At 33.1% G+C, this 57,671-nt stretch carries 51 protein-coding genes (1 of these 51 running past the window's edge); 30 read left to right on the top strand and 21 right to left on the bottom strand.

What is annotated here, in order from left to right:
• Both QGM60_RS15300 and QGM60_RS15295 read left to right on the top strand, forming a co-directional pair.
• On the top strand, positions 1–1,652 hold the 3' portion of the coding sequence (locus QGM60_RS15300; RefSeq protein WP_281141124.1) for a hypothetical protein. 1,570 nt of this gene lie to the left of the window's left edge; the window shows 1,652 of its 3,222 coding nt (coding positions 1,571–3,222); its start codon lies off the left edge, out of view; it ends in the stop codon at positions 1,650–1,652.
• A 19-nt stretch (positions 1,653–1,671) separates the two neighbouring features.
• Positions 1,672–3,621 (top strand): S9 family peptidase, encoded by a 1,950-nt coding sequence (locus QGM60_RS15295; RefSeq protein ID WP_281141123.1) that lies wholly within the window; start codon positions 1,672–1,674, stop codon positions 3,619–3,621.
• A gap of 49 nt (positions 3,622–3,670) precedes the next feature.
• Here the strand turns inward: QGM60_RS15295 and QGM60_RS15290 are convergent, their stop codons facing one another.
• The 4 genes from QGM60_RS15290 to QGM60_RS15275 all read right to left on the bottom strand — a co-directional run bounded on the left by QGM60_RS15290 (position 3,671) and on the right by QGM60_RS15275 (position 7,569).
• Positions 3,671–4,348: a Crp/Fnr family transcriptional regulator gene (locus tag QGM60_RS15290; RefSeq protein WP_281141122.1), complete on the bottom strand. Its 678-nt coding sequence runs from the start codon at positions 4,346–4,348 to the stop codon at positions 3,671–3,673.
• Positions 4,349–4,380: 32 nt separating this feature from the next.
• Positions 4,381–5,199 (bottom strand): universal stress protein, encoded by an 819-nt coding sequence (locus QGM60_RS15285; protein WP_281141121.1) that lies wholly within the window; start codon positions 5,197–5,199, stop codon positions 4,381–4,383.
• A gap of 79 nt (positions 5,200–5,278) precedes the next feature.
• Positions 5,279–6,328: a response regulator gene (locus QGM60_RS15280; protein ID WP_281141120.1), complete on the bottom strand. Its 1,050-nt coding sequence runs from the start codon at positions 6,326–6,328 to the stop codon at positions 5,279–5,281.
• Positions 6,325–7,569, bottom strand: a complete 1,245-nt coding sequence (locus tag QGM60_RS15275) for a PAS domain-containing sensor histidine kinase (RefSeq protein WP_281141119.1) — start codon at positions 7,567–7,569, stop codon at positions 6,325–6,327. The genes QGM60_RS15280 and QGM60_RS15275 overlap by 4 nt, the downstream gene beginning before the upstream one ends.
• Before the next feature lie 118 nt (positions 7,570–7,687).
• Between QGM60_RS15275 and QGM60_RS15270 the strand changes: the two genes are divergently transcribed.
• The 9 genes from QGM60_RS15270 to QGM60_RS15230 all read left to right on the top strand — a co-directional run bounded on the left by QGM60_RS15270 (position 7,688) and on the right by QGM60_RS15230 (position 16,861).
• Positions 7,688–10,063 (top strand): heavy metal translocating P-type ATPase metal-binding domain-containing protein, encoded by a 2,376-nt coding sequence (locus QGM60_RS15270; RefSeq protein WP_281141118.1) that lies wholly within the window; start codon positions 7,688–7,690, stop codon positions 10,061–10,063.
• A gap of 74 nt (positions 10,064–10,137) precedes the next feature.
• A complete protein-coding gene (ccoS, locus tag QGM60_RS15265) occupies positions 10,138–10,323 on the top strand; it encodes a cbb3-type cytochrome oxidase assembly protein CcoS (RefSeq protein WP_281141117.1) in 186 nt (61 codons plus the stop codon).
• A gap of 10 nt (positions 10,324–10,333) precedes the next feature.
• Positions 10,334–12,535, top strand: a complete 2,202-nt coding sequence (ccoN, locus tag QGM60_RS15260; RefSeq protein WP_281141116.1) for a cytochrome-c oxidase, cbb3-type subunit I — start codon at positions 10,334–10,336, stop codon at positions 12,533–12,535.
• Between the two features lie 7 nt (positions 12,536–12,542).
• Positions 12,543–12,728: a CcoQ/FixQ family Cbb3-type cytochrome c oxidase assembly chaperone gene (locus QGM60_RS15255; protein WP_281141115.1), complete on the top strand. Its 186-nt coding sequence runs from the start codon at positions 12,543–12,545 to the stop codon at positions 12,726–12,728.
• Positions 12,725–13,738, top strand: coding sequence for a cbb3-type cytochrome c oxidase N-terminal domain-containing protein (locus QGM60_RS15250; RefSeq protein WP_281141114.1), 1,014 nt, complete (start codon positions 12,725–12,727; stop codon positions 13,736–13,738). The genes QGM60_RS15255 and QGM60_RS15250 overlap by 4 nt, the downstream gene beginning before the upstream one ends.
• Positions 13,739–13,758: 20 nt before the next feature.
• On the top strand, positions 13,759–15,183 hold the full coding sequence (ccoG, locus tag QGM60_RS15245; protein ID WP_281141113.1) for a cytochrome c oxidase accessory protein CcoG: 1,425 nt from the start codon (positions 13,759–13,761) through the stop codon (positions 15,181–15,183).
• Between the two features lie 41 nt (positions 15,184–15,224).
• On the top strand, positions 15,225–15,671 hold the full coding sequence (locus QGM60_RS15240; RefSeq protein ID WP_281141112.1) for a FixH family protein: 447 nt from the start codon (positions 15,225–15,227) through the stop codon (positions 15,669–15,671).
• Positions 15,672–15,674: 3 nt separating this feature from the next.
• Positions 15,675–16,376, top strand: coding sequence for a sulfite exporter TauE/SafE family protein (locus QGM60_RS15235; RefSeq protein WP_281141111.1), 702 nt, complete (start codon positions 15,675–15,677; stop codon positions 16,374–16,376).
• 35 nt (positions 16,377–16,411) lie between these two features.
• Entirely contained in the window at positions 16,412–16,861 is a 450-nt protein-coding gene (locus QGM60_RS15230) for a pyridoxamine 5'-phosphate oxidase family protein (RefSeq protein WP_281141110.1), read from the top strand.
• An 83-nt stretch (positions 16,862–16,944) separates the two neighbouring features.
• On the opposite strand, the gene QGM60_RS15225 is transcribed toward QGM60_RS15230, so the two are convergent.
• Together QGM60_RS15225 and hemN are read right to left on the bottom strand one after the other, a co-directional pair.
• Positions 16,945–17,778 carry a universal stress protein gene (locus tag QGM60_RS15225; RefSeq protein ID WP_281141109.1) on the bottom strand — a complete coding sequence of 278 codons (834 nt, stop codon included), beginning with the start codon at positions 17,776–17,778 and terminating at the stop codon, positions 16,945–16,947.
• 10 nt (positions 17,779–17,788) lie between these two features.
• Positions 17,789–19,153, bottom strand: a complete 1,365-nt coding sequence (hemN, locus tag QGM60_RS15220; protein ID WP_281141108.1) for an oxygen-independent coproporphyrinogen III oxidase — start codon at positions 19,151–19,153, stop codon at positions 17,789–17,791.
• 149 nt (positions 19,154–19,302) lie between these two features.
• Between hemN and QGM60_RS15215 the strand changes: the two genes are divergently transcribed.
• The 6 genes from QGM60_RS15215 (at position 19,303) to QGM60_RS15190 (ending at position 23,941) form a co-directional block, all read left to right on the top strand.
• Entirely contained in the window at positions 19,303–19,893 is a 591-nt protein-coding gene (locus tag QGM60_RS15215) for a superoxide dismutase family protein (RefSeq protein ID WP_281141107.1), read from the top strand.
• 93 nt (positions 19,894–19,986) lie between these two features.
• A complete protein-coding gene (locus QGM60_RS15210; protein ID WP_281141106.1) occupies positions 19,987–20,517 on the top strand; it encodes a sigma-70 family RNA polymerase sigma factor in 531 nt (176 codons plus the stop codon).
• A gap of 3 nt (positions 20,518–20,520) precedes the next feature.
• Complete coding sequence (locus QGM60_RS15205; protein ID WP_281141105.1) at positions 20,521–21,315, top strand: anti-sigma factor; 795 nt, start codon at positions 20,521–20,523, stop codon at positions 21,313–21,315.
• A gap of 158 nt (positions 21,316–21,473) precedes the next feature.
• Complete coding sequence (locus QGM60_RS15200) at positions 21,474–22,229, top strand: hypothetical protein (RefSeq protein ID WP_281141104.1); 756 nt, start codon at positions 21,474–21,476, stop codon at positions 22,227–22,229.
• Positions 22,230–22,395: 166 nt separating this feature from the next.
• Entirely contained in the window at positions 22,396–22,950 is a 555-nt protein-coding gene (locus tag QGM60_RS15195) for a hypothetical protein (RefSeq protein WP_281141103.1), read from the top strand.
• Positions 22,951–23,152: 202 nt separating this feature from the next.
• A complete protein-coding gene (locus QGM60_RS15190; protein ID WP_281141102.1) occupies positions 23,153–23,941 on the top strand; it encodes a DUF4440 domain-containing protein in 789 nt (262 codons plus the stop codon).
• Between the two features lie 117 nt (positions 23,942–24,058).
• Here QGM60_RS15190 and guaB read toward each other — a convergent pair whose 3' ends face one another.
• The 5 genes from guaB to QGM60_RS15165 form a co-directional block, all read right to left on the bottom strand.
• Entirely contained in the window at positions 24,059–25,528 is a 1,470-nt protein-coding gene (gene guaB / locus QGM60_RS15185; RefSeq protein ID WP_281141101.1) for an IMP dehydrogenase, read from the bottom strand.
• Between the two features lie 118 nt (positions 25,529–25,646).
• Positions 25,647–27,842 (bottom strand): PepSY domain-containing protein, encoded by a 2,196-nt coding sequence (locus QGM60_RS15180; RefSeq protein WP_281141100.1) that lies wholly within the window; start codon positions 27,840–27,842, stop codon positions 25,647–25,649.
• 11 nt (positions 27,843–27,853) lie between these two features.
• Positions 27,854–28,339 (bottom strand): DUF2271 domain-containing protein, encoded by a 486-nt coding sequence (locus QGM60_RS15175; protein ID WP_281141099.1) that lies wholly within the window; start codon positions 28,337–28,339, stop codon positions 27,854–27,856.
• 14 nt (positions 28,340–28,353) lie between these two features.
• Positions 28,354–29,832, bottom strand: coding sequence for an ankyrin repeat domain-containing protein (locus QGM60_RS15170; RefSeq protein WP_281141098.1), 1,479 nt, complete (start codon positions 29,830–29,832; stop codon positions 28,354–28,356).
• A gap of 1 nt (position 29,833) precedes the next feature.
• Positions 29,834–30,736 carry a DUF6607 family protein gene (locus QGM60_RS15165; RefSeq protein WP_281141097.1) on the bottom strand — a complete coding sequence of 301 codons (903 nt, stop codon included), beginning with the start codon at positions 30,734–30,736 and terminating at the stop codon, positions 29,834–29,836.
• A 90-nt stretch (positions 30,737–30,826) separates the two neighbouring features.
• Here QGM60_RS15165 and QGM60_RS15160 point away from each other — a divergent pair, with 90 nt between their 5' ends.
• Positions 30,827–32,962 (top strand): TonB-dependent receptor, encoded by a 2,136-nt coding sequence (locus QGM60_RS15160; RefSeq protein WP_281141096.1) that lies wholly within the window; start codon positions 30,827–30,829, stop codon positions 32,960–32,962.
• Positions 32,963–32,976: 14 nt separating this feature from the next.
• Positions 32,977–34,062 carry an HmuY family protein gene (locus QGM60_RS15155; protein WP_281141095.1) on the top strand — a complete coding sequence of 362 codons (1,086 nt, stop codon included), beginning with the start codon at positions 32,977–32,979 and terminating at the stop codon, positions 34,060–34,062.
• A gap of 4 nt (positions 34,063–34,066) precedes the next feature.
• Here the strand turns inward: QGM60_RS15155 and QGM60_RS15150 are convergent, their stop codons facing one another.
• On the bottom strand, positions 34,067–34,930 hold the full coding sequence (locus QGM60_RS15150; protein WP_281141250.1) for a hydroxymethylglutaryl-CoA lyase: 864 nt from the start codon (positions 34,928–34,930) through the stop codon (positions 34,067–34,069).
• A 37-nt stretch (positions 34,931–34,967) separates the two neighbouring features.
• Positions 34,968–35,585 carry a LysE family translocator gene (locus tag QGM60_RS15145; RefSeq protein ID WP_281141249.1) on the bottom strand — a complete coding sequence of 206 codons (618 nt, stop codon included), beginning with the start codon at positions 35,583–35,585 and terminating at the stop codon, positions 34,968–34,970.
• Positions 35,586–35,742: 157 nt separating this feature from the next.
• Here QGM60_RS15145 and QGM60_RS15140 point away from each other — a divergent pair, with 157 nt between their 5' ends.
• Entirely contained in the window at positions 35,743–37,476 is a 1,734-nt protein-coding gene (locus tag QGM60_RS15140) for a T9SS type A sorting domain-containing protein (protein WP_281141094.1), read from the top strand.
• Between the two features lie 24 nt (positions 37,477–37,500).
• Here QGM60_RS15140 and QGM60_RS15135 read toward each other — a convergent pair whose 3' ends face one another.
• A complete protein-coding gene (locus QGM60_RS15135) occupies positions 37,501–38,517 on the bottom strand; it encodes a quinone-dependent dihydroorotate dehydrogenase (RefSeq protein WP_281141093.1) in 1,017 nt (338 codons plus the stop codon).
• Positions 38,518–38,662: 145 nt separating this feature from the next.
• On the opposite strand from QGM60_RS15135, the gene QGM60_RS15130 reads away from it, so the two are divergent.
• From QGM60_RS15130 to QGM60_RS15120, 3 genes are all read left to right on the top strand, one after another.
• Positions 38,663–39,493, top strand: a complete 831-nt coding sequence (locus QGM60_RS15130; protein WP_281141092.1) for a universal stress protein — start codon at positions 38,663–38,665, stop codon at positions 39,491–39,493.
• 20 nt (positions 39,494–39,513) lie between these two features.
• Complete coding sequence (gene pepT / locus QGM60_RS15125) at positions 39,514–40,740, top strand: peptidase T (protein WP_281141091.1); 1,227 nt, start codon at positions 39,514–39,516, stop codon at positions 40,738–40,740.
• Between the two features lie 69 nt (positions 40,741–40,809).
• Positions 40,810–41,352, top strand: a complete 543-nt coding sequence (locus QGM60_RS15120; protein ID WP_281141090.1) for a GNAT family N-acetyltransferase — start codon at positions 40,810–40,812, stop codon at positions 41,350–41,352.
• A gap of 56 nt (positions 41,353–41,408) precedes the next feature.
• Here QGM60_RS15120 and QGM60_RS15115 read toward each other — a convergent pair whose 3' ends face one another.
• The 3 genes from QGM60_RS15115 to QGM60_RS15105 form a co-directional block, all read right to left on the bottom strand.
• Entirely contained in the window at positions 41,409–43,787 is a 2,379-nt protein-coding gene (locus QGM60_RS15115; RefSeq protein ID WP_281141089.1) for a TonB-dependent receptor, read from the bottom strand.
• 227 nt (positions 43,788–44,014) lie between these two features.
• On the bottom strand, positions 44,015–44,740 hold the full coding sequence (locus QGM60_RS15110; RefSeq protein ID WP_281141088.1) for an energy transducer TonB: 726 nt from the start codon (positions 44,738–44,740) through the stop codon (positions 44,015–44,017).
• 88 nt (positions 44,741–44,828) lie between these two features.
• The gene (locus QGM60_RS15105; RefSeq protein ID WP_281141087.1) at positions 44,829–47,012 is read right to left on the bottom strand and encodes a TonB-dependent receptor; all 2,184 of its coding nucleotides are present in this window, start codon (positions 47,010–47,012) and stop codon (positions 44,829–44,831) included.
• Positions 47,013–47,148: 136 nt separating this feature from the next.
• Here QGM60_RS15105 and QGM60_RS15100 point away from each other — a divergent pair, with 136 nt between their 5' ends.
• Positions 47,149–47,820 (top strand): lysoplasmalogenase, encoded by a 672-nt coding sequence (locus QGM60_RS15100; RefSeq protein ID WP_281141086.1) that lies wholly within the window; start codon positions 47,149–47,151, stop codon positions 47,818–47,820.
• 46 nt (positions 47,821–47,866) lie between these two features.
• Here the strand turns inward: QGM60_RS15100 and QGM60_RS15095 are convergent, their stop codons facing one another.
• Positions 47,867–49,138, bottom strand: coding sequence for an NAD(P)/FAD-dependent oxidoreductase (locus QGM60_RS15095; RefSeq protein WP_281141085.1), 1,272 nt, complete (start codon positions 49,136–49,138; stop codon positions 47,867–47,869).
• Positions 49,139–49,273: 135 nt separating this feature from the next.
• Here QGM60_RS15095 and QGM60_RS15090 point away from each other — a divergent pair, with 135 nt between their 5' ends.
• The 3 genes from QGM60_RS15090 to QGM60_RS15080 all read left to right on the top strand — a co-directional run bounded on the left by QGM60_RS15090 (position 49,274) and on the right by QGM60_RS15080 (position 51,051).
• Entirely contained in the window at positions 49,274–49,768 is a 495-nt protein-coding gene (locus QGM60_RS15090) for an RNA polymerase sigma factor (protein ID WP_281141084.1), read from the top strand.
• Positions 49,769–49,772: 4 nt separating this feature from the next.
• Positions 49,773–50,405: a hypothetical protein gene (locus QGM60_RS15085; RefSeq protein WP_281141083.1), complete on the top strand. Its 633-nt coding sequence runs from the start codon at positions 49,773–49,775 to the stop codon at positions 50,403–50,405.
• Positions 50,406–50,628: 223 nt separating this feature from the next.
• Entirely contained in the window at positions 50,629–51,051 is a 423-nt protein-coding gene (locus tag QGM60_RS15080; protein ID WP_281141082.1) for a hypothetical protein, read from the top strand.
• A gap of 20 nt (positions 51,052–51,071) precedes the next feature.
• Here QGM60_RS15080 and QGM60_RS15075 read toward each other — a convergent pair whose 3' ends face one another.
• Genes QGM60_RS15075 through QGM60_RS15065 form a run of 3 tightly spaced genes read right to left on the bottom strand, consistent with a single transcriptional unit; the run spans position 51,072 to position 53,542 of the window.
• Complete coding sequence (locus QGM60_RS15075) at positions 51,072–51,872, bottom strand: lysophospholipid acyltransferase family protein (RefSeq protein WP_281141081.1); 801 nt, start codon at positions 51,870–51,872, stop codon at positions 51,072–51,074.
• Positions 51,873–51,921: 49 nt separating this feature from the next.
• Positions 51,922–52,563 (bottom strand): CoA pyrophosphatase, encoded by a 642-nt coding sequence (locus QGM60_RS15070; protein ID WP_281141080.1) that lies wholly within the window; start codon positions 52,561–52,563, stop codon positions 51,922–51,924.
• Between the two features lie 43 nt (positions 52,564–52,606).
• A complete protein-coding gene (locus QGM60_RS15065; RefSeq protein WP_281141079.1) occupies positions 52,607–53,542 on the bottom strand; it encodes a methyltransferase domain-containing protein in 936 nt (311 codons plus the stop codon).
• A 44-nt stretch (positions 53,543–53,586) separates the two neighbouring features.
• On the opposite strand from QGM60_RS15065, the gene QGM60_RS15060 reads away from it, so the two are divergent.
• From QGM60_RS15060 to QGM60_RS15050, 3 genes are all read left to right on the top strand, one after another.
• On the top strand, positions 53,587–54,294 hold the full coding sequence (locus QGM60_RS15060; protein WP_281141078.1) for a peptidylprolyl isomerase: 708 nt from the start codon (positions 53,587–53,589) through the stop codon (positions 54,292–54,294).
• 149 nt (positions 54,295–54,443) lie between these two features.
• Positions 54,444–56,594 (top strand): M3 family metallopeptidase, encoded by a 2,151-nt coding sequence (locus QGM60_RS15055; RefSeq protein ID WP_281141077.1) that lies wholly within the window; start codon positions 54,444–54,446, stop codon positions 56,592–56,594.
• Between the two features lie 182 nt (positions 56,595–56,776).
• Positions 56,777–57,436: a hypothetical protein gene (locus tag QGM60_RS15050; RefSeq protein WP_281141076.1), complete on the top strand. Its 660-nt coding sequence runs from the start codon at positions 56,777–56,779 to the stop codon at positions 57,434–57,436.
• The last annotated feature ends 235 nt before the right edge of the window (positions 57,437–57,671 follow it).

Below are 57,671 nucleotides of genomic sequence, written 5' to 3'. Positions count from 1 at the left end.
TTATATCACCAGATCTTACCACTAACGATCCGGAAAAACAAAAACAATCTGATAGTGGTGGTTTAACTATGGATGCCACAGGTGCGGAAAATCACACCACAATTTTAGTTATTGAACCGTCACCAATTGAAAAGGACATGCTTTGGGTTGGTACAGATGATGGTAAAGTACACTACACTACTGATGGAGGTAAAAACTGGACCGATGTTTCCAAGATTAAAGGTTTACCAGAAAACAGTTGGATAGCACAAATAAAAGCGTCTAACAAAAATAAAGGGGAGGCACTTTTGATAGCTAATGATTATAGACGCTTCAACTACAATCCTTATGCCTTTAGAACTAAAAATTATGGTAAAACTTGGGAAAGAATTGTAGATGAAAACGATGTTCAAAGTTATGCCTTAGCAATTATTGAAGATATTGAACAACCAAATCTTATGTTTCTTGGAACTGATGATGGACTTTATATCTCACTAAATGCTGGAGAAAAGTGGACCAAGTGGACAGAAGGTTTCCCGACAACATCAGTAAAAGATTTAGTCATTCATTCTAGAGAGCATGATTTAGTTATAGGAACATTTGGAAGAGCTGCTTGGGTTTTAGACGATATTAGACCTTTGAGAGCTATGGCGAAAGATAAGTCAGTCCTCAATTCAAATATTGAATTATTCGACCCACCAATAGCCTATCAAGCAGCCTACCAACAACCAACCGGAAGTCGCTTTGGTGCAGATGCCATGTATCATGGCGAAAATCGTGGTTATGGAGCGCATTTCACCTATCTGTTCAACAAAAAGAATGAAGATATCATTCAGAACGATAGTGAAGAATCTCAAAACGAAAATGATGATGAAATCGAGAAACAAGTTAACAACGACACTGACAACGTCGTAAAATGGGATTCCCTAACTTTAAAACTATACGACGGAGAACGCTTGATTAGAACTCTAAAACAAAAAGCTCCTAAAGAAAATGGACTCCACAAATGGACTTGGTATATGGACGAAGCTGGCGCTGATAGACCTTCTCGTAGAATTAGAAAAAACGATAGAGAATCTGGTGGTGTTAATGTAAAACCAGGAACTTACAAAGCAGTCCTTCACTACGGAGATTTAATCTCTGAAACAACAATCAAAGTAGAGTCTGATCCAAGACTTGAGGTCTCTCAAAAAAATATAAATGAAGTTTATACAGCGCTTAAAGATTTAGAAGCTATTCAACAAACTACTGCTGATGCTTTAGAGCAATTGGTAAAAAGTAAAAATATCGCTGAAGATTATAAAAAAGAACTCACCAAACTCGATAAGGATAAATACAAAGAAGAAATAAAAGCTTCAAAAGAGGTAGTAAAATCGATTGATAGCCTCATTGACAAATATTTAGGTAAAGAAGATAAACGTCAAGGTATTACAAGAAATCCTGATGTAACTCCTCTTCAGAGATTAGGTCTAGCTGCTGGTTACGTTAGCAATAGCCAAACAGGATTAACCTCAACAGAAACCACTTTAATTCAACAAGCTAAAGATGCCATCAGTACTTTACTAGCTGAAACAAACACATTTTTTAATGACGATTGGACAACCTACAAAACAAAGATGGAACAAGTTAAAACCAATCCTTTTAAGGAGGTTAAAACTTTTAAGATAGATTAATCAATTAAAATCAATTAATATGAGAACATTTTTCCTGACTTTTAGTTTTCTCGTTCTTCTGGTATCTTGTAAAGAAGAGACCAAGAACGAAACCGCTAAAGAACGTGAGATTCAAAACTATACCATAAATCAATTTATGGACAATGAATCTGTAAGTGGTGGTAGTTTTTCTTCAGACAATAGTAAACTTTTAGTTTCTAGCAACCGTTCTGGAATATACAATGTTTACACTATTCCTGTGACTGGTGGTGAACTAACACCTATAACACAATCAGACTCAACATCGTATTTTGCCAATTCTTACTTTCCTGATGATGATAGAATGCTATTCAGTGCCGATAATAATGGTGATGAAATAGACCACATTTATGTTAGAGAACTTGATGGTAACATAAAGGATGTTACTCCAGATGATGGAGCTAAATCTGAATTTTATAGTTGGGCTGAAGATGACAAGCACTTTTACTACGGATCTAACAAAAGAGATCCGCGGTTTTTTGATGTATATAAGATGTCTATAGATGATTATTCTTCCTCCTTATTATATAAAAACGAAGATGGTATGGACTTATCTGGTATTTCTAATGACGAAAATTATTTTGCGCTTTCAAAAACCATAAATACCAATGACAGTGATTTGTTTATACATAATGCCAAAACAGGTGAAACATTAAAAATAAATGAAAACCTTAGCGGTAACTCTGCTCAGGATTTTTCAAAAGACAGTTCAAAATTATATTACACTACAGACGATTCTTCTGAATTTGAATACCTAATGTCTTATGATTTAGAAACAAAAGAAAGCAAAAAGGTATTAGAAAAGTCTTGGGATATTCTTGGTGTTAGTTTTACTTCAGGCGGAAGTTATATGACTGTTTTTGTTAATGAAGATGGTAAAAATGCTATTGAAGTACTAAGTTCAGAAACCATGAAGCCTATTGAATTACCAGATTTTGGTAATAAAAGTATTACAAGCGTTAGTTTTAGTGATGATGAAAAATGGATGCGCATGTATGTAGGTGGCTCAAATGCACCTTCAGATTTATACACTTATAATTTAGAAACTAAAGAACAATATAAAGTCACTGATGTATTAAATAAAGACATAAATCCCGAAGATTTAGTATCGGCAACTGTTGTTAGATACAAATCGTTTGATGGTGTAGAAATCCCAGCAATCTATTACCTACCTCATCAAGCATCAGAAGAAAATAAAGTTCCTGCCATGGTTTGGGTGCATGGTGGACCTGGCGGCCAAACTAGACAGAATTTTAATTCGTTAATTCAATATATGGTGAATCAAGGCTATGCCATTCTTGCCGTGAACAATAGAGGTAGTAGTGGTTACGGAAAAACCTTCTTTCAAATGGATGATAGAAATCATGGTGAAAAAGACTTACAAGATTGTGTTGAAGGCAAAAATTGGTTAGCAAAACAACCTGAGATAGATGGTGACAAAATAGGAATTTTAGGTGGATCTTATGGTGGTTATATGACCATGGCTGCTTTAACATATGCACCTGAAGAATTTGATGTAGGTGTAAATATTTTTGGAGTTACGAACTGGATGCGCACATTAAAGAGTATTCCACCTTATTGGGAAGCTTTCAGAGAAGCGCTCTACAAAGAAATGGGAGATCCTTTTACTGCTGACTCTGTTAGGCTAAAACGTATTTCTCCTTTATTTCATACTGATAAAGTAACCAAACCTTTAATCGTTCTTCAAGGCTCTCAAGATCCAAGAGTTTTACAAGTTGAATCTGATGAAATTGTTGAAGGTGTTAGAAAAAATGGAGTTCCTGTAGAATATGTTCTATTTGAAGATGAGGGTCATGGTTTTGTAAAAAAGGAAAATCAAATTGAAGCTTACAGCAGAATTGTGAAGTTTTTAGATACTTATCTTAAAAAAGAAAATGAACCTTTAGATGGTGAGACCATTTCAACCGAAATAGATTCCGAATCTAATTAAGATAGATGACAACAATAAAAAAAGCGTCTCTTTTTTGAGACGCTTTTTTTTATTCTATACGATTAAGACCACTAGGATCTTCTATCTTTATTTGCTTTCCTTTTGTGGAGATTAAGCCTTCTTTTTTGAACTGAGATAAAATTCTAATAGCAGATTCAGTTGCTGTGCCGACAATATTTGCATAGTCTTCACGAGAAAGCACTATATCTAAATACTCGTCACTTTCAGAATTAAAATTATTATGAATATAAAGTAATACTTCAGCCAATCTTCGTTTGACCGATTTTTGTGCCATACTTACTATAGTATCGTCAGAAATTTTCAACTCATTAGCCATTTCTTTTAAAACCTCCATAGAGAAGTTAGGGTTTTGGGCTAAGTCATCCATAATTTCACTTTTTGGGATGAAGCACATCTCCATATCGTTAATGGCAACAGCACTAAGGTTGGTTTTTTGGTCAGTTACCAAAGAACGCTTTCCTAATATATCTCCTTTAACAACAAGTTTTACAACCTGATCCTTTCCGTTTTCGCTTAACTTAGTAAGCTTACATACTCCTTCTCTAACACAATAAACTCCGTTAAGCGTTTCTCCTTCTTCAAAAATAACCTGACCTCTTTTATAGATTTTACCTGTTTTACAGCTTGATATGCGCATTAGCTCTTCGCGCGATAGTGATTTTAATGCATTTAATTCTCTTATAATACAAGATTCACATTTACTCATAATTCATAATTTAATGAAACTACCTTGATATTCTAATGCAATACTAAAAAAGGAATATCAGTGTAGTATTTTACTTTGGGTGTTTTAGGATGAAATAATATTTTTTCAAAATAATTTAAATTTTTAGCCAACATAGTTATTAAATCTATTTTGCGCTCTTCAACAAAATCTTGGACCTGATTTTCTATATGATAGTTAGATAAAAAATGAAAACTATGTTCATTGGCACCTAGATAGGCTTCTAATAATTCTTTATTTCGTTTTTGATCTTCATTTAAAACTACAGCTTCATTTTTAATATGTAAAACTCTGGCAGAAGCTTTATTGGATTCAACAATACTTGTAATAGCCTCTAATGTTTTAGGAGAATATACCGAAAGGAAATCTGTTGGAAAAGCAATTTCTGTTAACTTCGAATACTTAGCATTCTCAGGTACTACAATGGTAGCGCATCTTACTTTAGTAATTACATTAGAAGCATTGCTACCTATAGGTGTTGCCTTAGCGCCTGAACCTCCTCTAGTTCCCATGACTATAAAATCTATCTGATTTTGCTCTACTTGCCTACGAACAGAACTTACAAGATAGCCCGCATCTATAATAGTGAAAAACTTATGCTTTGCATTATTAGAAAATTTGCCTTGTATTTTATGCAAAAGTAACTGCAACTTTTCTTTGCACTCTTTTTGCTCTTCTAAAATTGCTTTTGCATTAGGGCCATGACAAACATGTAACACGTAAAAGTTGCACATTGACTTACTAAAAAATTCAACTGCATATTCTACTGCATTCCAAGCATTATCAGAGAAGTCTGTAGGTATTAATATATTAGCCATTGCTTGTTTATCCATAATTGTATGGACAAATGTAGTATTAAGGCTATGTCTGAAATATGACCGTTGTCAGTAATTGGATTTTAACACCAGTTTATTATTCGATATTTTTTAGCTCTTGTAGGTCTAAAACTTTGATGTTACGACCTTCTATTTCAATAATACCATCTTCTCTAAAACGCGATAATGTTCTAATTAAACTCTCTGTGGCAACACCTGCAACACTTGCCAAATCATTTCTAGAAATTCTTATAAAATCTGTTGGTTTACTCCCTAATTTATCAGCAAATTTTAAAATTGTTAGAGCTGTTCTCTTCTTTACTGAACTATAAGCCATTTCTAATAATTGGTCTTTAACATTTACCAAATCATCATTTAATAGCTGTATTAAATCTAAGGTAACTTTATGATTACTACTTATGATTTCTATAAATTGGTTTTTTGAAATACCTAATAACACCGATTCTTTAATTGCTGCTGCAGTTTCTTTATACGTCGTATTTTCGGTAAATGAGGTATAACCGAATAAATCGTCTTCTTTATGCAATGCTGTAGTTAAATCCTTTCCTTGATCATCTAATTTATGACATTTCACTAATCCTTTTTCAATTAAATAAATATAGTTGGAGTGCTGGCCTTCTTTATAGATCGTTTCCCCTTGACTAAACGTGAAGGTTTTACCGTTATCATCAAAAAAGTTTTTTAAATCATTTAAATTTCTTATTTCTTGCTCATCCTCGGTTTCGTCTATAGTGCTTTCTCTATCATCCTTTAAAATAGCTACTTTTGCTAGTCTACTTTCAATAGCACTAATTAATTCATCTTCCTCAAAAGGTTTTGTTATATAATCATCAGCACCCAAATCCATACCCTTTCTTACATCTTTACGTTCGGTTTTTGCTGAAAGAAATATAAACGGAATATATTTAGTCTGTTCATTTTTTGAAAGCCCTTGTAATACGCCATAACCATCAAGTTCTGGCATCATAATATCACAAACAATAATATCTGGTTTAATTTTTAAAGCTGTGTCTAAACCAATTTTCCCGTTTGGAGCTGTACTAATATTATAATTTGAAAGTTCTAATAATTCGGCTGTGTTTTCTCTTAAAATAGGATCGTCTTCAATTAATAATATATGTTTCATTGAGTGGCTTTATTTGGTAATTTTATAGTAAAGGTACTTCCTTTATTTTCGGCGCTAAAAAAGTTTATTTCCCCACCTAAATTATTTAAATGACTTTTTACAATATTAAGTCCTATACCTGTACCTTGAATTAATAAGGCATTTTCTGACCTAAAATAGCGATTAAAAATCTGTTTTTGATCTTTTTCTGGTATTCCTATCCCATTATCCTTTACGCTAAATGTTGTAGTCGTTTTATCTTGATTTATTTGTATGCTTATTTCTGAATGTTCTGGTGAATATTTAATAGCATTGTGTACCAAATTACTTAAGGCCAATTCTACTATTTTTTCATCTTGATAAAGTGATAACCCATCTATACCTTCAGGATATTTAATAATTTGCCCTTCTTTGAGAAGCATGTTAGCATTATAGATAACCTCATCTACAATTTTAGTAAGCATAAAGTTTGAAAGCTTATAAGACACTTTTCCTGTTTCAAGCTTTTCTATTGAAAGAAAATCATTCAAAATATTATTTAAGTAATGAACTTTATCTGTAATAGTTTTAATGTGTTTATCACGACGTTCCTGTTGTTCTTCTAACTTGTACTTGCTCAATAACATTGCCGAAGTTAAAATACCACTTAAAGGAGTTTTAAACTCGTGAGAAACCAATGATAAAAACTTAGTCTTTAGATCATTGAGTTCCTTTTCTTTTTTAAGCGCATCACTTATTTTATTCTGAGCTTCTATACGTTTTTTTATTTCTATATCTCGCTTTTGATTTGCTACTTTAAGCTCTTCAACCGTAGCACTTAACTGCTCAGTTCTAGATGCTACTTTTCGCTCTAATTCGTCGTTTAGCTCTTGTAATTCTTCTTCTTGTTGTTTTCTTACTGAAATATCAATAACCAAGGCCATTATATAGTTTTCTCCATTGATATGCAAAGGATTTAAACCTGCTTCAACCGGAAACGTGCTACCATTTTTATGAGCGCCAAATAAATCTCTACCTTGACCCATTTGGCGTTTTTTTTGTTGTTTCATAAAACCATCCACATGTTTGTGGTGATTAGCTCTATATGTTTTAGGTATTAATGTGTCTAAATGTTTATTAATTAGATCATCATCATCATAACCAAACATACTCACGGCAGATTCATTGGCTGCTACAATATGCTGAGTTTGATCTACTACTATTACACCTTCTGAAACGGCTTCAAAAAGCACATTAAAAACATCTTTATCTTGAAAAATCATTAAATAAATTTAGTCAGTTATAAAATGGCATGTGTAAAAGTATTTAATATATGACAAATATCATATTTTAAAAGCACTCAATCCGTCAACTTTGCTGTAGGTATAAATGAGCAAAAAAATGGAAAACAAAACATGTTTTCATTGTGGAGATGATTGTGGTAGTCATCCTATAACTTTTCAGGAAAAATCTTTTTGTTGTAATGGCTGTAAAACCGTTTTTGAAATTTTTAATGAAAATGATTTAACCTGTTATTACGATTTACAAAATGCTCCAGGAGCAGTTCCGAAAGAGATTGAAGGTAAATATGATTTTCTGTCTCAAGATTCTATTATTGAAAAGTTAACCGAATTTAGAAGTGATACTGCTGAAGTCGCTACACTATACATTCCGCATATTCATTGTAGTTCTTGTATTTGGATTTTAGAAAATTTAAACAAACTAGATGCTAATATTTCATCTTCTCAAGTCAACTTTGGTAAAAAGACCGTACGTGTTACCTATAATCCTGAAGCTACAAATTTAAAGTCCATTGTGCTTTTATTGAGCTCAATCGGTTACGAGCCTTACATTAGTCTTGATGATTTTAGTTCTGTAAAAAATCATATTAATAGAAGCCTTATCTATAAATTAGGTGTTGCGAGTTTTGGCTTTGGAAATATTATGTTTCTCTCTTTTCCTGAGTATTTTGAACTTAATGAATTTTGGCTAGAACAGTACAAACATGTGTTTAGATGGTTAATGTTTGCCATGTCTATTCCCATTGTTTTTTATTCTGCGCAAGATTATTTTATTTCGGCATATAAAGGCTTAAAAGCTAAACTTCTAAATATTGATGTACCCATTGCGCTGGGTGTTTCGGTATTATTTATTAGAAGTACCGTTGAGATTATTTTTGATTTAGGCTCCGGCTTTTTTGATAGTCTAGCGGGTTTGATTTTCTTCCTTTTGGTTGGTAAGTTTTTTCAACAAAAAACCTACGACTTTTTATCATTTGAACGTGACTATAAATCCTACTTCCCTATTGCTATAACTAAGATTGGTAAAAATGGAGAGGAATCATCCATACAGGTTTATAATATTGAAAAAGGAGACAGAATACTTATTAGAAATGAAGAACTAATTCCTGTTGATGGTATTTTAATTAATGGCAAGGGAAAGATTGATTACAGTTTTGTAACTGGTGAATCACAGACCGTTTCAAAAAAATCTGGAGATAAGCTTTTTGCTGGTGGAAAACAAACATCAGGAGTCATAGAACTTGAGGCTTTAAAATCTGTTGAGCAAAGCTACTTAACCCAACTCTGGAGTAATGATGTCTTTAATAAGAATAAAGAAGATGGCTTTGCAACTATAACCAACAAGGTGAGCAAACATTTTACGATTGCTATTTTATCAATTGCTCTAGTTGCTACAACATTCTGGTTGATTACAGATGCAAGTAAAGCCATGAATGTTTTTACGGCAGTCCTTATCATTGCTTGTCCTTGTGCTATTGCGCTATCAGCTCCTTTTACTTTCGGAAACTTATTGCGAATATTTGGTAAACTGAAATTTTATGTCAAAAATGCAAGTGTTCTTGAAAAGTTAGCACAAATTGATACCGTAATCTTTGATAAAACAGGAACCATTACTTCAAATAAATCCAGCAATGCTATTTATGATGGAGAATTACTTTCAGATAACGAAAGTTTGGTTTTGAAAAATTCATTGAGAGGTTCTAACCACCCTTTAAGTAGAAGCCTTTATAATATTTTGGACGAACACAATATTGTAACCCTAGATACTTTTGAAGAGCATATTGGTAAAGGTATTGAAGCAAAACATAATGATATCAATCTTAAAATAGGCTCGGCAAGTTTTGTTGGCAATACGCAAGAAGCTGCTGTTTTAAATACTACAGTCCATATTAGCAGCAATAATGTTTATAAAGGAAAATACACCTTTTATAATAGTTATAGAAAAGGTGTCTCTAAACTCTTTAATAAACTAAAAAAGCAATTCGATTTAGTCATTCTTTCAGGAGATAATGAAGGGGAACGTGAAAACCTTAAGAAATTATTACCTGCAAAAACCAAACTCATTTTCAATCAAAAACCTGAGGATAAATTAGATTTCATCAAATATCATCAATCTGAAGGAGCAAAAGTCTTAATGATCGGTGACGGTTTAAATGATGCTGGTGCCTTAGCTCAAAGTGATGTTGGTATTGCTATCTCAGAAGATGTTAACGTCTTCTCACCTGCTTGTGATGCCATTTTAGACGCCTCAAAATTCAAAGAATTATATGCTTATATAAAAGCATCAAAATCAGCTATAAAAATCATTAAATGGAGCTTTGTGCTCTCATTTATATACAATGTTGTTGGATTATATTTTGCAGTTACGGGACAATTAGCACCTGTTGTTGCGGCTATTTTAATGCCTTTGAGTTCTATAAGTATTGTTGTATTTACAACGGTTTTCACGAATCTCTTAGGTAGAAAATTAAAATAAAAATTTGAACATGATAAATGTCATGTTTTAAACTTTAGGTCAATAGTATTTTTGAACCATAACTTCAATTAGGTATGAGTGTTATATATATTTTATTAACTGTTAGTGTCATTGTTGGCGTAACATTTTTAATCATTTTTTTATTGGCCGTAAAGTCTGGTCAATATGATGATAGCTACACACCATCTGTGCGTATGCTCTTTGAAGACGAAATTATTAAGAACAAAAAGAATAACTCAACACAAACAAAAACTGACTAATTTTTTTAATATGGAAATGCAACAATTTTACTACGATAACAAAATCGTTAAAAAGTTCCTCTATGCCACAATACTTTGGGGAGTTGTAGGTATGCTAGTTGGAATACTACTAGCCTTTATGTTTATATTCCCAAACTTAACTGATGGTATCTCTTGGTTAAGTTTTGGTCGTTTAAGACCACTTCACACCAACGCTGTAATTTTTGCCTTTGTAGGTAATGCTATTTTTGCAGGTGTTTACTATTCGCTTCAGCGCTTACTTAAAGCGAGAATGTTTAGCGATTTATTAAGTAACATCAACTTTTGGGGTTGGCAATTAATTATTGTAGCTGCTGCTCTTACACTGCCATTGGGTTACACAACATCAAAAGAATATGCTGAATTAGAATGGCCAATTGATATTGCTATTGCGCTTATTTGGGTAGCTTTTGGTGTGAATATGATTGGTACAATTTTAAAGCGTCGTCAACGTCACTTATATGTTGCTATTTGGTTCTATTTAGCTACGTTCGTTACGGTTGCTGTACTTCATATTTTCAATAGTTTAGAATTACCTGTTAGTGGTTTAAAAAGTTATTCTGTTTATGCTGGTGTACAAGATGCTTTAGTACAGTGGTGGTACGGACATAACGCTGTTGCATTCTTCTTAACCACACCTTTCTTAGGTTTAATGTACTATTTTGTACCAAAAGCAGCGAATAGACCTGTATATTCTTACAGACTTTCTATTGTTCACTTCTGGTCCTTAATATTCATTTATATCTGGGCAGGACCTCACCACTTATTATATACTGCACTTCCAGAATGGGCACAACATTTAGGTGTTGCTTTCTCTGTAATGTTAATTGCTCCTTCTTGGGGTGGTATGATTAATGGATTATTGACCTTACGTGGTGCTTGGGATAAAGTAAGAACGGATCCTGTTCTTAAATTTATGGTTGTTGCTATTACTGGTTATGGTATGGCTACGTTTGAAGGTCCAATGCTTTCATTAAAAAACGTTAACGCAATTGCTCACTTTACAGACTGGATTATTGCTCACGTTCACGTTGGTGCATTAGCTTGGAACGGATTCTTAGCCTTTGGTATGATATACTGGTTAGTACCAAGATTATTCAAAACAAAATTACATTCTACAGGATTAGCCAACTTACATTTCTGGGTAGGTACATTAGGTATCCTTTTATATGCTTTACCAATGTATGTTGCTGGATTTACTCAAGCTAGTATGTGGAAACAATTCAACCCAGATGGTAGTTTAGTGTATGGTAACTTCTTAGAAACAGTTACTGAAATTATGCCAATGTACTGGATGCGTGCTATTGGTGGTACATTATACATTACAGGTATGCTTATCTTAGTATACAACATTATCATGACGGTTTCTAGAGCAGAAAACAAAGTTACTGATGAGCTTGCTGAAGCACCTGCTTTACAACGTGTATCTAAAAGCCGTGTTGCTGGTGAAGGATGGCACACTTGGTTAGAGCGTAAGCCTGTTTTATTAACTATCTATGCTACAATTGCTATTTTAATTGGTGGTGTTGTACAGATTATACCAACTATTGTAGTAAAATCTAACATCCCAACTATAAGTAGTGTTCAACCTTATACTCCATTAGAATTAGAAGGTAGAGATATCTACATCAGAGAAGGTTGTGTGGGTTGTCACTCACAAATGGTTAGACCTTTTAGAAGTGAGGTAGAACGTTATGGTGAGTACTCTAAAGCTGGTGAATATGTTTACGATCACCCATTCCTTTGGGGAAGTAAGCGTACAGGTCCAGACTTACATCGCGTTGGTGGTAAGTATAACGATAACTGGCATTTTAATCACATGTACGATCCTCAAAGTACCTCAACTGGTTCTATTATGCCATCATATAAATGGTTGATTGTTGGCGAAGGTGCTAAACTAGACAAGTCCATGACCGAAAAGAAAATGGAAACGATGGTAAGTCTTGGTGTGCCTTACACAGATGAAGATATTGCAAATGCTCAGACTTCAATGTTAGAACAAGGTACACAGATAGAGCAAAACCTTTATAGCGATCCTGATTTTGCTAAATCTTATGAAGCTGATAAAGCTGCTGGAGGTGAGAGCTTTGTTGAAATGCGAAACAGAGAAATAGTAGCGCTTATTGCCTATCTACAACGTTTAGGTACAGATATTAAAGTGAAAGAGATTATTAACGAAACCGCTCAAAACTAATAACGTTATGCTAAAGTTTGTAAAACATCATATGGAAAGTATCACTGGAATAGAAATCTATCCATTGATATCGCTCTTAATATTCTTCGTCTTTTTTGTAGCCTTATTTTATTGGGTGTTTACAGCAAAGAAAGAATACATCACAAAAGTCAGCAATATACCTTTAGATAACCAAAACGATTTCATATCATGAGAAAATTAATTCCATCATACATTAGAGTACCAGTAATCTTCTTTTCTATTGCTGCTCTAGTAGAATACTTTGTAGATTCTGGCGACCAACCAGCGTTTATAGAACAACCTATAGTTTTATTATTCCTTTTATTAGTACTATTAGTATTAATAGCAATAGAGGGTATTGTAGGTTCTTTAGATAATATTCTTTACCAGAGTTTAGATGAAGAAGGCAAAGCCAGATACGATGCACAGCGCAACGCTCCTTCAAAATTAACATTATGGGTTAAGAAAACGTACACCAAACTTTTAGACTCTAAGCCTATTGAAGCTGAAGGTGAAATTATCTTAGATCATAATTACGATGGTATTAAAGAGTTAGACAACAACCTTCCACCATGGTGGTTATACGGATTCTATGCTACAATTGTATTTGGTGTAATTTATATGGTACGTTATCATATTCTTAATGCTGATGATCAGTTTGCTGAATATGAAATAGAATATGCAGAGGCTAACAGAGCTATAGAAGAATACAAAAAAACTGCCAAAAACCTAGTTGATGTTAATACAGTAGAGTTATTAACTGAAGACGCTGACCTTAATGCTGGACGAGTGATTTTTGAAACCAACTGTGTGGCTTGTCACATGGCTGATGGTGGAGGTGGAATTGGTCCTAACCTAACAGATCAATACTGGATTTTAGGTGGAGGCATCAAAAATGTATTTAGAACAATTTCTGAAGGTGGACGAGATGGCAAAGGGATGGTATCCTGGAAAGCCAATTTAAAACCTTTAGAAATGGCACAAGTAGCAAGTTATGTACTACAATTTCAGGGCACCACACCTGCAAATCCAAAAGAAGCTCAAGGCGATATTTGGGTAGACGAATCTGCTGAAAGTTCTGATGCCACATCTGAAAGCGAAACTACTGAAACCGAAGAAGACACTAACCAAGACGACAACCAAGAAGAAAACACCGAAACAGAAGTAACGGAAGAAAACCAAACCGTTGCTTCAAATGATTAATTCTTAAAGTCAACTCCTACATGGAAACGCCAGACAACGAAGTCTTTAGAGATTCAATAGGTACAATTAACGAAGAAGGTAAACGTAATTGGATATTTCCTAAAAAACCTTCAGGCCCTTATTACGATAAGCGCAAAATAGTAAGCTACATTCTATTAGCGTTTCTATTTGCTGCCCCTTTCGTAAAAATTAATGGCAACCAATTTTTAATGTTCAACGTCCTTGAAAGACGATTTAACATCTTTGGTTTTCCATTTTGGCCTCAAGATTTTCACCTGTTTGTAATTTCCATGATTATAGGCGTGGTATTTATCACTCTATTTACAGTAGGTTTTGGTCGTATTTTTTGTGGGTGGATTTGTCCGCAAACCATTTTTATGGAAATGGTTTTTAGACGCATTGAATATTGGATTGATGGTGACAGAAACAAACAAATGCGCCTTAAAAAGCAAAAATGGGATGCTGAAAAAATTAGAAAGCGTCTTTTAAAATGGTTCATCTTTTTAGTGATTTCATTTTTAATAGCTAATATCTTTTTAGCCTATTTAATAGGAAGTGATAAGCTTTTAAGATATATACAAGAAGGACCTGCTCAACACATGGGAACATTAATTCCGTTGTTAATTTTTACAGGTGTATTCTATTTCATCTTTGCGTGGTTTAGAGAACAGGTTTGTATCATCGCTTGTCCTTACGGACGACTTCAAGGTGTACTTTTAGATAACAAATCTATAGTTGTAGCCTATGATCATAAACGTGGTGAAGCAGAAAATGGTAGAAAGAAATTTAGAAAGAATGAAGATCGTGAAGCTTTGGGTTATGGAGATTGTATTGATTGTTTTCAATGTGTTAATGTTTGTCCTACAGGCATAGATATTAGAAACGGCACACAGCTAGAATGTGTAAACTGTACAGCTTGTATTGACGAATGTGATACCATAATGGAAAAAATTAACCTTCCAAAAGGTTTAATTCGTTATGCAAGTGAAGACAATATTGAAAAGAAAGAGCCTTTTAAATTAACGGCTCGAATGAAAGGTTACATTGCCGTACTTATTATTCTCATTGGTGTTTTGGGTGGTATGTTAGCGCTTAGAAATGATGTTGAAGCTAGAGTATTGCGTTTACCAGGACAACTGTATGAGCATAAGGACAATAATATCATCAGTAATGTTTACACTTACAAAGTAGTCAATAAAACAACTGAAGACATTAAAGATGTTAAGTTTAAACTTAGAGGTGTTGATGGTGACATAAAACTAGTATCTACAACTGAGACTTTTGAAGTTAAGGAAAGTGGATTAGCAGAAGGCACCTTGTTTATTGAATTAAAACAAAGCGATTTATCTGGTGATAAAAATGAAATAACCATTGATGTATACAGTGGTGAAAAATTAATAGAAACAACTTCTGTAACCTTCTTAGGTCCTAGAAGTTATAACTAGAAATCCTGAAGCAAATTCAGGAAGACAAAATAAATTATGTTATGAAAATAAATTGGGGAACAGCTATAGTTATTGCATTTGCAGGCTTTATTGCCTTTATAATGTATTTCGTTATCAGTATGAGTACTGATAAAAAGTATGATCACGATCTGGTTGTAGAAGATTACTACCAGCAAGAGCTAAAGTTTCAAGGAGATATTGATAAAGAAAACAATGCAAAATCCCTTAAAACTAATATCACATGGAAAAAAACTAATGAAGGTATGGTTGTTAGTTTCCCTAAAGATTTAGATTATAACAAGATAAAAGGAAAAGTGTTCCTATATAGACCATCTAACAAGCATTTAGATTTTGAAACTCCAATTTCATTATCTAGCCACAATTTGCTCATACCTGACAACCATTTGTTAGATGGTCGTTGGAACATTAAAATAGATTGGGAATACGATAATAAACCTTATCTATTCAAAAAAGAAATCAATTATTGAAACATGTTAGTATCAGGATTAGTATTAGGGCTATTGGGTAGTTTGCACTGCGTAGGTATGTGCGGACCAATAGCCTTTATGCTTCCTGTAGATCGTTCTAACTCATTCAAAAAAGTAAGCCAAATTGGTATTTATCATTTTGGAAGACTATTAGCTTATAGCATAATAGGCTTAGTTTTTGGTCTACTTGGTAAAAGTCTTTACATTTTTGGTTTACAACAGCAATTATCTATTGCCATTGGTATTATAATGATTGTTTTGGTTTTAATTCCTTATAAAACCATTAGTAAATACAATTTATCAAGACCTATAAATAAGATCATCTCAAAAGTAAAGTCTAACTTAGGACAAGCTTTAAAAAAGAAAACATCAGATACTTTTTTAACTATCGGATTTTTGAATGGCTTTTTGCCTTGTGGACTAGTTTATATGGCTGTTTTTGGTTCATTGGCAACTGGTAGCTTGTTGCAAGGAAGTCTTTACATGATATTATTTGGTTTAGGTACTATCCCTTTAATGACCTCCGCAATTTACTTAGGTAAATTTTTAAACAGTACCATAAAACAACGTATTCAGAAAGCAATACCTGTTTTTGTTGTAGTTATTGGTGTGTTATTTATTCTCAGAGGATTAGGACTTGGTATCCCTTACATCTCACCTGCTCCAGTTGTAGAAATGGCTTCTAGCGCTATTGATTGTCATTAAAATTTTTCGTATCTTATACTGTGAAAGTTTTCAGTATGAGAAAGTCTTTAAAACATAAAGAATCCGCCTTTATTCTTAGTAATAATTACATTGGTCATTTGGGTTATATTTACAACAATAAGCCTTATGTAATACCTATCACCTACTTTTATAATGGTGAAAAAATCATTTGTTATTCAGGAGATGGTCATAAAATCAATGCCTTAAGACTGCATAGCGCAGTGGCTCTTGAAGTTACGGAAATAGAATCTGTAAACGACTGGACTTCCGTAGTAGCTCATGGTACTTTTGAAGAAATGGAAGGTAGCCATGCCAAAGCTTTGCTACACGAATTTTCTTTAGGCATAAAAGATTTGGTCTTAAGAAAAGAACTTGTAGATCTAGATTATATTCATGAATTCTCTGCTAAAATCGAGACTGATAATTTACCTATTGTTTTTGTAATTCATATTGATGAAATTACTGGCAGACTTCGCCATCAATAAACTGAGCTAAAAAAAACGCCAAAGACAAATGTCTTTGACGTTTTCACCCAATGATAGTAATTAATACTAACAAAACACCAAAATCATATTTTAAAAGTCATTACAGGCAAAGTTGAATGATTTGCAATGTCTTCAGAAATACTACCTTCAAAAAAGTGAGCTAAACCTCTTCTACCATGTGTAGCTACAGCAATTACATCTGCACCAATAGTATTAGCAAAGTTTAAAATTCCTTCTTCTATAGTATAGTCTGAAACCACATGTACATTATCCAAGTTATCTAAATGACCGTCGGCTTTCTTTAAGAAATGTGTAACTTTTTTATCAATTTCAGATGTACTTTTAAAGTTTCCATCTGGCGTGTTTACATATACTAAATGTAACTTTACATTTAGTTTGTCAAACGTGTTTTTAGCTTTTATATATGGAGCAATAGCTTCTTCTGAGAAATCACTCGCAAAAACGCCATTCTCAAAATCCATTAAAATAGGATTATGTTTCACTACTAAAACCGGAATGTCAGCATAACGCACAACCTTTTCAGTATTAGAACCTAAAAAGACTTCCTTTACTCCGCTTGCACCATGAGAACCCATAACAATAAGATTGGCATGATGCTCATTGGCAACGTCATTAACTTCATTCCAAACCTTGAAATGTTTCACAACAGGAGATACTTTAATACCTTTTAAGTAAGGCTTATCTAAAAAATTATCGAAACGTTGTTCTGCTAATTTCAAATAAAACACGGCTTCTTCATTCAAAGAATCATTATTAGCTGTAATAATAGCATTAGACAGTTCTAACATATGAAGAACAATAATTTCAGAATCGTACTTTTGGGCCAAGTTAGCTGCTGCTTCTAGCGCAAACTCCGAATATTCCGAAAAATCTACTGGTACAATAATTTTTTTCATCTTTTTTGGTTTAAATAGTCATTGAGAATAATTGAGTGTCTGGTTTTTTGCGTTGCAACAACAAATCAAAAGCCATACATATATTTCGGATAAACGGTTTGCCTTTTTCCGTTACTAAAACTTGTTTACTTCCAAATTCTAGCAAACCATCTTTTTCAAATTCTTTAAGTTTTATTAATACTTCTGGTAGCTCATCAAATGTTAAATCATCATTTAACCAAGACGTTTCAAAATTGCACATCAGATTAAGAATGTGCTGTCTTATTATTAAATCTTCAGTATTCAAAATATGACCTCTGTACACAGGAATAATACCGTTATCTACCAAATGATAGTATTCTTCAATAGATTTTACATTCTGTGCAAAACCATACCAACTATCGCTAATTGAAGATACTCCCAAACCAATCATAGCTTGAGTTTTTGAAGCTGTATAACCCATAAAATTACGATGCAAGGTATTGTTTTGCATAGCTTTGTACAGCGCATCTTTTTTTAAAGCAAAATGGTCCATACCAATTTCAATATAACCTGCTTCTTCTAAAAGTTGCTTTCCTGTTTCGTATTGGTGACGTTTAGAATCTCCTGAAGGTAAATCTTCATCCTTATAACCACGCTGACCATTTCCTTTTATCCAAGGCACATGTGCATAACTGTAAAATGCTATACGATCTGGCATCAATTCTTTAGTCTTACCAATAGTATTTACAACATCCTCTTCGGTCTGAAATGGTAAACCGAAAATAATATCATGCCCTACAGAAGTATAGCCAATTGCTCTAGCTAGTTCAGTCACTCGTTTTACGTTTTCAAACGGTTGAATACGATGTATCGCCTGCTGCACTTTAATATTATAATCTTGAACTCCAAAACTTACACGTCTAAAACCTAAATCGTATAATGTTTGAAGGTGTGCTTCTGTAGTATTGTTTGGATGCCCTTCAAAACTAAATTCGTAATCTTCTGCTAATTCAGAAACCTTAAAAAGTTCAGACAACAAAAAATTCAAATTCTCAGGAGAAAAAAATGTTGGTGTACCACCTCCAAGATGTAATTCTTTGATTTTTGGCTTACCGCCCAACATAGCTCTGTACAAATCCCACTCTTTTAAAAGTGCTTTGGTATAAGGACTTTCTACTTCATGGCGTTTGGTAATGCGTTTATGGCATCCACAAAATGTGCAAAGACTTTCACAAAAAGGCAAGTGTAGATATAAACTTAATCCTTCCGTAGCATTACTTTCATTAAAAGATTTACGCAAAGATGCTGTCCATTGTTGCAATGAAAACGTTTCTATATTCCAATACGGAACCGTTGGGTAACTGGTATAACGAGGACCAGCAACATTGTATTTATTTACTAATGATTGACACATACCTATTTATTGACGATTCAAAATTAATTCTAAGCAATTGCTTAAAACATGACTTTTGTCATATTCATTAAAATTGTAACTCTAATCCGTATTCGTTTGCAGAAACGTAGTTATATCATTAACTTTACTAGAAACAATAAAACTTAAAAATGAAAAACTTAAAACTAATAGTATTTGTATTTAGCATTGTCTTTGCCACAGCTTGTAAAGAAACCAAGAAAGAAGCCGAAGAAGTTGTTGAAGAAACTGAAATGGAAGTAGAAGAGATTGTTGATGAAGCGCCAATGGAAAAAAAGCTTTCAATTAAACTATCTCCTAAAAGTGACAGTAATACTGAAGGTACCATTAACTTTACAGAAAAAGATGGTGTTGTTTCTTTGGTTGGGACCATTACAGGACTTGAGGAAGGCGAACACGCTATCCATATTCACGAAAAAGCAGATTGTTCTTCACCTGATGGAAAATCTACAGGTGGACACTGGAACCCAACTGGCCAACCACATGGAAAATGGGGAGATGAAGCAGGTTATCACAAAGGAGATATAGGAAACTTTGAAGTTAATGCAAATGGTAGAGGAACCGTTTCTATGAGTACAGACGAATGGTGTATTGGTTGTGGAGACGATACTAAAGACATTTTAGGAAAAGCAATTATTGTACACCTTGGTGTAGACGACTTTACATCACAACCATCTGGTGCTGCTGGCGCTCGTGTAGGTTGTGCTGGTATTATTGAGTAATAAATCCCTCAAAGAAAAAATACTAACCAAATAGAAGTTTTGTAATGATATCCCTTCCCCTAGCATTACAAAACTTCTTTAATAAATCTTTGTATGGCAGATTTAGACACACTAGTATCGCAATTTCAAAATAAGAATGAAGTAGCCTTCCAAAAACTATACGGTATGTATAGCGATAGTATACATGGAGTGGTTTACAATATTGTTAAAGATACAGCGATCGCAGATGAGCTTATGCAAGATGTTTTTATAAAAGCATGGCATAATGCACACACCTACTCATCTAAAAAGGGAAGGTTTTTTACGTGGATATTAAACATAGCTCGAAATGCAGCTATAGATAAGACCCGTTCCAAAGCATTTAAGCAAAAAAAACAAAACCTCAACTCAGATTTTTTCGTAGATATTATAACAAGCAATGATAATTTAGATAACAGTACAGATGCTATCGGAATTAAAAAGTTTGTAAAGAATTTAGGTAAAAAATGTAAGGAAGTTATTGAGCTTCTTTACTTTAAAGGATTTACTCAAAAAGAAACTTCTGAAGAGTTAGACATGCCAATAGGAACAGTAAAAACAAGAAATCGTAACTGTATTAAGGAGTTACGTGATATGGTATTATAAATTATGGATACAAATGCATACATAGAATCTGGTATTTTAGAGCTATACGTAGCTGGCCAACTTTCTGAAAAAGAAAATCAGGAGGTCTATGAACTTTTGCAACAATATCCTGAATTGTTACAAGAGGTTCTAGAAATAGAAGCCGCTGTTGTAAAGTTAACCGCTGCCGTATCTCCACATTCTATAAATTTTGAATCGTTTAGAGGAAAATTAAAAGACACTGATAATAAGGTTGTAGACATGAGACCTAAGAAACCAAACTGGATTTCTTACACAGGTTGGGCAGCCTCTATTTTATTAGCAGGAGGTTTATTATGGACACTTAATAATAAAACGAAGTTAGAAGAACAACTACAAACAGCTGATATAGAAAATCAATATCTTGAAACACAAATAGAAGATGCCAGAAACAATTTGGCAAACACCAAAGACCTTCTTGATGCTATTAGAGATAAAGATATCTTAGCTGTACCACTTGGTGGACAAGGTGATTTTGCCAACAGTTATGCCAAAGTATATTGGAACAAAGCCGATAATACCATCTACTTAGATGCTGTAGGCTTACCAAATGCACCAGAAGGAAAAGTTTGGCAAGTATGGTCGTTAACGTTAAACCCATTAACACCAACAAGTTTAGGTACTATTGAAGATTTTAATACAGACGAAAACAAAATCTTTACCATTGCCAATGCAAACGAAAGCCAGGCATTTGGTATTACTTTAGAGCCTGCAGGTGGTAGTGAAAGCCCAACAATGGAACAACTATACACCCTTGGTGTAGTACCAACGGCTCCTTAAAAGGAACTTTAAAAAAAAATTTACACAAACCACTAATTTAACTGTTAGTGGTTTTTTATTTTACTATAACTAACTTATTTTCTTTACATTGCAAGCATAAACATATAATGTGGATATAGTTAATACGTATATCCTGTTGTTGTAGCCAATTTGAGAAAATGACAGAATTCCTAAAAATATATATTTTAAAGAAATGGTGGTTACCTTTTTTATTGTTCATTTTATCGTCTCTAATTTTTCTAGCTCTAATTTCATCAAAGAATAAAACTTTACTGAATATATCAGATTATTTTTTTCTGTTTACTATTATCTTATTGCTTATCGCTGGATTCTGGCAACTAATCAAAGGAAAGTGGTATATAGGAATATTACAATTAGGAACTTTATTTGTCGGTGTTTTAGGTTTAATTTTCATTTCTTCCTTTATGTCTATGTTTGGACCTGACACAGATACTTTTGCTGATAATTTAAAATTACCCGAAAATGTAAAATTGGAAAAACCGATTGACACAAGAATGGGAGATAATTTTGAGTCAATAAGACCTGACAGTATAAAACAAATCATAAAAGAAAAAACTGATTTTCAACTTTATAATTCTTTCCAACCAGGTTTATATGAATATGATTTATGGATTAAGTCAAAACAAAATGGAATAGCCTTTCTTAAAGCATTTGAAATAACTCAAGAAATAGAACTTTCAGCCCCAAGACTAAAGGAAAGGTCAAGTATGAGAATTAGCAATACTAATGACAGCATCAAGAAGTTCAGTACCAAAGATGATTTTACGATTTATGAGGGAGATTGGGGAAAACCATATGGTGCAAGGTTTGAAATTTGGTTCAAACCAGACAATAATGGAAAGGAAGAGAAATTATTAGAAAAAAATTATATCATCGAAGGATGGATGAGATAAAAACTGGCTACAACACCGGCTATAATTCATTGCTTCTGACTTTCCTTGCGGAAAGTCCTCGCAAATTTGCTATCTTCGGTTTACGGCGGAAAATCCTCGCGGATTTTCACGCAACGAAACCATAGCCAAATACGTTGTAATGCATTTGAAACAGGGTTCGATAAAAATGAAAAAAATAGTCAAACTGATTTTTATAATGATTTTTCTTATCAGTTTCCAAAGCTGTAATTCTCAAAACAATTCTGATAAACAAGACCAATTTAAAATTGAAAATGTTGAGTTTTCTGTTCCAAACGAATGGTATGAAGGAAAGAATGGTGAAAATTCAGAGATAGGGTTCAAATGGACTAATATAAAATCACCCAAACATTTTGTTTTCGGAATTCAACATTATAATAAAAGGTATGAGTATGATATAAACGAATTAGCAGATAATTACATAGCAAATTTGCAAAGTAAAATGAGCGACTATTTTTTAGATACAGAAATTCTAAATAGTAGAAAGAAAATTACTCTCAACGTTATGGGAAATGAAATTGAGGGAATTGAAATTGAATATAAAAATCGTTTACTAAATGTAACTGTCGAACAGAAAACTATTTTCTTTCAAATTTTAACTGATAAAACTACCAACATATTTACTGCAACAACTAATGTAAAAGATTGGAATAAAGAAAAAGAAGAGTTTGGATTAATATTGAACACTTTAGAAATTAAATAAAAACGCATTACAAACTTAGGATGGCTATAAGTAATTGCTTGTTCTCGCCTACTTCTAAAAACCCTCACGGATTTTCAGTTTGGTATATACTTGCTAAATTAACCGCTAAACCATACAACTACTTACAGTAGCCATTAAAATATTGATTACAAAGACTGTAACAAACTAATTTCTTCGATGTCTATAAAGAAAACTTAGACTCATGAAATTTTCAAGACTTTTAATTCTCGCTTCATTTATTATCACATCTGGGAATGTGGTAACGGCACAATCCTCCCATGGAGCTAAAAAATCTCAAATACTATCTCAAGAAATAATTCAATCTGACAGCCTTTTTTGGGAAGCCTATAACTCATGTGATATAATTGGAATGAAAATATTTCTAACAGATGATTTGGAATTTTATCATGATAAAAATGGGTTGACTTCCACATTAGATAATTTCTTAGAAGCAATAAAAAAAGGAATTTGTACAAATGAAAATTGGAGATTGAGGAGGGAAGTCATCCAAGGAAGTATGGAAATATTTCCTCTTAATAACTATGGAGCTATTCTAACTGGAGAGCATATATTTTATGTAAATGAAGATGACAAAAAAGAAAAACTGGTTGGTAAAGCTAAATTTACACACATTTGGAAACATAAAGATGATACTTGGAAAATGTCCAGAGTTTTTAGTTATGATCACCAACCGATAGTCTACAAAACCCCTAAAACAGAAATAAAGTTACCTGATGAAATTTTAAGTAAATATTTAGGTAATTATAAATCTTCTCGGATTGGAAATGTAACTATTTCTAAAGAAGACAATCTACTAAATTTGGAAGCGGGTGAATTTAAAGTTACCATATATCCTGAAACTGAAAATTTATTTTTTGCAAAGGATAGAAATCTACAGTTTGAATTTGTTATAGACGAAAAAACAGAGCTGTTAAAAATTCTTGTTCACGAAAATGGTGAAATTATTGAAGAAATAATGAAAGTAGATTAATAATGTTATAATTAATTGCTTATCCTTAATTCTAAAATTCTAGCTAGAGCATAAAAAAAACCAGCATCAAAAATGCTGGTTTTTTTTATTTTATAAATTTTATTTAATCTAAGATTATTATCTCGAATAATTTGGTGCTTCTTTAGTAATGGTAACATCATGTGGATGACTTTCGTTAATACCACTAGACGTAATTTTTACAAATCGCCCGTTTTCTTTTAAAGTAGCAATATCCTTAGCTCCACAATATCCCATACCAGCACGTAAGCCACCAACAAATTGATGAATACTTTCAAATAGTTCCCCTTTGTATGGTACACGACCAACAATACCTTCTGGAACTAATTTTTTAATATCATCTTCAACATCTTGGAAATAACGATCCTTACTACCTTGCTTCATGGCCTCAACAGAACCCATACCACGGTAAGATTTAAACTTACGGCCTTCGTAAATAATGGTTTCACCAGGACTTTCTTTGGTACCTGCTAAAAGTGAACCTAACATTACTGTATCTGCACCAGCCGCTATAGCCTTTGGTATATCCCCTGTATAACGGATACCACCATCAGCAATCACAGGAACACCTGAACCTTTTATGGCTGCAGCCACTTCTAGCACTGCAGAAAATTGTGGAAAACCAACACCTGCAACCACACGCGTTGTACAAATAGAACCTGGACCGATACCGACTTTCACCGCATCTGCACCAGCTTCCACCAAATATTTAGCAGCTTCACCTGTTGCTATGTTACCTACTATTACTTCAAGCTCTGGGAATTTAGACTTTATTTCTTTTAATATTGCAACTACACCTTTTGTATGTCCGTGAGCTGTATCAATAACCACAGCATCAACACCTGCATTTACCAACGCTTCTGCTCTATCCACAGCATCACCTGTTACACCAATTGCAGCAGCAACACGTAATCTACCATAAGTATCCTTATTAGCGATTGGCTTTTGAGTTACCTTAGTAATGTCTCTAAACGTGATAAGTCCTGCCAGTTTATCGCCTTCAACAATCAATAATTTTTCAATTTTATTTTCTTGTAGAATAGCTTCAGCGTCTTTTAAAGATGTACCAACAGGTGCCGTAACTAATTTTTCACTAGTCATTACTTCAATAATAGGTCTGTCATTGGCATGCTCAAAACGTAAATCTCTGTTAGTAACAATACCTTTTAAAATTCCATTATCATCAACAATAGGGATACCTCCAATACTGTGCTCTTTCATAGCATTCTTAGCATCAATAACTTTTGCACCGATTGGCAACGTCACAGGATCTATAATCATTCCGCTTTCAGCACGTTTTACACGACGCACTTTAGTGGCTTGTTGTTCTATAGTCATATTCTTATGAAGAACACCAATACCACCTTCCCTAGCCATGGCAATAGCCATTTTGCTTTCGGTAACCGTATCCATTGCTGCGGAAACCACGGGAATATTAATGGTTATATTTCTTGTGAATTTTGTTTGAATATTGACCTCGCGAGGAAGTACTTCTGAAAAGGCTGGAACTAAAAGGACGTCGTCGTAAGTGAGTCCCTCACCTAAGATCTTGTTTTCGTGTGCTGTCATGGCAATTAAGATATAATTGCACGCAAAGATACAGATTATATATAAACTATAAGCGTATTTCTAGGCTTTTGACAATTATTTTAGTATTAACTAAAAATTGAGACTTTGAGGCATTAAATTAATAACAATCCATAGCTAATTGTCCGTTATTTTCAAAGGTACATAGAGGAGCTTCGAGATGTTTGGTTGTTATGTCATTAATAACTTCCAAAACTCTATTTTGCATAGCTATAGAACCACAAATCATTATTTTTCCACCGTGACGCAAGTGGTTAGCCATAAACTCTGAATGTTCTACAATGATATCCTGAACGTAAAGTTTATGCTCTTGCTCTTGTGAATATTGCGCATAAAATTGCGATAAGGTTTCATTTTCTAAAGCTTCATTTAAAGTGTCGGCATATAATTCTACAGACCGTTTTGTTCGTCCTCCCCAAAACAAACTGATATTTTGCTGTCCAGAATTTTCTTGAATCATTCCTAAAAAGGGTGCGATTCCTGTTCCATTAGCAATCAATACAACATTTTTATTTTCCTTAGGAAAATGGAAATCATTATTATATTCTATTGTTGCAGTAATAACATCTGAAACATTAAGTTCACTAAAGTATGTTGAACACAATCCTTTGTCATGCTTTTTTATACTTAAAAGTATGTCACCATTAACTTTTGCAATAGAATATTGACGTGCAGCTTCATTTTTATTTGGACGGAAGGCGAGCAAATCACCAGATTGAAATTTGATTTTTTTCTTTGGTCTTAATTGTAGTAAAAAGGTATCATCAACATTGAGTTCGGTACGCTTTACCACTTCAAACTGTCTGGTATATTTTGAGCTTAATTTTTCTGCTGGAGCTTTTACAATTAGGTTGAAATCTGTTTTAGCACTCCATGATTCTAACCAAGTTTTAAAAGCTTCAAAAGATTGGTTATTTATTTTGAAGACCGGAAGTTTCTCAACAAAATTCTCTTGCTGCTTTAGCATAGCATCGACGTCTTCAGCATACTTACAGTAGGCTTCGTAAAGTAGCGAGCCAAAACCAACTACAGAATATTGTATTTCCTTATTTTGATGTATTGTAGGTAGAATTTTGTCAAATTTATTGGCACTTATAGGAGCTTCTCCTTCGCCATAAGTTGATGTAAACACAATGATTTCTTTGGCGCTACTGAAATTAGAATAATTATTAAGCTCTGTTATGTAGGCTTTCTTTCCGTTTTCTAAAAGTGCATTAAAAAACAACCTTGCAAAATCATTAGTATTCCCTGTTTCGGAACCTACTAAAATGATGTATTCTGCGTCATCTTTGTTAAACTTGTTTTTGGTTTTCTTTATTTTATTTCGACGTTTTAAAGTCATTGCAAAACCTGAATAAATAAAGAAAAACAAAGCCAAACAGACTAAGGCCAATACTACAGACCAAACTAAAGTGCCACGACCTGTGTGTAACCATAAACTCCATTGCGACATCAGTTGCACCAAAGGATACTGTTGCTCACTAACAATTTCTCCAGAATATTGATTAACCAATAATTCTTTATCCTTCAACTTTATAAAAAAGTAATCTTCGACATCATCCGAAAAAGGAAACTCAAAACTTTTAACTTCAGAAATTTTAATGTCATTAAAGACTTTGAAATCATTAAAACCTACTTTTTCAAGGTTTTCAGATTCAGCTTCTGGATAGGTATGTGATATTTTAGTTTCTGGTAAAAGTGAAAATTTTTCCAAAGACAGATAAACACCTGTAAAAGCCACAATAATGATTGGAATTAGAAACCAGCGACCTAACTCTACATGATAATACTGCGAAAAATCTTCATTTATAACTTTTGAGAAAAACTTTAAAATTCCTCCTTGTCTCCTAGCAATTAACACGACACCTGTTATAGCCATTAGGATTAAAAAGAAAGAAACCAACCCAACGATAAAACGTCCTGTAGATTTTAAAAACAAGGAACGGTGTAGGTTTGTTGCAAACCTAAATAAAGGTGCTTTTTCAATGAGTTCACCTAAGTTTTCACCTGTTTCGGGATTAACATAAAAGGTTTCGCTATCACCTTCATTAGTAATAACAGAAGCTACGACAAAATCATTTTCATCGGTTTCAATGGTAATGATTTCATCGTAGCTTTCTGATAAATTTTGAACGGTAGTTGCTAAAGTGGTGTTACCGTCAATATTGTATGGTTTTAACTGATTTGATATCGGCTCGAAAGCTAATATTAAACCCGTTATGGCGGCTAAGGCAATAAAAATTGAAGATACCAAAGCCAACATAAGATGACTAAATCTCCAGATAGAAATGGTCATTTAACTTGGTTTTATTGAGGCATCATACGTACGTATCTGATAAAGCCTTTACCTTCAATTTTACTTTTTACGTTTTCTGAAGTTAAATCGAACTCTACATCACTTTCGTAATATTCTTGATCTTCTACGGCAGATTCGAATCTTAACTTATATCCTTTATCTAGTTTATCACTATCAATTTCAATAACACTAATCGAACGCTCTCCACCACTAATGGTTGCTCCTGTTATGGCATCTATATCGTTACGCTTTTTGCCATAAAAATCCCACCAAGATTCTACAGTATTGTACCATTCATCATCCTCTCCTTTTACATTCAATGTCTCTATATATTCACCTTCAGGATTCAGTAGCGATATTACAATGTATGCTCCTTCACCTGAGTAATTGGTCATTTGAATCATACATTTATATTTGTTGGAATCGCTTAAGTTTTTAAAGGATACCAATCCTAAAACTACAATTGCCAAAAGGCTTAATAAGCTTATTCTTTTCATTCGTTACTTTAAATTTATTTTAAAAATTCTATTGAAATTTTATTCTTTTCTAATAACTCATTTTCTTTTGCTAAATCGTAAGCTGTTTCGTCAAAGTCTGTTTTTAAATCTTTCTTTGCACCTACCTTTAGAAGGAATTTAAGTATATCATCATTTTTAGATTGCATAGCAGCAAGATGAAGTGCTGTATTGCCATCTTTGTTTTTAGCATTCACATCTTGTCCCATTCCTGCAGCTAGTTTTAGTAAATCTAAACTTTGCTTTTTCACCGCTAAATGAAACCAAGTATTTCCGTTTTCTTGTGGAGCAACAAAATCTATACCGTTTGATTTAAGTAACACCATTTTACTTGAAAAATGGTCTTTATTTTTTTCAGAGTAAGAATTGATCAAGTAATAATTTAGGTTATTACCCTCTTTATCTAAAATAGAGGTCTTTGCACCTTTTTTAATAAGAAACTCAGCAACTTCTGGTGTATTACCATTTATAGCCAATGTTAATGCCGACTGTCCTTTATCGTTAAAATCATTGATATCCTCAACGTTTTTTGAAAGCAAAGCGACAATTTCAATATCATTTCTTGAAGCTGCATTCATAAAAGGTGTATTACCCTCTTCATCTTTCTTATTAACATTTAGATCTTTTTCTAATAAATATTCAATAAGTTTAGTATCCTTACTTCTAGATGCCACAATATGTAAAGGTGTAACACCCTCTTTATTTGCCGTATTAGGATTTAAACCTACACTTTCTAAATATTCATAGACTTCAACTCCATTAGCTTTACCTCGAGTTCCGTAAGCTGCAAACAAAAAAGCATTGTCAGTTCCCTTTACGCCAAAGCCTTGTAGTTTTTCTAAAAGTTCAATATTTCCGGTTTTGGCTACATAATTAAAAACACCATTACCTTCATTATCTAAACTACCAATATCTAATCCTTTTGACTGAAAATACTTTATTAACTCTAAATCATTATCGTAAGGTGCGACCAATAAAAGTGCATTTGCTCCACTAGGAGTTAAGTCTTTCTTTAGATCAGCACCATTTGCGATACAGATATCATAAACCTTAGTATTCTGTTGACCAGATGATGCTGCGAAATTCAGAATAGTGTTTCCTTTATCGTCAGTTAAATCTGTTTTTGCTCCTTTTTTAAGCAAATACTCCATAACATCTGTATTGCCTTTATAAGCAGCCCAGAAAATATAGGTTCTACCGTCATGCGTTAACTTATTGGCATCATTTCCTTTTTGGGAAATCATGTGCTGAATGGTTTTTAGAGGTACATCTTGTAAGATAGCATATACCACTCCATCAAAATTACTTCCGTTAGCTTCAGCAGGATTATTGCCTTCTTTAATTTTTGTTTCAATCGTTTTCACGTCTGGCTTGGTTCCCCAAAAATCACGTTTTAAAAACACATTCTCTTGGGCAAAACCAAAGGATAATACTACAAAAGTTACAAGACTTAATAAATTTCTTAATTGTTTCATATTATTTTACAAATGATTCTATCACTTTATTGATTTCTTTTTCGGCAGTCATTTCATCATCAAATAGATATTTGAATAGAACTTTATTATCTACCTTATTTTCTAAAACCAAATCTTTATCTCGGCTATAAACCTCATCCCATTTTGCTCTAACTGTAGCCCATTTGTCTTGGTGTGCTTTCCACCAGTTTTGAGCCGCTTGGCATCTGCTGTCATCTACCTTTACATAGGTATTATACCCTTTTTCGTTTGCCAAAATTACGTCTTCTTCTCCTTTTTCTCTAACAACTTTTGCATTATCTTGATCGTGTAACCAACCGTAATTTGTAATTTCATGACGATTACCTCTTAAAGTAACATTATAATCACTTCGTTTCGTATATTCTCTTCTTGGTAATGGAGCTGTTGTAGTGTTTTCCCAATAGCTTTTTCCATCAACATGAACCCAAGTTGAAGAGCCTTCGTAACGCGGACTATCATCTACTTGATATACTTTTTGTGTCCATTGCCCTTTAACATCATCTTTTGATTTGGTTTCAAAAACCCACTCATTATCTCCATTATAAGTATAGAAATCTGTGTTTTCGAATAACCAATCTTGTCTCCAGTGCTTTACTATATGAGGACTATCTGGTCTTCCTACCTGCAATAGGTGCTGAATTGAAATTTTGTTGTCTTCATCTTCCACCAACTGTGCCCATTCTAAACCTTTATCAACCTTTGTTTCTGAAGGCTTATACAAAGAGTCATTACTGTAGGAAAATGTTTCTGCAAAATTAAAAGTGACTTCAAAGCAACCACACATATCTTTAATTGATTCTTGGTCTTTTTCTTTTTTTGTTTGCGAATTCACCGTTAGTGAGATGGCTAAAAATGCTAATGAAAATACTATTGCTCGTTTCATGAATTGGAAAAAAATTAATTTTTAAAAATTTTATACTTATTTAGACTGATTTAAAATAAGATTATATATTTGCGACAAAATTAATCAAGAATGAGTCTAAATAAAAATAAAATCTGTATTTATTTTTTATTTTTTATAAGCCTTCAAACTTTTAGTCAGGAAAAAGAGCAAGACTCTACCAAGACAGAAGAGTTAAAGGAAGTTGTGGTTACAGGTCAGTACAATCCTACAACAATAAAGAAGTCAGTATATAATGTTACTGTAATAAATAGGAAGCAAATTGAGCAAATAGCTGCCAACAACCTATCTGATATTCTAAATTTCAATCTTAACCTTAACATTACTCCTAATGCTTATACAGGTAGATCTACAGTGTCTTTTTTTGGGCTTGATAGTCAATACTTAAACATTTTAGTAGATAATATCCCTTTGGTTAGCGATAATGGTTTAGGCAATAATATAGATCTTACACAAATAAATTTAGATAACGTTGAGCGTATAGAAATTGTTGAAGGAGCTATGGGAGTGGAATTCGGTGCTAATGCTGTTTCTGGAGTTATTAATATCATCACAAAAAAGTCTACTCATGATGATTGGCAAATTCAAGCTTATTTGCAAGAAGAAACGGTTAGTGATGAGTACGAATGGTTTGATAAAGGGAGACATATTCAATCCTTAAACATTGCTCATAATATTAATGAGAATTGGTTTGCAAGACTTAGTTTCAATAGAAATGATTTTGCTGGTTTCTTAAATAACAGAGAAGGAAGAGATTATTATCAGAATGATGGATTAAGAGGTTACGAATGGTTACCTAAAGAGCAAATAAATACAGATGCTTTAATCAATTATAAAACAGATAAATTCTCGCTGAGATACAAGTTTGGATACTACAATGAAAATGTATTCTATTACGATGCTGCTGTTAGGGCCAACATAGATACCCAAACACAAACCAGTAACCCATCTTCCTCAGATAGAATATTTACCACAAACAGATTTGTAAACAATTTGAGCTTAGATGGAGCTTTCAGTTCTGGACCAAATTATAGTGCAACACTATCTTACCAACAACAAGAAAGGGACCTTAATGAATTTAACTACTTCATTTTATCTCAGCAAAGGTCTAACGAAACTGATGAGACTTATCAATCCAGTAAAGTTATCTTTTCTAATGGTACTTTGGACAACATAATAAAAGATAAATCTTATGACTTTCAGGTTGGATATGAAATGCGATATATCGAAGGGTTTGATACACAAGCTTCTGGTGAAATTACTCAACAAAACAAAACCAGAAAGCAAAACAACTATGCTTTATTTGGATCTTCAGAAATAAAATTGACCGATAAGTTTTCTATTAGACCTGGTTTGCGTTACGAATACAATTCGCTATATAACTCTAAATTCATTGGCGCCTTTAATGCACGTTATCTTCTAGAAAATGGTTTTGAGCTCAGAGCTAATATTGGTTCTTCATACAGAGTTCCAAATTTTGAAGAACTTTACTACTATTTTGTAGACTCTAATCACGATGTTAGAGGCAATGAAAATTTAAAACCTGAAAATGGTTTTTCAACTTTTATAAATCTTAAAAAGCGAAGTTGGTTTAATGGTATTTCGTTAGTCAACAATTTTAAATTCAGCTATATCGATGTTTCTGACCGCATAGATTTGGCTGTTGTTAATTCTACTCCGCTTCAATATCAGTATATCAATATTGATAAATTTAGACAATTAGGTTTCACTTTAGACAATTCATTAAGGTATAAAAATTTAACCTTAAATATAGGTGCTACACTTCAAGGTATATCTCGAGAAAACAGCAATGAAGTTAATGGTGAAGATGATTATCTATACAATTTCCAAATAAATACTCGTGCGTCTTACTATTTCGAAAAAGTCAATACTTCAGTTTCAATGTTATTGAAATATAATGGTAAACAACAAAATTATAGAGCTACAGGAACAGATGATGATGGTAATAGCATCTACTCCATAGCAACAATAGATGACTATACGTGGTTAGACTTATCCGTTAGAAAAACATTTTTAGACAATAAACTAGATATCACTTTAGGCAGTAGAAACCTATTTGATATTACTAATGTTAATATAAGTAGTACTGGATCTTCAGGTGGTACTCACTCAACCTCTAACAGTAATTTGTTATTGGGTTATGGCAGATCCTTTTATCTCAAAGCAATGTTTAATCTTAATTTTTAAATACACCAATAATCATGACAAACAAATTTTTAACAACATTTCTATTTATAGCTACAATCTTTGTTACGAGTTGTAGTGATGACGATACAGCTCAAGGACCAATAGATGTTGTAATTGAAGGAGCAACTGTAGAACCAGAAGTTGGTGGTTCTAACGAACCAAATCAAGTCTATGTTGATCTAAGTACGAACACTACCAGCGTTGCTCAGCGCGACTCTTGGGACCTAGGCTTTTACTCTGGTTCAGATTTTAGAGTAGTTATTAATGGTTCAATTTATATGGCAACTGCTGAATTAAGTACTAATGATATTACAGCTATAAATTCATCTTCTACAGAAGTACAAGATTTACAACCTCAAGTTGCTGTTGGGACTTTTGACGCTAGCAATATGGCATATATCGATGCTCCATTTGGTCAAATTACTGAAACTGCAATCGATGCTATTTCTTCAATTAATGAAGACAATAATGTTTATCTAGTTAACTTAGGGTTTGAAGTCGCTACTGAACCAGCTTCTACAGGAAGTGTAGCTGTTACAGGAGATGCAAGAGGTTGGAAGAAAATCCGAATCTTAAGAGGTGCTGACAACTATATTTTACAGTATGCTGATTTGGATGATACAACATATGAAGAAGTAGCAATTTCTAAAGACTCTAACTATAACTTTACATTTTTCAGCTTTAATACTGAAACAGAAGTAAATGTTGAACCTCAAAAATCACAATGGGATTTAAACTTCACAGTATTTACTAACGAAATAGAAGGTTATGGATCTTATGGTTATTCTGACTTTGTGGTAACCAATACAAAAGGAGGTGCAATTTCATACATGATTGATGTTGAAACAACAGACTATACTTATGAAAATTTCACTTTAGCTGATGTTGCAACGATAGCTTTTGACAACGATCAACGAAACATTGGTAGTACTTGGAGAAATGGTGGTGGACCAGGAAGTTTACCTTCTTTAAGAGATAATGTATTTTACATAGTTAATGACACTAATGGAAATTACTATAAACTTAAGTTTTTAGCAATGTTCAACGCTGATGGAGAACGAGGACATCCCCAATTTGAATATAGCTTATTAGAAGAATAAACTACTAATGATATACTGAAAATATTTTAGTAGCTTCATTATAAGCACTCTCAAAGCTCATGGCATTTAAGTCATGAGCTTTTTTTTGCGTGAAGTAGGACAACATTTTTTCTGTTGGCATATTACCTGTAAGCTCATCTTTTGCCATTGGGCAACCACCAAAACCTTGAATGGCTCCATCAAAACGTCTACAGCCAGCTTTATAAGCTGCATCAATCTTTTCGAACCACGTTGTAGGTATGGTATGCAAGTGTGCCCCAAATTCTATATTAGAATATTTGGGAATTAAATTAGAGAATAAGTATTCTATATTTTCAGGATTAGAACTACCTATAGTATCACTCAGTGACAAAATACGAACACCCATTTTTGACAAACGCTCGGTCCACTCTCCTACTATATCTACATTCCATGGATCACCATAAGGATTACCGAAACCCATAGAAATATAAACCACAACCTCCTTATTGGACTTGTCAGCAATTTCCAAAATCTCTTGAAGTGTCACCACAGATTGCGCAATAGTTTTATGCGTATTACGCATCTGGAAGTTTTCAGAAATAGAAAACGGAAACCCTAAATAATCTATTTCAGGATGTACAGAAGCATCATTTGCGCCTCTAGTATTTGCTATTATGGCTAATAATTTACTATTAGTTTTACTAAGATCTAGCTGTGCTAAAACTTCGGCCGTATCTACCATTTGAGGAATGGCTTTTGGAGATACAAAACTTCCAAAATCAATAGTATCAAAGCCAACTCTAAGTAAGGATTGTATGTACTGGACTTTCCTTTCTGTTGGAATAAAATCCTTTATGCCTTGCATGGCATCTCTTGGACATTCTATGATTTTTACAGCTTTATTCATTGCTTCAAATATAAGCTTTACAATAGCGATTTCAAACTTAGATAAGAATGAAAACTGCAATCCCAATAAACACTATTATTTGAAGCCACTTCAGAATCAAACCTGCATTTTTATGATTCAGCGTATAGGTTTTTATTTGTCCAGCTAATAAAGCTATGGCAGAAAATATTATGAAAGACACTAACATAAAAATACCACCTAAAACATAAAATTGAATTACGGTATTTAAATCATCGCTAAACAAAAACCCTGGAAAAAATGCCAAAAAGAAAATAGTAACTTTTGGGTTTAAAACATTCATAAAAAAACCTTGTGCAAAAAGACTTTTTAAACTTTTTTTGGGCGCAGTTTCCGTATCAAAATCTAATTGTGCATCAGACTTATAAACCTTGTAAGCGAGATATAATAAATACAAAGCACCTAGAACCTTTATTCCAAAGAATAAATCATCATTAGCCTTAATAATTGCAGAAATACCAAAAGCCAATAAAGTAGTATGTACTATACAACCTGTAATAAGACCGCAAACTGTTACCAAGCCATAAATTTTTCCATTAGTAATACTTTGTATCAAGACATAAATATTATCTGGTCCTGGTGAAATTGCCAGTGCTGATGTAGCTATTGCAAATGATATGAGTGTATCGTAGTTCAATTCGGATTTACTAACGGTTGATGACTTCAAAATTAATCATTAAAAATGATTAAACTACCAAGGAAAAATACTACTGTTACAGGTATTTAATCGATTAAAAATAGGTCATTTATATTAAATTTATATTTTAGCCTTCCGCTACGCTAAATAATCTATAATGAAACCTACAAATTCAATTACCCTAATCGTATTCTTTCTTTTAGCTATACTTAGCATAAATGCACAAAGTGAAGAATGTGGTTTTACATACACTTCTGCAAATCAAAAGTTTTTCAATCGAAATAAAGAGCTTATTAAGTCTTATGAAAATGACTTTCTGAACAATTCCTTAGCTTCAAGAAATTCTACTGTTTTAAGTGATGTTCCTATAAAAGCACATATTATTAATACAAGTTTTGGGACTGGTGGCTTAACGGAAACCGAATTGAACCAAGCCATAAGTATTATGAATTCTATTTATGTAGATGCTGGAATTCAATTTTTTCTATGTGATGGTATCAATTATATCAACGATGATAATTACTACGATTTTGAGACCGCAGATGAAAGTGCTTTAACTTCTGTAAATAATGTAAATGGTGTCATCAATATTTATTTTACAAACTCAGTGACTAGCTCTTCTTCTGGAAGTGGTTTATGTGGCTATGCTTATTTTCCTGGTGGACCTGAAACAATTTTAATGGCAAACAACTGTGCTACAAATGGCAGCACACTTTCTCATGAAATGGGTCATTTTTTTGCTTTATCTCATACTCATGGTAATAGTAATGTTTCGGGATCGACTGAAGAATTGGTAGACGGATCTAATTGTGAAAGCACTGGAGATTTTATTTGTGACACACCTGCTGATCCACAACTAGGCTATTCTAATGTCAACTTTAGTTGTCAGTATACAGGGAATGCTCAAGATGCTAATCTTGATTTTTACCAACCAGATCCTACAAATTTAATGTCTTACTCTCGTAAAGAATGTCGAACTTATTTTTCACCCCAACAATATGCCAGGATTTATGCCATCTATCAATTTTATAGAAGTGATTTAGCTTGCCCTAGTTTTAGTACAGATTTTATTGCCGATACAACAGAGGGTTGTAGCACTAATTTAACTGTAAACTTTACAGACAACAGTGTTGGTGCAACATCATGGAATTGGGATGTGGATGGAGATGATATTATTGATTATACCACTCAAAATCCAACGCACACCTATAATAGTAATGGTTTCTATGACGTAGTTTTAACTGTCTCTAATGGATCAGAAACTATAAGTAAGGTAAAAGAATCTTATATAGAAGTTGGTGCTGAAGGCATCAATACCAGCACAATTACGTTAAGTCTGACTTTGGACGATTGGCCAGACGAAACCTCTTGGCAATTTGTAGATGGAGATGAAAATGTATTGTATTCTGGTGGACCTTACATTAATGGGGTCGATGATTTTACTACAATTTCTGAAGTTTTCAATACCGCTGATAACCAATGCTATTCATTCATTATAACTGATAGTTATGGAGATGGCATATGCTGTTTTTCGGGTGATGGTTTTTATGAGCTTAGAGATGACAGCAATGAACTTTTAGCCACTGGCGGAAATTATGGTTATGGCAATACAGATAGTTTCTTTAATACTACCTTAAGTATTGATAAGTTCAACTCTCAAAACATAAAATTATATCCTAACCCTTCTTCTATTCAAATAACAATTGAAGCAGAAATACTTCCTGAAGCTTATAGTATATACAATACTTTGGGGCAAATTATAAAAGAACAGTCTATATCATCTCAAAAAGATTTGAGTGACATTAATATTGAGCCTTTAAAGAGTGGACTATACTTTATAAAATTAGAAAGCAATGGAGCTAGTAAAGTTTTATCTTTTGTAAAAAAGTAATAAGTGGATATAGTTTTAATTGACTTAACTTTTTATTAAAGCTTTATTGATATCTTTTACCAACTTAGGCCCTTCATAGATAAAACCCGTATACAGCTGGATTAAATCTGCACCTGCATCAATTTTTTCTAGAGCATCTTTTACAGAATGGATACCTCCTACTCCAATAATTGGAAAAGCTTTATTACTTTTTTCAGCCAAATATTTTATAACTTCTGTAGAGCGGCTGGTTAATGGTTTTCCACTTAAACCTCCTGTTTCAGTTTTATGGTCACTTTGCAAACCTTCGCGAGAAATCGTAGTGTTTGTAGCAATAACACCATCAATCTTTGTAGTTTTTACAATATCAATGATATCATCTAATTGCTCATTAGTAAGGTCTGGCGCAATTTTTAATAAAATAGGTTTAGACGTTGGCTTCTGAAAGTTTAGCACTTGTAAAGCTTTCAATAAATTCGTCAACGGTTCTTTATCTTGTAAAGCTCTAAGGTTTGGTGTATTTGGTGAACTTACGTTAACCACAAAATAATCTACATAATCAAACAAAGCATTGAAGCAAATCTTATAATCTTCAACAGCATTTTCATTTGGTGTCACTTTGTTTTTTCCAATATTACCACCAATTAAAACACCTTTATTCTTTTTCAAACGTTTTACAGCATCTTCAACTCCTCCATTATTAAATCCCATACGATTGATAATCGCCGAATCTGCTTTTAATCTAAACAAACGCTTTTTAGGATTACCATCTTGTGGTTTTGGGGTTAATGTTCCTATTTCCACAAAACCAAAACCAAAATTTGAAAGTTCATTATAAAGTTTAGCATCTTTATCAAAACCAGCAGCTAAGCCTACAGGGTTTTTAAATTTTAATCCAAATAATTCCTTTTCTAAATTTTTATGATCTATAACATATAGATTTTTAAACAGTTTTGGCATTCCAGGAACTTTAGAAATAGTTCTGATTAACGAAAATGTAAAATGATGTACTTTTTCAGGATCGAAACAGAAAAGAATTGGTCGGATAATAGCTTTGTACATGAGGAAATATTTGCTATGCAAAAATAAGAATCTAAAATCTTCTTTTCTATGGATTAACAGGAATAATTTTACAACAAACTGTCAATTATCATGATTTATTTCAGCATTTTTAAATAACTTTGAGCAACCATAAAACCATAACACCATGAAAAAAATTATAATTCCAGTAGACTTTTCGGAATATTCAGAATACGCTTTAAAAACAGGCGCGTCACTGGCTAAAAAACACAATTCAGAATTAATAGTAATGCACATGTTAGAGCTTTCAGAATCTATCATTACAACTTCTGATTCTCAAAAAAGCGAAGAAACTGCATTCATGTTAATGGTTGCCAATAAAAAGTTTGAAGAATTTTTAGATAAACCATATTTAGAAGGTCTTTCTGTAACTCCAATAATAAAGCATCATAAAGTATTAAAAGAAGTTTCTGAGGTTTCTAAAGATGTAAAAGCAGATTTAATTGTGATGGGTTCTCGTGGCCACAGCGATCATGATGGAGTTTTTACTGGCTCTAACACAGAAAAAGTAGTACGTTACAGTGATACACCTGTACTTGTTGTAAAATCTAATCCAGAAACTATCAGCTTTAAAAACATTGTTTTAGCTACCGATTTTTCTGAGAAAAGTGTAGCTACTGTAAAAAGTGCTCTTGAACTTTTAAATGAGTTAGGTGAAAAAGTAACATTACTTCATGTTAATTTACCTTCAATTAGCTTTTTAAGCACTGATGAAATAGATGAAAAAATTGCTAAGTTCCTTTCGTTAGCAAACATCAAAAAAGATGAAGTTAATATAGATTACATAGCAGACCACAACGTAGAAGATGGAGTTTTAAGCTATGCTAAAAGAACTAATGCAGATACACTTTCTATGATTACTCATGGAAGAACGGGCTTAAGTCATTTCTTTGGTGGAAGTATATCAGAAGATTTAGTAAACCATGCTAAACTTCCTGTAATCACTTTTAAATTGTAATTTGCAATAAAAGCAAAACTATGCAGCATATTATAGATCGTTTTATAAGCTATGTTACTGTAGATACTGAGTCTGACCCAAATTCTGAAAGCACTCCGAGTACCGAGAAGCAATGGGATTTGGCCAATAAATTGGTTAAAGAACTTAAAGCTATTGGTATGAGTGACGTGACTATTGATGATAACGCTTATATTATGGCAACTCTACCAAGTAATGTAGATCATAAAGTGCCAACTATTGGTTTTATTTCTCACTTTGACACTTCACCAGACTTTACAGGTGCTAATGTAAAACCACAAATTATAAAAGATTATGACGGTAAGGATATTGTCTTAAACGAAGACGAAAATATTATTCTTTCACCAGATTATTTTGAAGATTTGTTGCAATACAAAGGTCAAACTTTGATCACAACTGATGGCACAACACTTTTGGGAGCTGACGACAAAGCTGGTATCACCGAGATTGTTACAGCTATGGAGTATTTAATCAATCATCCTGAAATAAAACACGGAGATATTAAAGTTGGTTTTACTCCCGATGAAGAAATTGGAAGAGGTGCCCATAAGTTTGATGTTGAAAAATTTGGTGCCGATTGGGCATACACTATGGATGGTAGCCAAATTGGCGAATTAGAATACGAGAATTTCAATGCCGCTGGTGCTAAAATAGTAGCAAAAGGCAAAATAGTACATCCTGGTTATGCTAAAGGTAAAATGGTAAATTCCATGTATTATGCTTCGGAATTTATCAATACATTACCAAGATTAGAAACACCAGAACATACGGAAGGCTATGAAGGCTTTTTCCATTTATACAGTATTGATGGTAAGGTTGAAGAAACAACACTTCAATATATTATCAGAGATCATGATAAAGATAAATTTGAAGCCAGAAAGGCTTTGATGGAAAAGGTAGTTTTTGATTTGAATACCAAATTTGAAGCTGAAGTTTTTCAATTAGAAATCAAAGATCAGTACTTCAATATGAAAGAAAAGGTAGAACCTGTAATGCATATTGTAGATATTGCTGAAGAAGCCATGAAACAAGTTGGTATTACTCCAATTATAAAGCCTATTAGAGGTGGTACAGATGGTTCACAATTATCTTATATGGGTTTACCTTGTCCTAATATTTTTGCAGGTGGACATAACTTCCATGGACGTTATGAATATGTACCTGTAGAAAGTATGCAAAAGGCTGTAGAAGTGATTTGTAAAATTGCTGAGCTTACGACTTTAAAGTAATACGATCTTAAAATAGAAGATAAAAAACTTGTGTTGATTTTTTAACACAAGTTTTTTTTATTTTTAGCTATGGCTTTATTTCAACCAGAAATTATAGAAACTAAGCGTCTAATTTTAAGACCTGTAACGCTAAGCGACACTCAAGATTTCTTTGAATTGGATTCTAATCCAAAAGTGCATCTATACCTAGGAAATAACCCTGTAAAGCATATTAATGAATCTGTTTTGATGGTTCGTAATATTCTAGACCAATACAAATCTAATGGTATTGGTAGACTTGCCATCATCAAAAAAGATACTGATGAATTTATTGGATGGTCTGGACTAAAATACGAACAACAACTACGTGAAGACTTTAGTTACTATGATTTAGGATACAGATTGAAAGAGCAATTTTGGGGAAATGGTTATGCTTCGGAAGCTGCACTAGCATCTTTAGAGTATGGTTTTAAAAAACTAAAACTTAAAGAAATTTGTGCTGCTGCACTTGTGGAAAATTTAGCTTCAAATTTTATTCTTAATAAGATAGGCATGACTCCTTCTGGACAATTTACTTATAAAGATAGTTTGTGCAATTGGTATGTAATAAAAAAAGATGATTTTGATCAATAATAAAAAAGCCTCACAAACGTGAGGCTTTTCAACAATTACTCAAATTCAAATCAATTCTAAAACGAATAACTCAATACTGCCGCAAAATTTCTTGGGTCTGTTTGATTGATAAATCTTGTTCTATAAGCGTTATATCCTATTTCATCGAATACATTATTTAATAGTACTCTAAAATTCCAATGGTTATTAATTCTGTAAGCTACTTGTGCATTTACTTGTGTATAAGCATCTACATAAAATGGCTCTTGGTTTGGCACAATTCCCTCGTGCGTTACTGCACCGGCACTCCAGTCGTTAATTGGTCTTTCACCTGTATAATATACTCCTGCCCCTACTGATAAGCCTTCTAATTTTTGTTTGAAGTTGTAGTTAGCATAAGCGTTGAATGTATGCTTTGGTGTGTTTAAAGGTGCTGAACCGTACACAAAAGAGGTATGCTCTTTATATTGTGCATCAATGTAAGAATAACCGGTTATTACTTCTAAGTTTTCTAAAAGACGTCCACTCAACTCTACTTCCACACCTTTTCTTTCATCGTTACCTCCTTTTTGATAAAATCCAGTAGCGACCCAATTCTCATCATAAACCGGTAAGTTTATATCTCTGTTATTGATTTTGAAGAAGGTGAAGTTAAAACGTAATCTGTTATTTAACCAATTGGTTTTTATACCGGTTTCAAACTGGTCGTAACGTTCATTTCCTAATTCGTTACCATCTACATCTAAACGTGTTGCTGTTCTTGGGTATGAACTGTTAGTGTAAGACGCAAAAACATTAATGTTTTTAAATGGTGATACTATAATACCTGCTAAAGGATTTAATGCATCGCTTTCTGTAGTTTCTGTCGCTGTAATACTTTGTGTTTTACTGAAGCGAAGTCCTAAAAAGGTTTTGAAATACTTATTGAATGTTATAACATCTTGTGCCACAAAACCAATTGCTTTTGATTTTGCACCTGCTGTAGATGCATTTGAAAATGCTAAATCATCAGGCAAAGTATGAGTGTTGTTAGTAAAGACATCTATAGTATCTACTGCAGAAACACGTTGAGACCATGTACTATAATCTGTAGTTCTGTAATCAAATCCAACTTGGAATGTGTGAGAAATACTTCCTGTAGCAATGTCATCACCAATTAAATCGAATTGTATTACACTATTATCATCACTTCTCGTTGAAGCTGAATAACCTCTTATTCTTTGGTTGTAAATAGGCTCACCAAACTCATCTTCAACTACATTTCCTAAACTAGCACCTTTATCATCAAGATCTAGACTAGATTTGTAAAGCGCACCTCTTAAGCTCAGTTTCTCACTCAACTCACGATTAAATCTTACAGAATATGTTGTGTTTGAGGTTAACGACTTATCATTTGAGTAACCTAAAAATATATCATGTGGTAAATCGTAGATATTATTTTCATCGTTTTCGCCTAGATTTACTGTTCCTAAATCTGGTGTTCTACTATCTTCAAAATAATCCATTTCAAAAGTAATAGTAGTTTTATCATCTGGCTTCCATTCTAAAGACGGATTAATATAAAATCTATCTGAAGATACGCGACTTCTATAACTATCAGAACGCTCTATAGCTCCATTAAGTCTAAAAGCCACATTGTTGGTTTTTACTAAGGGACCATAAACATCAAAAGTTGTTCTTGCTTGTCCAAAACTTCCTGCGCGTAATGACACATTACCACCATAAACATAACGTGGAGTTTTGGTAACAATATTAATTACACCTCCTGGACTACCTAAATCTGTAGCGACACCTTGAGTAATAGCTGCAGAACCTTTAAGTACTTGAATATTATCTACACCTTGCATATCTGTTAACACACCAACACCTCTAAAGTCTGAATGAACTCTAACACCATTTTTTAGAATTGGAATACCTCTAAAACCACGAGAAGACATACTCTCTCTCCTATTACCATAGGTTGCAAATGTGTATACACCTGGAACATTTTTTGTAGCATCTGCAATAGTTAAATTACCTTGCTGCTCAATTAATTTATCTGAAATAATAGATATACTCTGAATTTGCTCATAAGGCGCCAGAGGTAATCTTGTTAAAGCTTCTATTTTATCTGGATGCTCAAAACGATTACCGAAAACCTCAACTTCATCTAAAGTTGTATCTTCTTCTAATTGAAATAATAGTGTCTTGGTTTCATTATCAAGTAAAGTGATTTCCTTAGATGAGGATTTATAACCTACATAAGACACTGTGATGGTATAATCGCCTGAAGCTAAATTAGACAATAAATATTCTCCTTTTTCATTAGCAGAAGTACCAATATTTGTTCCTTTTACAACTACAGAAGCATAAGGTATAACTTCTGAATTTTTACTTGTGACAGTTCCTGTAATCTTACTTTGGGCAAATGAAATTTGAATACATAACAAAAGCACCCAACTTAAACTCTTAAACATTTTATATTATTTAGATTTATTTTAAATAGCGGTGCAAATATATGTTCAAAACACAATCTTTCAAAGTTTATTTAGATTAATTATAAATAAAAAACTATAATTAAATGACTTTTAGAGAACTACTATCTAAATAATTTTAAATGCTAACTGTATAAAACAACAAAACCCCTTTTTCAAGGGGTTTTGTAATCAATCAAAATTTGTCTAAACCATAAATATATTAAGTTTTATTGTTGTCGTAATTTAAAGTTAATTGGTATACTATAAGGTACGCCTACATTTTTATTTCTTTGTTTACCTGGTTCCATTGTTGGCAATAATCCTATGATACGTTCTGCCTCAGTTTCTAATAATTTATCAGGCCCTCTACTTTTTATTTTTGTTACATGACCATTTTTATCTATTAAGAAGAAAACAAATACTCTACCTTGAATATTCAATTCAGATGCAGCTTCTGGATATCTGAAATGTTTTTGTAAATGTTCTTGCATTTTTTGTTGAAAACATGCTCTTAACTCTGCATTTGTTCCAGTACATCCAGGGAATTGAGGTACTTTTTCAATAACTGCAAATGGTACTTCTATATCTTCTTCTACTTCTTCAACTTCAACATCTTCAACACTTACTACGTGTTCCTCAATAACATCGTCTTGTCCGATTTCTGTACTCTCTACAACACTTTCTTCAACATCTTCTACATCCTCTACAACTGTGATTGCTTCTGTTACCACTTGTTTTGGAGGTGGTGGAGGTGGAATATTAATAGTTGTAATTGGTATATCTTCATCAAACTGTTCATCTAACATTAAGATATCTATCTTAGTCGCTTCTTTCTCGTAAGTCTTATGTTCAAGTCCTAAATATGTTAAGACTAACATTACGTTTAAGCCAACAGCAAAATATAGACTGCTGTTTCGACCTACATTGGCTTTTGGGTTTTTTTTGAGTTCCATGACGTTTAATTTTATAGTATAAAGATACCCATCATATACTTTTTAAATTATGACAAATATCATGTTACACAAAAACCTGTGTTAAAATTTAAAGTTTGTCTAATTGGTTGTCTTTTCCATCTTCGCTAATAGTCCAGAAAAAGCCAACAAAGAAAAACTGATCTTGAGCTGGTCGTAATGCTCTTCTATTAAACTGTCCATTAAAATCTGGTGTATCTGCATATTGATAACCATTAATATTTTTTAGACCTAAAACATTATTTACAGAGAAGTACAGTATCTTTTGAGGAGATAACAAATATGCCCAGTTAAAACTTAAGTTATTATAAGATTTCGTTTTTGCTCCTAAAAACTCATCAGTATTAGGATTAGTATATGGTCTTCCTGATGAGAAGGTATAACTAAAACCTATCTGGCTTTTCCAGTTTTCTATCCAATATTTAGTTACCAAAGAGAAGTTGTGATCTGTAGCATAATTTGGTTGCGCTGCTTCTTGAAAGTTTTTATAGTTACGTTCCGTATCTAAATAAGAATAACTTACCCAATAATCTACATGTTTTATACTTGTGTTATCTCTCCAAAATAAATCTATACCTTGAGCATAACCATCACCAGAGGAATTATAGTTACTATCAAAACTTTCCATAGCTGTATTAAACTTTACTAGATTATCGTAATCTTTTCTGTAAGCTTCAGCTCTAAAAATTTTACCATCGTTAACGTATTGGTAATTCAATATATAATGTGATGTTTTTTCAGCTTTTAAATCTTGATTGAACTTTAGAATAGCACTGTTTGGGTTCTGAAAAAAGTTTCCATAAGCCAATGAAAACTGTCCATTTTCGGAAGTTTTGTAAGCTATAGCTGCACGTGGTGCAACATCAACCGAACTAAATACCGAACTATAATCTGCTCTTAAACCTAATTTTAAGGCTAAATTCTTTGTGAATACTAAATCTGCTTCAGCAAAAGTTGCTGTGATATTATTATCATAACCATAGGTGACATCAAAGCTCTCATCACTATAGTTTTCTTTAAAATCTGTTATGAATTGTTCTGCTCCAAAACTTAACTTAAATCTACTATTGAAACGTTTTTTTAATTTCACCTTAGCATGAGCTGAATTTTCAGCATCCACAATATCGCTTCCTTGAACTCCCATATTCGTCTTAGCAAACGTATAACTTAAACCTGTTTGTAGGCTCCAGCTATTGCCTAGACTTCCTTTGTAAGACGTATTTAAATAGAAATTATTATTGTTGAGTTTAAAATCTAATCCGTCTTCAAGATTGATATCTTCTTGATTTAATTCAAATTTAGAGGTATCAAAAGCAGCGTAAAACTTCAGCATACCATTATCTAAACGTTGTCTGAATACCGTTTCCCCTTGTGCGCCTTGATAGGGAGTTTTCCAATCGTTTCTATCTTCAAAAACTCCCAAATATGGTGCTAGATTTACATAAGAGGCATTAAAGCTCAGTGAGGATTTCTCCCATTTTTGAGTATTTCCTAAAGAAGCACCAACCGTCATAATACCAATATCTGTTTTTTCTTGATCTGGCTCGTCAATTGTATTCAATAACAATACGCTAGACAATGCCTGACCATATTCCGAAGAATAACCACCTGTTGAAAATGTTATACCATCAAACAAAAAAGGTGAATAGCGTCCACGAGTTGGTGTATTATTTGCTGTTGGCGAATACGGAGTAAAAACTCTAATACCATCAATAAATATCTGAGTTTCATCGGCATTTCCTCCTCTCACAAAAAGTCTTCCATCTTCAGAGACTGTAGATGTGCCTGGTAAAGTTTGTAGAGCTCCAACAAAATCACCCAAAGCACTTGCCGTAGTTACAACATCTAAAGGCTTTAGAACAGAGACTTTACTATTGTCGCTAGCTTCAAAAGTTCCTGCACTAATGACTACAGCGTCTAAACTTTCAACATTTTCTCTTAGTTTTATTTGAAGGTTATTCATTTTTGAAACCTCATCAATAATAGACTTGGTTTCAAAAGATAAAAATGAAATGATTAAAGTTTGTGTGCCAATTTCATCAGTTGTAAATGTAAAATTGCCCTCATCATCTGAAGTGGCACCATCATAAGTACCATCTAAATAAATATTGGCTCCCATTATCGGTAGATTTTTGGTATCGGTGACTTTACCTGAAATTGTTGTTTGAGAATTACCGAAAGTGCTTATAAAAACAGTAAGGAATGTAAAAAGCGTTTTAAATAATAGGCTTTGTTGATGATTGATTGATTTCATTTTGGTTGATGATTAAAAGTTCGTTTTCTAATTGATGACACAAACTTCTAGGAATCTTAAGTGCTATGAAATTCTATTTTACTGAATTGTAATTTTTGAATGATGAATTGAATATATTTGACTAAACACTCAATCTATGCTTAGTAAAACTGAAAGACAATTCGCTGTTATTTATGGTATTATAGTTCTTTTTGAAATCATTTCAGGGAGTATAGCATCACTACAAAATTTACATTACATAGCTAAGCCTGCCATACTTATTAGCCTTATTTTTTTCTTCTATAAAGCAGGAAAGGATCTTTCTCAACCTTTAAAAAACCTTATGTTTTCAGCCTTAATATGCTCTTTACTTGGTGACATCTTATTAATGTTTGTTGGGGAATCTGCTCACTTTTTCACCTTGGGATTAGTTGCTTTTTTAATAGCTCATGTGATGTATATCCTATTATTCTTAAAGCATCGTAATAAGACAAGGTCGCCTTTGAAGTTTGGCATAGTATTAATAATCTACGCTCTGAGTCTGTTCTATTTATTAAAGGATAGTTTAGGTGATATGTTAATTCCTGTAGCTATTTATATGATTGTTATTCTATCCATGGCTACAACTGCCTATTTGAGAAAAGACAGTGTAAATATCCTAAGCTATGGATTAGTATTTATAGGAGCATTATGCTTTATGATTTCGGATAGTATTTTGGCCTTAAATAAATTTTACCAACCTATACCTTTTTCTAACATCAGCATAATGCTCACCTATGCTTTAGCACAGTTATTAATTGTTTTAGGGATATTGAAATTAAAAAACTAAGTTTTAATAAAACATCTCTAAAACCCTTTCAATAAACAAATAACATCTACTTTTTAAAAGGTCGAATAATTAATCTGGCTGCTTTATCAAAATTAATATAGTTATAGGTCCAGTTGAATAGCACCACTACTCTATTTCTAAAACCCACTAAAGACATTAAATGCACAAACATCCAAATGAACCAAGCGAAAAAGCCACCAAACTTAGAGTGTTTCAAGTCTACCACAGCTTTGTTACGGCCAATAGTAGCCATAGAACCTTTATCATGATACTCAAAAGGTTTCATAGCTTTGTGCTCTGCTAAACGTATTAAATTCTTTCCTAAAAGCTTCCCTTGCTGTATAGCTGGTTGGGCAACTTGCGGGTGACCTTTTGGATAATCTTCAGAAGTCATTAAAGCAATATCACCAATGGCAAAAATATTATCATAGCCTTCCACCTGATTGAATTTATTCACCTTATATCTATTGGCTCTTTCCATTACAGCATCTGCTTTTAAACCATTAACTGGAGCTCCTGTAACACCTGCAGCCCAAATTAAGGTTTCAGATTGCATTTCTAAATCAGAATTCGTGGTAACTTCTAAGCCGTCATAACCCGTAACCAAAGTATCACAGTGTACTTTTACGCCTAAAGACTTTAGGAATTTTGTAGCTTTTTTTGAAGCATGTTCACTCATTGGCGGCAATACACGTGGCGAACCTTCTAACAAATGAATATGCATATCACTAGGATTAAGATCATGATAATCTCTAGGAAGAATATTATTTTTTAATTCTGCAATAGCTCCTGCCAGTTCTACTCCTGTTGGTCCTGCACCAACAATAACAAAGTTTAAATATGCTTCACGTTCTTCTTTGGTGTCTGCTATAGCTGCTTTTTCAAAATTTTGAAGAATCAAACTTCTAATATCTAATGCCTGATCAACGGTTTTCATTGGCATACTATTAGCTTGTACTTGTTCATTTCCGAAATAATTAGTCTTTGTTCCTGTGGCTAAAACTAAATAATCGTAAGTAAGATCACCAATGGTAGTTTTTATCTTTTTCTCTTCTGGTAAAATCTCCTGAACTTCAGTTAAACGAAAAAACGATGTTCTATGTTTTTTTATAATTTTCCTCAGTGGATAAGCTATAGAATCTGGTTCTAAACCTGAGCTAGAGACCTGATATAAAAGGGGTTGAAATGTGTGATAATTGTGTTTGTCGATTAAGACAATTTGAAAATTTTTGTTGGCTAAAGTTTTCACTAAATTTATGCCAGCAAAGCCTCCGCCTATAATGACAAGGCGTGGTAGGTTGGTTTGAGGAATATTCATTTTAATCTGGAATTTATACATACAAAAGTACGAACTAACCTACCAAAATTGTCCTAAGCTTAACTATTGTTAACTTACATTTGTAACAAAATTAACAGCGGAGCTACTAATAGAGTAACTAACCAATTTCATCAATTGAATAAAGAACTAGAACATAGTTTTGTAGAACAGTTGCAAAAGCATCAAAACATTGTACATAAGGTATGTCGTTTGTATACCAACAATGCTGATGCGCATAACGATTTGTTTCAGGAAATAACAATTCAGTTATGGAAAGCTTACCCTAAGTTTAGAGGAGATTCTAAATTTAGTACTTGGATGTATCGTGTAGGTTTAAATACAGCAATTACGCTCTATAGAAAATCGAAAAGACGGATAAACACTCAAGAGTTTGACAGTGTTCAATTTAAGATTAAAGCAGAGGCATATGATGACACTGAAGAACAACAACTGAAGCTTTTATACCAAGCTGTGCATCAGCTAAATGATATAGAAAAAGCCTTAGTTTTCTTGTATCTAGAGGATAAAGATTACCGAGAAATCAGTGAAACTTTAGGTATTAGTGAAGTAAATGCACGAGTAAAAATGAATCGTGTAAAGAAAAAATTAAAAACCATATTAAATCCGTGAGGTTATGGATGAGTTAGATTTATTAAAGAAAGATTGGAAGAAAACCGAAACGAAATTTCAGAGTTATTCCGATTCCGATATATACCCAATGTTGCACAAAAAGTCGTCTTCAATTGTTAAGACCTTATTTTATATAAGTCTTGCTGAACTCGGCTTTTGGATCATTATAAACTTGTTGCCGTATTTTCTGTCTTCAACCTATCAAGACAGAATGAATCAAAGTTACGACAACCCTTTGTTCTTAGGTTTATCTATTTTGAGTTTTGTGGTTATTCTTGTTTTTGTGTTTTTACTTTTTAAATCACAAAAATCAATTTCTTCTACAGACAGTGCTAAAAAATTGATGGAGAGCATTCTTAGAACTCGAAAAATCATTAAGTATTATGTGATGTTTAACCTTATCATGATTTTTATTTCTATACCAATAGCATTTTATTCTGAGTACAATCAAAACATGACTTTCCACGACCAAGTAGATGGCTTTAATTCTAATCAGATGATGCTACTTTATGGATTCACCATACTATTGATAGGAGTTTTCTTCTTGGTATTCTGGCTATTCTACAAACTACTTTATGGTATACTTTTAAAACGACTTAATAGAAACTATAAGGAATTGAAGAAGCTTGAGGTTTAGTTGTTAGTTGTTAGTTGTTAGTGAAATTAACTTACAATTATTAAATACAAAGCATAGAGAAACAACTAAAGAATGGAAAGCTTGAAGTTTCTAAACTAACATAACCTCGAAATTTTAGTCATATTGATTTGCGTCATTAATGAAACTTAGCTCTGAAAACATAAAAGAACAATATCCGATTTTGATAATTAAACTATCAATAATCTGTTTGCTTATATTTTCATTGATTAAAATAAAAATTGAAACTTCAACATATTGGAATTTTGTAGCGGAAAGTGGAAACGGATTTCAAAACTATCTGAATGCATTAAAAGAATCATCGTTTTATAAACCAGCTATAATTTTATTAATTCCACTTATTGGAATTTTTACAAATCGAAAAATTGGATGGATTTTAATTCAATCCTACTCCTATTTTTTAATCACAAATTTGGTTTTCAAAGTAGATAACATAAACTTTGATGATACTTCTATCATCTTAACAAACATAGCACTATTCTTACTCTTACTTTTAATTATCATTTTTATGAATACCCGGAAGATTAGGAATGTTGTTTATGGAATGGAAAAAGAAGAAATGATAAGCAAAAACATTATTGCTTCTGCTATTGGAATGACTATAACAATAATTTTAATTTTAACCTAAAGTAATCAAGGGCTTCTTCTCTACCACTCTCTCAACTCTCTGTTCATACGTTCCATTTCCTCTAATTCCTTTTGAGGAATAACCTTTAAAAATGAAGGGTGTTGCTCTATAGCATATTCTATTTTTTCTACAATATCTGCAATCGTTTCATTCTCGTAATCAATTTTTAAAGGTTCTTTGATTTCAAATGTCTGGAAGATATTTTTCTTTTTTATTCTAAGTCCTTTTTTATCAAAAGAACGTCTAAAACCATCAATTACAATTGGAACAACCACTGGTTTGTAGGTTTTAATAATATGTGCTGTTCCTTTTCTAATAGGCTTAAAAGGTGTTGTAGTACCTTGAGGAAAGGTTACAACCCAACCATCATCTAATGCTTTTTTTATAGCAGTAATATCGCTCATTTTCACTTGACGATTCACATCCTGACCTTTTGCTCTCCACGTACGCTCAATACTTATAGAACCTGTATACGCAAAAATCTTAGGAATTAAACCCGATTTCATGGTTTCCTTGGCAGCGACGTAATACATATTCAACTTTGGATTCCAGAGATAGCCAACATTTTTGATATTGTCTAAACGACCACTAAGACTGGCATTAAACACATGAAACATGGCAATTACGTCTGCAAAATAGGTTTGATGATTCGATATAAAAAGGACATTAGTATCTGGTAAATTCTTTATGATTTCAGAACCTTCAATCTGTAGTTCATTGAATCCTCTAAAACGTCTATGTGTCAATAGACCTAGAATTCTAATTAACCATTTTTTAACCCAAAGTATATGTCCAAAAGGATTCTTTTTGAATAATCCCATAGTTAGTTTTCAATTTTACTGAACTACAAATGTAATAAATCTAAGAATCCTATAAGACCTGTTTTAGTAAGTCTTTTAACTCACTTAGCATCATTGCGGTAGCTCCCCAAACAATATGACCGTTAAGTCTAAAGGCAGGTACTTCAACTTCAACATTATACGATGTTGGTACTTTTGTGGTAATACAATTTACCTCATCTAAAAAATCCAACAACTTTACTTCAATAATAGCTTCCACTTCTTCATCTTGTTTTATGAAGGTTGGTGTAGCTTCTGAAATCCCAATAAAAGGATGCACCATAAAGTTACTTGGTGGAATATATAACGGAGACAACGGTTTGATCACATTTACCATAGCTTCCGGCACTCCAACTTCTTCTTCGGTCTCTCTTATAGCCGTAATCATAAGATCATTGTCTTCATCTTCATACTTTCCTCCAGGAAAACCAACTTGTGCAGAATGCACACCTTTATAGGTTTTACGAAGAATTAAAACTAAATACGTTTCACCTGTTAGATTGGGATAAAACAAAGCCATAACTCCTGCACGTCTTGCCGACTTTGCTTTTTCTTTCATTTTTTTAGCCAAGTCCAAACGGTATGGTGGAGACATTTTAGCGTGCGATTGTTCGCCAAAAAGCTCTAGATGTTTTATTTTTACTACTGATTCTAAAAACGAGTTAAAAACCATATTTCTTTTTAATTACTACTACATTGTATTAATTGTATAACACTTAACTCATAACAAAAGTTCCTCTTTGATATTTCATTATTTCATCTTTATTTACAACTCCATTATAGTTTCTTAAAATATCTGGATGAATAAGTTCTGTATCTAATTCAACTCTTTTTCTGTAATTTTCACCATTAAAACTCTTGACATTTAAATTATATTTTTTTGCCAATTGTACATAATAAGGAAATGACAAACGATTAGTGTAAGCTATAGAATTACCTGACCAAAAATCCCAATACTTATCTGAGTATTTCAAAAAATTAAATTCTGAAATGGATTTATCTTGAAAAAATCCTGGATTTGCAAAATGATCAATAAAATTGATACAATGAACTGCTATACCATTTTCACTAAGCCATTTCTTAGTATAGAAAAAAAGTAATTCTAATTGCTTTGGTGGCATGTGCTCAAGAACTACTTGAGAAACTATATAATCAAATTTTAGAGACTCTTTTTCTATTTCCTCAAATTTGTAAGGTGCCAAATAGACAATGTTTAAGTATTCGAATAATTCATCAAAAGATCTTACCTTTTTTATGTTTTCAATTTTCTGTTTGAGAACTATTTCAGAATAAATACTTTTCGAAACAAAATCTCTAGGTAAAGAAGATACTTGCATAAATTCGATTTGTTTTCTAAAACTAGAGAAAGTTAAATCCCTAGAAATGTCAACAGTAACAACTTTATTAAATCCTAGTAATGCCAAACAAACTGGAGATAACACTGAATATCCCGTACCTATTTCAAGCGCATTAGATGTTTCATCTATTTGAATTTTAGACCCTTCAAATTTCCTAAAACATTCATAAGTTTGATATTGATATACATTTGAATGGTATTTTTTATTAAACAAAACAGGCATATGATTTAATCTATCGCCTATTTGAGATAAAGCTAAAATCTTTTGCAATGCAGCCTTTATATGCCAATTCATGAAATCAAATGTAAAATCTCTTATCCTTTTTATATTTTTGAAATATGAGATTAAATTATTTATTTATTGCCCTTATATTTTTTTTGAATTGTGAAGATAAGCAAACTTCAAAAGAAAATGAAAACACAATTTCCAAAGATTCCATAGTAGAAACCTCCAAATCAAAACCCAAAAAGAAAAAAAAGCCAACTTCTGAATACCCTGTATTAACAGACGATAATGCTATGGATTTCTTTTTAGAATACGATAAAGAACATAAAGAAAATAAAGTCCGAATCACCACAGACTTTGGTACAATTGACATTCTACTTTACGATAAAACCCTATTTCATAGATCTAATTTCATCTACCTCACCAAACGAAAATATTTTGATGGTACACAATTTTACAGAGTGGTAAAAAACTTTGTGATACAAGGTGGTAGTAGTGATGATTATAACATTGCCAAAAGACGCAGAAAAATTGGGCATTACTTATTACCTCCTGACACCAAACGTGGTTTTACCCATAAACGTGGTGCGGTTTCGATGCCGAGTAGCGAAATAGAAAATGCCTATAAACTCGCCTCTCCTTTTCAGTTTTTTATAATCCAAAGACCTGGTGGTGCTGACTATTTGGATGGTGATTACACCGTTTTTGGTGAAGTTACCGATGGCATGGATGTGGTAGACAAAATCAATGCCGTAGAAACCGATGAAGGTGAATGGCCTCTTCAAAATGTGTATATCAGAAAAGTGGAAATTATAGAATAATTAAGAGTCACTCTTTTCTATTTTCAGTATCTTGTTAGCACTAAATTTATTACCCTAATTGTCAAACTGAGCTTGTCTGAGTCGTTTTATAAAACAACCTTTCGACTGCGCTCAAGGTGACCTAAAAACTTTTATAAAAACTAACTACAATGATTTCTAAACCCTTAAAAACTGCTATTCTAAGTAGTGCTATTCTTTTTGCGAGTTGCAAAGAAGAGCCTAAAGCCAAAGAAAACGACAAAACCATGACCGAAAATGTACTGCTACAAGAATGGACAGGACCTTACCAAGGTGTACCTGCTTTTGACAAAATGAACGTTGCAGACGTAAAAGAAGCTGTTAAAAAAGGTATGGCACTTCAACTAGAAGAAATTGAAGCGATAGCCAACAATCCTGAAGCTCCTACTTTTGAAAATACCATAGTCGCTATGGAAAGTGCTGGTAAAGCTCTAGACCGTGTATTTACGTACTACGGTATTTTGTCTAGCAATATGTCTTCACCTGAATTCAGAGAAATTCAATCAGAATTAGCTCCTAAATTATCAGATTTTAGATCGAAAATATCGCAAAACGAAAAGCTATTTCAACGCATCAAAACCGTTTATGAAGCGTCACAAGAAAATCCTTTGGAACCACAAGAGCAACGTGTGGTAGATTTAACGTACAAGCAGTTTGAAATGAATGGTGCCAACCTTGATACCGAAAAGAAAAAACGCTATGCTGAAATCAATAAGGAATTATCAACGCTTTACACCAAGTTTTCAAACAATGTGTTGCACGACGAAGAAAATTATGTCACTTATTTAACCGAAGATCAGCTTGGTGGTTTGTCTGATGGTTTTATAAAATCGGCTGCAAAAATTGCTTCAGACAAAGGTAAAGAGGGTATGTATGCAATTACCAATACACGGTCTTCAATGGATCCTTTCCTTACCTATTCCACAGAACGCGAATTACGCAAACAAGTTTGGGAAAACTACTATTCTCGTGGAGACAATGGTGATGAATATGATAATAACGAGCTCATTGCAGAAATCCTTAGACTGAGAAAAGAACGTGTGGCTTTAATGGGTTACGACAATTATGCCGAATGGAGACTACAAGACCGTATGGCTAAAACTCCTGAAAATGCTATGGATTTAATGCTAAAAGTTTGGGAAGCTTCTACGGCACGTGTTGAAGAAGAAGTTGCCGATATGCAAGCTGTAGCGAATGAACTTGGTGACAACATAACGATTGAACCTTGGGATTATAGATTTTATGCCGAAAAAGTACGTAAGAAAAAATACGACTTAGATAGTGATGAAGTAAAGCAATATTTACAGTTAGACAAACTTAGAGAAGCCATGTTCTTTGTGGCTGGAGAACTTTTTAATTATAAATTCACACCAATTGAAGATGGAAGCGTTCCTGTATTTCATGAGGATGTGAAAGTTTGGGAAGTTACCGATAAAGATAGTGGCAAACATATTGGAGTCTGGTATTTAGATCCGTTTGCTCGCGAAGGTAAACGCTCTGGTGCTTGGGCTACAACTTACCGAAGTTCTACAACTTTTGAAGGTGACACCAATGTATTGGCGTCTAACAATTCTAACTTCGTAAAACCAGCTCCTGGTGAAGCGGTTTTAGTCTCTTGGGATGATGCAACAACATTTTTCCACGAATTCGGACATGCCTTACACTTCTTTGCTGCAGATGTAAAATATCCAACCTTACAAGGTGGCGTAAGAGATTACACAGAGTTTCAATCGCAATTGCTAGAACGTTGGTTGTCTACCGATAAAGTCATCAATCAGTTTTTGGTACATCACGAGACTGGGAAACCGATGCCAAAAGCATTGGTAGAAAAAATCAAAAAAGCGTCAACCTTTAACCAAGGTTTTGCTACAACAGAATATTTAGCTTCGGCATTAATTGATATGAAATTGCACTTGGCAGACCCAACCAATATTGATATCGACACCTTTGAGCGCGAAACCTTAGACGAGCTTGGTATGCCAAAAGAATTACCAATGCGCCACAGAACACCACATTTTGGCCATGTATTTTCTGGTGAAGGTTACGCCACCGCCTACTACGGTTATATGTGGGCAGATGTGTTAACAAGTGATGCTTCTGAAGCGTTTAAAGAAGCACCGGATGGTTTTTATGATAAAACCGTAGCCGAGAAATTGGTAACGTATTTATTTGCACCACGCAACGCTATGGATCCTGCGGAAGCTTACAGAAAATTTAGAGGACGCGATGCGACTATTGATGCCTTAATGCGCGACCGAGGATTTCCTGTACCAAAAGACTAAAACAATTTAAATTTTTAGATATAGCGCAACCATCATTTCTTTAGAAGTGGTGGTTGTTTTTTTATTTCACCATTACCATATAAGTACTTTATTTTCTTTACATTAGTGACTTAAACATATAATATGGATATAGTTAATGTGTATATCCGATTGTTGTGCGTCATTTAACAGAAATCTCGAAAATGAAAAAAAATCCGAAATATATTATTCCTAAACCTTGTAATAAAAGGTGGGTTAATATGCTACAGACAGAATCTTCAAATGAGAAATTCTGCCAGAATTGTAATGAAAAGGTTTTTGATTTAAGAGAAAAAAACAAATTTGAGATTAATAATTGGTATGCAGAAAATAATGAAAACGTTTGTGTGATTGCTAAATCTAATCAAATAAATTCGATCTCTCAAAACGAGAAGAATATTATTAATTTCAGAAAAATTGGCATAGCAGGTGTAATAATTGGTAGCTCTCTGTTAAGTCCAAACCTATATGCTCAAGAAAAAAAGGCTGACACATTCACAATTGAACAAACTGATTTACAATCTGACAATATAAAAATCGAAGGAATTGTAAAAGTTAAGGCACTTATTGGTTGGAAAAAATTAAATGAATATAATATCAGTATTTATTCAAATGATACTTTATTGAGAGAGGTCTTAATTGATGAAAAAGGAAAATTTACGATAGAAATAAATAGAAAGTTAATGTCCGATAAAATGACAGTTTCTATTCACGCAGTGAAATACAAAAGCATTAGAATTGAAGAAATAGAAGTTAAGGACACTATGATACAGGTTTTCTTGGAAAAGAGAGGTCCAAGAATTATTGTAGGAAGGTTCTATTAATAATAAAAAAAACGAACGCACAACAATGGCTATAAGTAATTGCTTGTTCTCGCCTACTTCTGAAAATCCTCGCGGATTTTCAGTTTGGTATGTACCTGCAAAGTTAAGTGCTAACCCACGCAACTACTCATAGCCGAGACCGTTGGCAAACATTTAATGAAAGGCATCGTCCTGAAATAGGTTGACTAAAAAATCATTTAAAATTAGTCAACATATGGAACAACAATCAAAATCA

Origin of the sequence: Winogradskyella sp. SYSU M77433 (assembly GCF_029911945.1) — a bacterium.
Taxonomy (GTDB): domain Bacteria; phylum Bacteroidota; class Bacteroidia; order Flavobacteriales; family Flavobacteriaceae; genus Winogradskyella.
Note: the sequence above shows the minus strand (reverse complement) of the source record. Positions and strands in the feature narration are given on the sequence as shown.

Coding starts and splice junctions, on each gene's coding strand:
- QGM60_RS15105 (WP_281141087.1), bottom strand. CDS start 47,012: ATGAAATCAATCAATCATCAACAAAGCCTATTATTTAAAACGCTTTTT.
- QGM60_RS15155 (WP_281141095.1), top strand. CDS start 32,977: ATGACAAACAAATTTTTAACAACATTTCTATTTATAGCTACAATCTTT.
- QGM60_RS15140 (WP_281141094.1), top strand. CDS start 35,743: ATGAAACCTACAAATTCAATTACCCTAATCGTATTCTTTCTTTTAGCT.
- QGM60_RS15270 (WP_281141118.1), top strand. CDS start 7,688: ATGGAAAACAAAACATGTTTTCATTGTGGAGATGATTGTGGTAGTCAT.
- QGM60_RS15290 (WP_281141122.1), bottom strand. CDS start 4,348: ATGAGTAAATGTGAATCTTGTATTATAAGAGAATTAAATGCATTAAAA.
- QGM60_RS15095 (WP_281141085.1), bottom strand. CDS start 49,138: ATGAATATTCCTCAAACCAACCTACCACGCCTTGTCATTATAGGCGGA.
- QGM60_RS15075 (WP_281141081.1), bottom strand. CDS start 51,872: ATGGGATTATTCAAAAAGAATCCTTTTGGACATATACTTTGGGTTAAA.
- pepT (WP_281141091.1), top strand. CDS start 39,514: ATGCAGCATATTATAGATCGTTTTATAAGCTATGTTACTGTAGATACT.
- QGM60_RS15255 (WP_281141115.1), top strand. CDS start 12,543: ATGCTAAAGTTTGTAAAACATCATATGGAAAGTATCACTGGAATAGAA.
- QGM60_RS15115 (WP_281141089.1), bottom strand. CDS start 43,787: ATGTTTAAGAGTTTAAGTTGGGTGCTTTTGTTATGTATTCAAATTTCA.
- QGM60_RS15275 (WP_281141119.1), bottom strand. CDS start 7,569: ATGATTTTTCAAGATAAAGATGTTTTTAATGTGCTTTTTGAAGCCGTT.
- hemN (WP_281141108.1), bottom strand. CDS start 19,153: ATGTGTCAATCATTAGTAAATAAATACAATGTTGCTGGTCCTCGTTAT.
- QGM60_RS15165 (WP_281141097.1), bottom strand. CDS start 30,736: ATGAAACGAGCAATAGTATTTTCATTAGCATTTTTAGCCATCTCACTA.
- QGM60_RS15130 (WP_281141092.1), top strand. CDS start 38,663: ATGAAAAAAATTATAATTCCAGTAGACTTTTCGGAATATTCAGAATAC.
- QGM60_RS15195 (WP_281141103.1), top strand. CDS start 22,396: ATGAAAAAAATAGTCAAACTGATTTTTATAATGATTTTTCTTATCAGT.
- QGM60_RS15065 (WP_281141079.1), bottom strand. CDS start 53,542: ATGAATTGGCATATAAAGGCTGCATTGCAAAAGATTTTAGCTTTATCT.
- QGM60_RS15280 (WP_281141120.1), bottom strand. CDS start 6,328: ATGAAACATATATTATTAATTGAAGACGATCCTATTTTAAGAGAAAAC.
- QGM60_RS15160 (WP_281141096.1), top strand. CDS start 30,827: ATGAGTCTAAATAAAAATAAAATCTGTATTTATTTTTTATTTTTTATA.
- QGM60_RS15100 (WP_281141086.1), top strand. CDS start 47,149: ATGCTTAGTAAAACTGAAAGACAATTCGCTGTTATTTATGGTATTATA.
- ccoN (WP_281141116.1), top strand. CDS start 10,334: ATGGAAATGCAACAATTTTACTACGATAACAAAATCGTTAAAAAGTTC.
- QGM60_RS15295 (WP_281141123.1), top strand. CDS start 1,672: ATGAGAACATTTTTCCTGACTTTTAGTTTTCTCGTTCTTCTGGTATCT.
- QGM60_RS15225 (WP_281141109.1), bottom strand. CDS start 17,778: ATGAAAAAAATTATTGTACCAGTAGATTTTTCGGAATATTCGGAGTTT.
- QGM60_RS15055 (WP_281141077.1), top strand. CDS start 54,444: ATGATTTCTAAACCCTTAAAAACTGCTATTCTAAGTAGTGCTATTCTT.
- QGM60_RS15170 (WP_281141098.1), bottom strand. CDS start 29,832: ATGAAACAATTAAGAAATTTATTAAGTCTTGTAACTTTTGTAGTATTA.
- QGM60_RS15200 (WP_281141104.1), top strand. CDS start 21,474: ATGACAGAATTCCTAAAAATATATATTTTAAAGAAATGGTGGTTACCT.
- QGM60_RS15085 (WP_281141083.1), top strand. CDS start 49,773: ATGGATGAGTTAGATTTATTAAAGAAAGATTGGAAGAAAACCGAAACG.
- QGM60_RS15070 (WP_281141080.1), bottom strand. CDS start 52,563: ATGGTTTTTAACTCGTTTTTAGAATCAGTAGTAAAAATAAAACATCTA.
- guaB (WP_281141101.1), bottom strand. CDS start 25,528: ATGACAGCACACGAAAACAAGATCTTAGGTGAGGGACTCACTTACGAC.
- QGM60_RS15150 (WP_281141250.1), bottom strand. CDS start 34,930: ATGAATAAAGCTGTAAAAATCATAGAATGTCCAAGAGATGCCATGCAA.
- QGM60_RS15175 (WP_281141099.1), bottom strand. CDS start 28,339: ATGAAAAGAATAAGCTTATTAAGCCTTTTGGCAATTGTAGTTTTAGGA.
- QGM60_RS15285 (WP_281141121.1), bottom strand. CDS start 5,199: ATGGATAAACAAGCAATGGCTAATATATTAATACCTACAGACTTCTCT.
- QGM60_RS15060 (WP_281141078.1), top strand. CDS start 53,587: ATGAGATTAAATTATTTATTTATTGCCCTTATATTTTTTTTGAATTGT.
- QGM60_RS15240 (WP_281141112.1), top strand. CDS start 15,225: ATGAAAATAAATTGGGGAACAGCTATAGTTATTGCATTTGCAGGCTTT.
- QGM60_RS15120 (WP_281141090.1), top strand. CDS start 40,810: ATGGCTTTATTTCAACCAGAAATTATAGAAACTAAGCGTCTAATTTTA.
- QGM60_RS15110 (WP_281141088.1), bottom strand. CDS start 44,740: ATGGAACTCAAAAAAAACCCAAAAGCCAATGTAGGTCGAAACAGCAGT.
- ccoG (WP_281141113.1), top strand. CDS start 13,759: ATGGAAACGCCAGACAACGAAGTCTTTAGAGATTCAATAGGTACAATT.
- QGM60_RS15250 (WP_281141114.1), top strand. CDS start 12,725: ATGAGAAAATTAATTCCATCATACATTAGAGTACCAGTAATCTTCTTT.
- QGM60_RS15050 (WP_281141076.1), top strand. CDS start 56,777: ATGAAAAAAAATCCGAAATATATTATTCCTAAACCTTGTAATAAAAGG.
- QGM60_RS15190 (WP_281141102.1), top strand. CDS start 23,153: ATGAAATTTTCAAGACTTTTAATTCTCGCTTCATTTATTATCACATCT.
- QGM60_RS15135 (WP_281141093.1), bottom strand. CDS start 38,517: ATGTACAAAGCTATTATCCGACCAATTCTTTTCTGTTTCGATCCTGAA.
- QGM60_RS15205 (WP_281141105.1), top strand. CDS start 20,521: ATGGATACAAATGCATACATAGAATCTGGTATTTTAGAGCTATACGTA.
- QGM60_RS15180 (WP_281141100.1), bottom strand. CDS start 27,842: ATGACCATTTCTATCTGGAGATTTAGTCATCTTATGTTGGCTTTGGTA.
- QGM60_RS15210 (WP_281141106.1), top strand. CDS start 19,987: ATGGCAGATTTAGACACACTAGTATCGCAATTTCAAAATAAGAATGAA.
- ccoS (WP_281141117.1), top strand. CDS start 10,138: ATGAGTGTTATATATATTTTATTAACTGTTAGTGTCATTGTTGGCGTA.
- QGM60_RS15230 (WP_281141110.1), top strand. CDS start 16,412: ATGAGAAAGTCTTTAAAACATAAAGAATCCGCCTTTATTCTTAGTAAT.
- QGM60_RS15235 (WP_281141111.1), top strand. CDS start 15,675: ATGTTAGTATCAGGATTAGTATTAGGGCTATTGGGTAGTTTGCACTGC.
- QGM60_RS15215 (WP_281141107.1), top strand. CDS start 19,303: ATGAAAAACTTAAAACTAATAGTATTTGTATTTAGCATTGTCTTTGCC.